The organism is Bacillus massilinigeriensis, from assembly GCF_900117315.1.
GTDB classification, from domain to species: Bacteria; Bacillota; Bacilli; order Bacillales; family Cytobacillaceae; genus Bacillus_BE; species Bacillus_BE massilionigeriensis.
Genome location: NZ_LT630337.1, coordinates 917,004 through 974,674, shown reverse-complemented (window position 1 = coordinate 974,674; position 57,671 = coordinate 917,004). Strand labels below are relative to the sequence as shown.

56 protein-coding genes, 1 pseudogene and 2 riboswitches are annotated in these 57,671 nt (G+C 35.1%); of the genes and pseudogenes, 23 read left to right on the top strand and 34 right to left on the bottom strand.

Annotated elements, in window-relative coordinates:
* Window positions 1-167: 167 nt before the first annotated feature.
* The 7 genes and pseudogenes from BQ6100_RS05010 to plsY all read right to left on the bottom strand — a co-directional run bounded on the left by BQ6100_RS05010 (window position 168) and on the right by plsY (window position 6,697).
* Window positions 168-980, bottom strand: coding sequence for a CPBP family intramembrane glutamic endopeptidase (locus BQ6100_RS05010; protein WP_075980627.1), 813 nt, complete (start codon window positions 978-980; stop codon window positions 168-170).
* Between the two features lie 148 nt (window positions 981-1,128).
* Complete coding sequence (locus BQ6100_RS21980) at window positions 1,129-1,944, bottom strand: methyl-accepting chemotaxis protein (protein WP_390622436.1); 816 nt, start codon at window positions 1,942-1,944, stop codon at window positions 1,129-1,131.
* A gap of 123 nt (window positions 1,945-2,067) precedes the next feature.
* Window positions 2,068-2,985: pseudogene (locus BQ6100_RS21975) on the bottom strand (cache domain-containing protein); the annotation flags it as partial.
* A gap of 457 nt (window positions 2,986-3,442) precedes the next feature.
* Window positions 3,443-4,594 (bottom strand): CapA family protein, encoded by a 1,152-nt coding sequence (locus tag BQ6100_RS05000; RefSeq protein ID WP_075980625.1) that lies wholly within the window; start codon window positions 4,592-4,594, stop codon window positions 3,443-3,445.
* A 296-nt stretch (window positions 4,595-4,890) separates the two neighbouring features.
* A complete protein-coding gene (locus BQ6100_RS04995) occupies window positions 4,891-5,085 on the bottom strand; it encodes a hypothetical protein (protein ID WP_075980624.1) in 195 nt (64 codons plus the stop codon).
* Window positions 5,086-5,241: 156 nt separating this feature from the next.
* Window positions 5,242-5,949 (bottom strand): two-component system sensor histidine kinase NtrB, encoded by a 708-nt coding sequence (locus BQ6100_RS04990; protein WP_075980623.1) that lies wholly within the window; start codon window positions 5,947-5,949, stop codon window positions 5,242-5,244.
* Between the two features lie 151 nt (window positions 5,950-6,100).
* Window positions 6,101-6,697, bottom strand: a complete 597-nt coding sequence (gene plsY / locus BQ6100_RS04985; RefSeq protein ID WP_075980622.1) for a glycerol-3-phosphate 1-O-acyltransferase PlsY — start codon at window positions 6,695-6,697, stop codon at window positions 6,101-6,103.
* Between the two features lie 301 nt (window positions 6,698-6,998).
* On the opposite strand from plsY, the gene BQ6100_RS04980 reads away from it, so the two are divergent.
* The 8 genes from BQ6100_RS04980 (at window position 6,999) to xerS (ending at window position 18,789) form a co-directional block, all read left to right on the top strand.
* Entirely contained in the window at window positions 6,999-8,720 is a 1,722-nt protein-coding gene (locus tag BQ6100_RS04980) for a glycosyl hydrolase family 18 protein (protein ID WP_075980621.1), read from the top strand.
* Window positions 8,721-8,894: 174 nt separating this feature from the next.
* Window positions 8,895-9,302: a CoA-binding protein gene (locus tag BQ6100_RS04975; protein ID WP_390622435.1), complete on the top strand. Its 408-nt coding sequence runs from the start codon at window positions 8,895-8,897 to the stop codon at window positions 9,300-9,302.
* Window positions 9,303-9,629: 327 nt separating this feature from the next.
* The gene (parE, locus tag BQ6100_RS04970; protein ID WP_075980619.1) at window positions 9,630-11,609 is read left to right on the top strand and encodes a DNA topoisomerase IV subunit B; all 1,980 of its coding nucleotides are present in this window, start codon (window positions 9,630-9,632) and stop codon (window positions 11,607-11,609) included.
* Window positions 11,606-14,059 carry a DNA topoisomerase IV subunit A gene (parC, locus tag BQ6100_RS04965; RefSeq protein ID WP_075980618.1) on the top strand — a complete coding sequence of 818 codons (2,454 nt, stop codon included), beginning with the start codon at window positions 11,606-11,608 and terminating at the stop codon, window positions 14,057-14,059. The genes parE and parC overlap by 4 nt, the downstream gene beginning before the upstream one ends.
* Window positions 14,060-14,255: 196 nt before the next feature.
* Complete coding sequence (locus BQ6100_RS04960) at window positions 14,256-15,470, top strand: ISL3 family transposase (RefSeq protein ID WP_075980617.1); 1,215 nt, start codon at window positions 14,256-14,258, stop codon at window positions 15,468-15,470.
* 718 nt (window positions 15,471-16,188) lie between these two features.
* Window positions 16,189-16,956, top strand: a complete 768-nt coding sequence (locus BQ6100_RS04950; RefSeq protein WP_075980615.1) for a hypothetical protein — start codon at window positions 16,189-16,191, stop codon at window positions 16,954-16,956.
* Window positions 16,957-17,023: 67 nt separating this feature from the next.
* Window positions 17,024-17,515, top strand: a complete 492-nt coding sequence (locus BQ6100_RS04945; protein ID WP_075980614.1) for a staygreen family protein — start codon at window positions 17,024-17,026, stop codon at window positions 17,513-17,515.
* A gap of 197 nt (window positions 17,516-17,712) precedes the next feature.
* Window positions 17,713-18,789 (top strand): tyrosine recombinase XerS, encoded by a 1,077-nt coding sequence (xerS, locus tag BQ6100_RS04940; RefSeq protein WP_075980613.1) that lies wholly within the window; start codon window positions 17,713-17,715, stop codon window positions 18,787-18,789.
* A 189-nt stretch (window positions 18,790-18,978) separates the two neighbouring features.
* Here the strand turns inward: xerS and BQ6100_RS04935 are convergent, their stop codons facing one another.
* Window positions 18,979-19,686, bottom strand: a complete 708-nt coding sequence (locus tag BQ6100_RS04935; RefSeq protein WP_075980612.1) for a DNA alkylation repair protein — start codon at window positions 19,684-19,686, stop codon at window positions 18,979-18,981.
* 262 nt (window positions 19,687-19,948) lie between these two features.
* On the opposite strand from BQ6100_RS04935, the gene BQ6100_RS04930 reads away from it, so the two are divergent.
* From BQ6100_RS04930 to BQ6100_RS04920, 3 genes are all read left to right on the top strand, one after another.
* Window positions 19,949-20,164 (top strand): hypothetical protein, encoded by a 216-nt coding sequence (locus tag BQ6100_RS04930; protein ID WP_075980611.1) that lies wholly within the window; start codon window positions 19,949-19,951, stop codon window positions 20,162-20,164.
* 203 nt (window positions 20,165-20,367) lie between these two features.
* The gene (locus BQ6100_RS04925) at window positions 20,368-21,213 is read left to right on the top strand and encodes a ComEC/Rec2 family competence protein (protein WP_075983439.1); all 846 of its coding nucleotides are present in this window, start codon (window positions 20,368-20,370) and stop codon (window positions 21,211-21,213) included.
* Window positions 21,214-21,235: 22 nt separating this feature from the next.
* Window positions 21,236-21,457: a DUF3006 domain-containing protein gene (locus BQ6100_RS04920; protein ID WP_075980610.1), complete on the top strand. Its 222-nt coding sequence runs from the start codon at window positions 21,236-21,238 to the stop codon at window positions 21,455-21,457.
* A gap of 106 nt (window positions 21,458-21,563) precedes the next feature.
* Here the strand turns inward: BQ6100_RS04920 and BQ6100_RS04915 are convergent, their stop codons facing one another.
* The 3 genes from BQ6100_RS04915 to BQ6100_RS04905 form a co-directional block, all read right to left on the bottom strand.
* The gene (locus BQ6100_RS04915; RefSeq protein ID WP_075980609.1) at window positions 21,564-23,021 is read right to left on the bottom strand and encodes an amino acid permease; all 1,458 of its coding nucleotides are present in this window, start codon (window positions 23,019-23,021) and stop codon (window positions 21,564-21,566) included.
* Window positions 23,022-23,314: 293 nt separating this feature from the next.
* The gene (locus BQ6100_RS04910; protein WP_075980608.1) at window positions 23,315-24,700 is read right to left on the bottom strand and encodes an amino acid permease; all 1,386 of its coding nucleotides are present in this window, start codon (window positions 24,698-24,700) and stop codon (window positions 23,315-23,317) included.
* Between the two features lie 139 nt (window positions 24,701-24,839).
* A riboswitch (glycine riboswitch) is annotated at window positions 24,840-24,919 on the bottom strand.
* A 368-nt stretch (window positions 24,920-25,287) separates the two neighbouring features.
* Window positions 25,288-25,482 (bottom strand): hypothetical protein, encoded by a 195-nt coding sequence (locus BQ6100_RS04905; RefSeq protein WP_075980607.1) that lies wholly within the window; start codon window positions 25,480-25,482, stop codon window positions 25,288-25,290.
* 202 nt (window positions 25,483-25,684) lie between these two features.
* Between BQ6100_RS04905 and BQ6100_RS04900 the strand changes: the two genes are divergently transcribed.
* Together BQ6100_RS04900 and BQ6100_RS04895 are read left to right on the top strand one after the other, a co-directional pair.
* Window positions 25,685-25,960 (top strand): ferritin family protein, encoded by a 276-nt coding sequence (locus BQ6100_RS04900; protein WP_075980606.1) that lies wholly within the window; start codon window positions 25,685-25,687, stop codon window positions 25,958-25,960.
* A gap of 15 nt (window positions 25,961-25,975) precedes the next feature.
* Window positions 25,976-26,320 (top strand): spore coat protein, encoded by a 345-nt coding sequence (locus BQ6100_RS04895; protein ID WP_075980605.1) that lies wholly within the window; start codon window positions 25,976-25,978, stop codon window positions 26,318-26,320.
* Between the two features lie 124 nt (window positions 26,321-26,444).
* On the opposite strand, the gene BQ6100_RS04890 is transcribed toward BQ6100_RS04895, so the two are convergent.
* Complete coding sequence (locus BQ6100_RS04890; protein ID WP_075980604.1) at window positions 26,445-27,500, bottom strand: LLM class flavin-dependent oxidoreductase; 1,056 nt, start codon at window positions 27,498-27,500, stop codon at window positions 26,445-26,447.
* Between the two features lie 240 nt (window positions 27,501-27,740).
* Window positions 27,741-27,838, top strand: a riboswitch (guanidine-I (ykkC/yxkD leader).
* Between the two features lie 61 nt (window positions 27,839-27,899).
* Between BQ6100_RS04890 and BQ6100_RS04885 the strand changes: the two genes are divergently transcribed.
* Both BQ6100_RS04885 and BQ6100_RS04880 read left to right on the top strand, forming a co-directional pair.
* Window positions 27,900-28,241, top strand: coding sequence for a DMT family transporter (locus BQ6100_RS04885; protein WP_075980603.1), 342 nt, complete (start codon window positions 27,900-27,902; stop codon window positions 28,239-28,241).
* On the top strand, window positions 28,241-28,555 hold the full coding sequence (locus BQ6100_RS04880) for a DMT family transporter (protein ID WP_075983438.1): 315 nt from the start codon (window positions 28,241-28,243) through the stop codon (window positions 28,553-28,555). The genes BQ6100_RS04885 and BQ6100_RS04880 overlap by 1 nt, the downstream gene beginning before the upstream one ends.
* A gap of 20 nt (window positions 28,556-28,575) precedes the next feature.
* On the opposite strand, the gene BQ6100_RS04875 is transcribed toward BQ6100_RS04880, so the two are convergent.
* The 3 genes from BQ6100_RS04875 to BQ6100_RS04865 all read right to left on the bottom strand — a co-directional run bounded on the left by BQ6100_RS04875 (window position 28,576) and on the right by BQ6100_RS04865 (window position 30,912).
* Window positions 28,576-29,127 carry a DUF1572 family protein gene (locus BQ6100_RS04875; RefSeq protein ID WP_075980602.1) on the bottom strand — a complete coding sequence of 184 codons (552 nt, stop codon included), beginning with the start codon at window positions 29,125-29,127 and terminating at the stop codon, window positions 28,576-28,578.
* Between the two features lie 16 nt (window positions 29,128-29,143).
* Window positions 29,144-30,187 carry an alpha/beta fold hydrolase gene (locus BQ6100_RS04870; RefSeq protein WP_075980601.1) on the bottom strand — a complete coding sequence of 348 codons (1,044 nt, stop codon included), beginning with the start codon at window positions 30,185-30,187 and terminating at the stop codon, window positions 29,144-29,146.
* 125 nt (window positions 30,188-30,312) lie between these two features.
* On the bottom strand, window positions 30,313-30,912 hold the full coding sequence (locus BQ6100_RS04865; RefSeq protein WP_159433132.1) for an O-methyltransferase: 600 nt from the start codon (window positions 30,910-30,912) through the stop codon (window positions 30,313-30,315).
* 264 nt (window positions 30,913-31,176) lie between these two features.
* On the opposite strand from BQ6100_RS04865, the gene BQ6100_RS04860 reads away from it, so the two are divergent.
* On the top strand, window positions 31,177-31,479 hold the full coding sequence (locus BQ6100_RS04860; RefSeq protein WP_075980600.1) for a DUF5634 family protein: 303 nt from the start codon (window positions 31,177-31,179) through the stop codon (window positions 31,477-31,479).
* Between the two features lie 216 nt (window positions 31,480-31,695).
* Here BQ6100_RS04860 and BQ6100_RS04855 read toward each other — a convergent pair whose 3' ends face one another.
* The 5 genes from BQ6100_RS04855 to BQ6100_RS21970 all read right to left on the bottom strand — a co-directional run bounded on the left by BQ6100_RS04855 (window position 31,696) and on the right by BQ6100_RS21970 (window position 34,651).
* A complete protein-coding gene (locus BQ6100_RS04855; RefSeq protein ID WP_075980599.1) occupies window positions 31,696-32,232 on the bottom strand; it encodes an HXXEE domain-containing protein in 537 nt (178 codons plus the stop codon).
* 36 nt (window positions 32,233-32,268) lie between these two features.
* Window positions 32,269-33,051 carry an SDR family NAD(P)-dependent oxidoreductase gene (locus BQ6100_RS04850; RefSeq protein ID WP_075980598.1) on the bottom strand — a complete coding sequence of 261 codons (783 nt, stop codon included), beginning with the start codon at window positions 33,049-33,051 and terminating at the stop codon, window positions 32,269-32,271.
* Window positions 33,052-33,102: 51 nt separating this feature from the next.
* The gene (locus tag BQ6100_RS04845) at window positions 33,103-33,681 is read right to left on the bottom strand and encodes a TetR/AcrR family transcriptional regulator (protein ID WP_159433131.1); all 579 of its coding nucleotides are present in this window, start codon (window positions 33,679-33,681) and stop codon (window positions 33,103-33,105) included.
* A 98-nt stretch (window positions 33,682-33,779) separates the two neighbouring features.
* Window positions 33,780-34,358 (bottom strand): GNAT family N-acetyltransferase, encoded by a 579-nt coding sequence (locus BQ6100_RS04840; protein ID WP_075980596.1) that lies wholly within the window; start codon window positions 34,356-34,358, stop codon window positions 33,780-33,782.
* 2 nt (window positions 34,359-34,360) lie between these two features.
* Window positions 34,361-34,651 (bottom strand): glycerol-3-phosphate acyltransferase, encoded by a 291-nt coding sequence (locus BQ6100_RS21970; RefSeq protein WP_390622434.1) that lies wholly within the window; start codon window positions 34,649-34,651, stop codon window positions 34,361-34,363.
* Between the two features lie 98 nt (window positions 34,652-34,749).
* Between BQ6100_RS21970 and BQ6100_RS04830 the strand changes: the two genes are divergently transcribed.
* The gene (locus BQ6100_RS04830; RefSeq protein ID WP_075980594.1) at window positions 34,750-35,580 is read left to right on the top strand and encodes an MBL fold metallo-hydrolase; all 831 of its coding nucleotides are present in this window, start codon (window positions 34,750-34,752) and stop codon (window positions 35,578-35,580) included.
* A gap of 12 nt (window positions 35,581-35,592) precedes the next feature.
* Here BQ6100_RS04830 and BQ6100_RS04825 read toward each other — a convergent pair whose 3' ends face one another.
* Both BQ6100_RS04825 and BQ6100_RS04820 read right to left on the bottom strand, forming a co-directional pair.
* Window positions 35,593-35,907 carry a c-type cytochrome gene (locus BQ6100_RS04825; RefSeq protein WP_075980593.1) on the bottom strand — a complete coding sequence of 105 codons (315 nt, stop codon included), beginning with the start codon at window positions 35,905-35,907 and terminating at the stop codon, window positions 35,593-35,595.
* A gap of 72 nt (window positions 35,908-35,979) precedes the next feature.
* Entirely contained in the window at window positions 35,980-36,621 is a 642-nt protein-coding gene (locus BQ6100_RS04820; protein ID WP_159433130.1) for a CPBP family intramembrane glutamic endopeptidase, read from the bottom strand.
* A gap of 293 nt (window positions 36,622-36,914) precedes the next feature.
* Between BQ6100_RS04820 and BQ6100_RS04815 the strand changes: the two genes are divergently transcribed.
* Both BQ6100_RS04815 and BQ6100_RS04810 read left to right on the top strand, forming a co-directional pair.
* Window positions 36,915-37,511 carry a DJ-1/PfpI family protein gene (locus tag BQ6100_RS04815; RefSeq protein ID WP_075980591.1) on the top strand — a complete coding sequence of 199 codons (597 nt, stop codon included), beginning with the start codon at window positions 36,915-36,917 and terminating at the stop codon, window positions 37,509-37,511.
* A 43-nt stretch (window positions 37,512-37,554) separates the two neighbouring features.
* Window positions 37,555-38,106 carry a GNAT family N-acetyltransferase gene (locus BQ6100_RS04810; RefSeq protein ID WP_075980590.1) on the top strand — a complete coding sequence of 184 codons (552 nt, stop codon included), beginning with the start codon at window positions 37,555-37,557 and terminating at the stop codon, window positions 38,104-38,106.
* Window positions 38,107-38,464: 358 nt separating this feature from the next.
* Here BQ6100_RS04810 and BQ6100_RS04800 read toward each other — a convergent pair whose 3' ends face one another.
* The 5 genes from BQ6100_RS04800 to BQ6100_RS04780 all read right to left on the bottom strand — a co-directional run bounded on the left by BQ6100_RS04800 (window position 38,465) and on the right by BQ6100_RS04780 (window position 42,148).
* Window positions 38,465-39,304 (bottom strand): pentapeptide repeat-containing protein, encoded by an 840-nt coding sequence (locus BQ6100_RS04800; protein WP_075980588.1) that lies wholly within the window; start codon window positions 39,302-39,304, stop codon window positions 38,465-38,467.
* Between the two features lie 163 nt (window positions 39,305-39,467).
* Entirely contained in the window at window positions 39,468-39,935 is a 468-nt protein-coding gene (locus BQ6100_RS04795; protein WP_075980587.1) for a GNAT family N-acetyltransferase, read from the bottom strand.
* A 320-nt stretch (window positions 39,936-40,255) separates the two neighbouring features.
* Window positions 40,256-40,726 (bottom strand): GNAT family N-acetyltransferase, encoded by a 471-nt coding sequence (locus tag BQ6100_RS04790; protein WP_075980586.1) that lies wholly within the window; start codon window positions 40,724-40,726, stop codon window positions 40,256-40,258.
* Window positions 40,727-40,982: 256 nt separating this feature from the next.
* A complete protein-coding gene (locus BQ6100_RS04785) occupies window positions 40,983-41,471 on the bottom strand; it encodes a CBO0543 family protein (protein ID WP_235816484.1) in 489 nt (162 codons plus the stop codon).
* Between the two features lie 176 nt (window positions 41,472-41,647).
* Window positions 41,648-42,148, bottom strand: a complete 501-nt coding sequence (locus tag BQ6100_RS04780; RefSeq protein WP_315970007.1) for an ASCH domain-containing protein — start codon at window positions 42,146-42,148, stop codon at window positions 41,648-41,650.
* A gap of 1,405 nt (window positions 42,149-43,553) precedes the next feature.
* Here BQ6100_RS04780 and BQ6100_RS04770 point away from each other — a divergent pair.
* Complete coding sequence (locus BQ6100_RS04770) at window positions 43,554-44,123, top strand: GNAT family N-acetyltransferase (RefSeq protein ID WP_075980582.1); 570 nt, start codon at window positions 43,554-43,556, stop codon at window positions 44,121-44,123.
* Window positions 44,124-44,305: 182 nt separating this feature from the next.
* Here the strand turns inward: BQ6100_RS04770 and BQ6100_RS04765 are convergent, their stop codons facing one another.
* Complete coding sequence (locus tag BQ6100_RS04765; RefSeq protein ID WP_075980581.1) at window positions 44,306-45,067, bottom strand: SDR family oxidoreductase; 762 nt, start codon at window positions 45,065-45,067, stop codon at window positions 44,306-44,308.
* 170 nt (window positions 45,068-45,237) lie between these two features.
* Between BQ6100_RS04765 and BQ6100_RS04760 the strand changes: the two genes are divergently transcribed.
* Entirely contained in the window at window positions 45,238-45,438 is a 201-nt protein-coding gene (locus BQ6100_RS04760) for a hypothetical protein (protein WP_075980580.1), read from the top strand.
* 255 nt (window positions 45,439-45,693) lie between these two features.
* Here BQ6100_RS04760 and BQ6100_RS21665 read toward each other — a convergent pair whose 3' ends face one another.
* The 6 genes from BQ6100_RS21665 to BQ6100_RS04725 all read right to left on the bottom strand — a co-directional run bounded on the left by BQ6100_RS21665 (window position 45,694) and on the right by BQ6100_RS04725 (window position 56,112).
* Entirely contained in the window at window positions 45,694-47,595 is a 1,902-nt protein-coding gene (locus tag BQ6100_RS21665; RefSeq protein WP_075980579.1) for an HD-GYP domain-containing protein, read from the bottom strand.
* A gap of 755 nt (window positions 47,596-48,350) precedes the next feature.
* Window positions 48,351-51,509: a DEAD/DEAH box helicase gene (locus tag BQ6100_RS04745; protein WP_075980578.1), complete on the bottom strand. Its 3,159-nt coding sequence runs from the start codon at window positions 51,507-51,509 to the stop codon at window positions 48,351-48,353.
* 352 nt (window positions 51,510-51,861) lie between these two features.
* Window positions 51,862-52,923, bottom strand: a complete 1,062-nt coding sequence (locus BQ6100_RS04740) for an alpha/beta fold hydrolase (protein ID WP_084780221.1) — start codon at window positions 52,921-52,923, stop codon at window positions 51,862-51,864.
* Entirely contained in the window at window positions 52,916-53,449 is a 534-nt protein-coding gene (locus tag BQ6100_RS04735; protein ID WP_075980577.1) for a hypothetical protein, read from the bottom strand. Before BQ6100_RS04735 ends, BQ6100_RS04740 begins: the two co-directional genes overlap by 8 nt.
* A gap of 38 nt (window positions 53,450-53,487) precedes the next feature.
* The gene (locus BQ6100_RS04730; protein ID WP_075980576.1) at window positions 53,488-54,267 is read right to left on the bottom strand and encodes an SDR family oxidoreductase; all 780 of its coding nucleotides are present in this window, start codon (window positions 54,265-54,267) and stop codon (window positions 53,488-53,490) included.
* A 318-nt stretch (window positions 54,268-54,585) separates the two neighbouring features.
* On the bottom strand, window positions 54,586-56,112 hold the full coding sequence (locus BQ6100_RS04725) for a phytoene desaturase family protein (RefSeq protein ID WP_075980575.1): 1,527 nt from the start codon (window positions 56,110-56,112) through the stop codon (window positions 54,586-54,588).
* Between the two features lie 633 nt (window positions 56,113-56,745).
* Between BQ6100_RS04725 and BQ6100_RS21965 the strand changes: the two genes are divergently transcribed.
* Together BQ6100_RS21965 and BQ6100_RS04715 are read left to right on the top strand one after the other, a co-directional pair.
* On the top strand, window positions 56,746-57,003 hold the full coding sequence (locus BQ6100_RS21965; protein ID WP_075980574.1) for a DUF2651 family protein: 258 nt from the start codon (window positions 56,746-56,748) through the stop codon (window positions 57,001-57,003).
* Between the two features lie 175 nt (window positions 57,004-57,178).
* On the top strand, window positions 57,179-57,671 hold a 493-nt coding region (locus BQ6100_RS04715; RefSeq protein ID WP_141770176.1), incomplete at its 3' end, for an alpha/beta fold hydrolase.

The window sequence follows — 57,671 nt, the reverse complement described above, 5'->3', positions numbered from 1 at the left end:
ACTAAACCACGNATGCTTCAATTCCATTTCTTCAATATACCAATCCACGGCTTCATCTGTTATATGTATATTCACCTGAAGTACCCCTTTCTTAAAAAACATTATTATTATATAGGAAACCTCAATTGAAAGCGAAAGATTGAACCAGAACTGAAATCTAAGCAGCTTTAACTAATCCATAATGGAATTCTTTCACTCAAAATCATACATACATTAAACAGGAAGTGCCAAGTGATTGCTGGTACTAAACCACGAGATTTAACGGTTAATAGGGCTAGGAATAGTCCTTCAATCAAAAATAGCAGGCAAGCATTAATAGAATAGCCAAAGGAAAGGTGCATTAGACCAAAGCCGATGCTTGTAAAAAGAACAGCAGACTTCTCTCCAATAATCGAACTGAATCTAGACAACAACAACCCACGCCATAAGTACTCTTCAAAAAGGGAATTGATCATTGAAAATAAAATAATAATTGCGATTCCATAATAACTTAGCGAATGCGAATTTTGAATAATGATTGGAACAAAGATTATAATAGTGATCAAATTGACTAGGACCAAAAACCTTTTAATACTTATTTCTGAACCTTCTTTAAAATGAAATGGGAGAGTAAGCGCTTGATTCCATTTGGTGGTCAAAGGGTACTTAGTTACTTTCCTTTTGAATTTAATACAAAGAAGTACAATTAGCAGTATCGGAAAAAGTATAAGCATTCGACTTCCAATAATTTCCCATTCTCGAGTTAAATGTAAATTTAAAATGAGCCGATCCCCATATAAATAGAAAAACTGTCCAATCAGAAAAGCAATAGTTGTCCAAGTAAATAAACGATTGTCCTCTGATAATAGGGGAACGAATAACAGCAATCCTAATATCAAAATAAACATGAGATTAAACAATTGTACTTGAAAAAGATAAACGACGAGGATAAAGATAGATGCTTGAATATATGATAAGAACTGGATATTTAGTAATTTCAAAATAAAAACCACCTTCCAATCAAGCTTCTATTGTGATTTTACCATGTTTTCCAATGGTTTTCTTTTCATAATGAGCAAACAACGAGGCTATCCATAAAGGGACAGCCTCGTTGATAATAGAAAAAGCTCAAAGCCTTTTTGTTTATTTCTAGAGTTTAAAATGATCAATTGATTGGCGCAGCTCTACAGATAATTCTCTTAAATTTCTAGTAATCATGTAAACCTGTTGAACTGCCCGTGTTTGTTCTTCATTTGTGCTTGTTACTTCTTGTATTCCTGCAGAGGTCTGTTCAGAAATGGCAACAACACTTTCAACAGAGCTTGAAATTGAATGGCTACTGGTCGACAACATCTCACTTGCTACAGCTATTTCATCAATATCATTTGCTAAATGATCAATAAAATGAATAATATTATTAAAGCTTTTTTCAGTTTCCTCCGCCATACATGCTCCTTCAAAGGCGGACTTTCTACCGTGGTCAATGTTCATTAATGCCTTCGAGGAATCATTCTGTATCCCTGAGATAAGGTCCGCAATCTTTTCAACGGACTGGCTGCTTTGTTCTGCTAGCTTCTTGACCTCATGTGCAACAACAGCAAAACCACGACCATGTTCTCCAGCTCGAGCTGCTTCAATAGAAGCATTTAATGAGAGAAGATTGGTTTCTTCCGCTATCGAATAAATGAGGTTCGTAATATCATTAATGGCTTGGAGCTTAAAGTCTAACTCCTTCATAATGCTTGAAGATTCCACCGATTGTTCTACAATGAGGCCCATCCGTTTATTTAACCTCTCCATTGCTAACTGACCTTCAGAGGTAATGGATTTTGTATTTTTTGAATGGTTCACAATTTTATCGATATTATTACTCATAGATTGAACAGAATGAACATTATTTTCAACGTTTTCAGATATATTAACCATATCTTTTGCGAGTTGTTCCGACCCATTAGCCAATTCCATCATTGCCGTTGACACGGTTTCTGTAACATTTGATGATATTTCGGCTTGAGAATTTAATATTTCTGAATCCTTTTCGACCTCGTGAATAAGGTTCATCATCTTATTAGCCATGTCTCTTAAAGAGTCTACCATATGATTAACTGATTGAAATAGAAGGGACATTTCATCCTTTGTTTTAATCGCCATTTTTTCTGTAAGATCTCCATTTGCGACCTTCTGCATAAAACCAGACAATTTAATGATAGGATTAATAAAATACCTTGCAATGAAGATACTAATAAAGGTAGAAATAATTAATAATACAAGAACGATTCCAACTTGAATAATATTCAATTTTGAAATAATAGATGATGAGCTTTTTTCAGCTTTGGAAATTTGGTTTTTCATATTTTTAGAAATCGTCGTTGAAAAGGATAGAACCTCTTCTTGAGTAATGACTGAATAGATAACCCAGCCTGTGGATTTTTCAATTTCACTTATATAAGTAACCTTATTAATATCTAAGTATACTTTTCCATCCTTATTATCTTGATAGATTGGAAGGGATGTTATATTGCTATGATTACTTACAAGCTTCTGATCCTTATAGGAGAGTATATCTCCATCTTTATTTGTAATGATAATATAGCCGCTTGATCCCACTTTTGTTTCAGCAAATGCCTTTGTCATTTTTTGTACGGATAAATCCAAAGCTAGCACACCAAAGAACGTATCATTTAAGAATAGTGGTGTGCTGATGGTAACTAAATAATTCTTTCCTGTTTGGTCCAGATAGGGGTTAGTAACATGAAACTGTTTTTGTTTTAGTTTTTTTGAAGTCTGAAACAAAGAATTTGAATGAAACTGCTTTTTGATTGCAGCACCGTTTTTCCTCGGATAGACCGTGAATTGATTACCGTTTGAAGTAATATATATATTACTAATATATTTATTGTTTTGCTTGATTTCTTTAAAACGATTTTCTAGTTGCGTTGGGTTATTTGAATATAGCTCTTGGAAGGTTTGTACCGTTAATAAATCACTTTTTGCACGATCTATCATATTTTCGATTTGGATTTTCGTATTTTGAGTTCCATGATAGGTGAGTGTACCTGCATAGTGTTCAGAAAAACCGCTTACATCCCTTTGTACTTCAGTAGAAAGTCCAGTAGTTAATTCCTTTGTATTAGTAGAAATGGAATGAACTGAAAAATATGTAAATAGGCTGTTAACTGCAATAATCATAATCATGGTTGAAAGAAAGCCAACAATTAACTTAGTTTTAATAGACATACTATCCCCCCAAAAACTTTATGAACCATTTTATCTATCGTTATACCTATTATAAAAGAACGATAGTACCATTCTTGTCATATTCTTGAATTTTATTTAACAATTTGTTCAATATTGGAAAAATACTGAGAAAAAAAAGGGTGTCCCAGCTGCTACAAAACAGTTAACTGTGGGACAACACCTTTTGATTTCATTTTGGGAACAAATCTATTTTTTATATTCTTTCTTATTTCATGGCACTAGTCATGTGATTCATTATTTCAGCATACCTTTGGGAGGCTTCAGGAAGACCATAATTGCCGGCTTCTTTTAATGGGACTACCCGATATGAGTTATTTACATGTGATACATAGGTTGGGTTAAAGTTAGGTTTGCTAAGAGAGATTTTCGTTTTGTCTTCTACAACCACTTTCGTTACCTCTATGCTCGCCATTCCTCCAATGTCCTTATAATCTCTAACCTGTGCTGAAAGGAAATTTCCTAATGAATAAACTACTAAGGCTCTTCTTCCGTCCTTTGACTGGAGCCATTCCATCGGTTGGAGAACATGGGGATGATGTCCAAAGACGATATCAACCCCTTGATTTACGACAAACTTAGCTAATTGTTTTTGATCATTGGTTGGAAAGCGTTGATATTCGTTTCCCCAATGGATACTCAACACAACAACATCTGCCCTTTTTCTTGCTCTTTTAATTTCTTCTTTCATTGCCTTTTTATCTATGAGATTGACTAAATAGTCTTTCCCTTTTGGTACGGGTATTCCATTAGTCCCATAGGTGTAGGAGAGATAGGCAATCTTTATTCCATTTTTTGAAAGGATTTTTAGAGTTTGATGATCCTCGGAATTCTCGTATGTGCCAACATGTGGTAGATGAATTTTATCCATATATCGGATGGATGCTGTTAGCCCTTTTTCTCCTTTATCGAGTGAATGATTGTTAGCAGTGGATACAATATCGACTCCCGAGTCAATCAGCGCATTACCAACCTCTTGAGGACTATTAAAACATGGATAGCTGGATATCCCAAGTTTTACTCCTCCTAAAATCGTTTCCTGATTGGCTAGAAGGATATCTGGCTTTTGAAGGGTTGATTTCATAACCTGGAACATAGGACGGAAATCATATCCATTATTCGTTCTAGCATTTACATAGACTGTATCGTGAATCAAAATATCTCCAATTGCACCGAGAGTAACCTTTTCTTCTAGTGTTTTGGTGCTAACGGCCATATTTTTTTCAGGCTGTGGAAGTTGGTTTAAAAATACAGGTTTTGCAGTATGGCTTTTATACATATTAAATAGTAGAATAGCGGATGTGAAAAATAGGGTAAGTGAAAGTAAGACACCCACCAGTAACAGCTTATTATTCTTCATTCGATCGTTTTCCTCCGATATTTATGTGAAAATTTAAAAAAATAACTCAAACTACAATATAGTTTAATAGATTTGTTAGGTTTTTTTCCATATTCTCATATTTTGTTCTAAAAATCGACAATCTTTTGGAGTAGAAAACGAACGAAATCAGGTGATTTACAAAATAGCGAAAAAAAGGGGGTAACCTTAGGAAACTTATCACTACTTGTAGAGAGTAATCATAAGTATTCAATTCCCTAAAGTTTGCCCCGTTCAAGATATATATTTGTTTTCAGAAAACACTGGAATAGTAAGAGTTAATAGGTTGTTCGATCAAACTCTTCAAAAAAATAGATTAGTTCATCGAAATTTCGTATGACTTTTGGTGAAGCTTCATTTTGATTTAAATCAGAAGAACATTCAACATATTCAAGAAAAAATTCATATTCACCAGTTGAATCGATATCTTTACTGAAAATATATCTTTCGTCCATCGGTTGGAGTTTTTTCATTTGGAAAACCACCATCCTTCTTCACAGGTTATAACTAGTTACTTTAGTATAACAATTTGAATTCAGAATATTCAATATACAATTTTGACAATTTTATGAACAATAATAGATATCAGATAAAAATAATGAACGAATAAAGCGAATCGGAACAAATGATTAACCAAATAGAGGAATACTTATTAAAAAATTTGTATATTCTCCTTCAATACTTTCCACCTTTATGTAGCCCTGATGTTCTTCAATAATCTCTTTGCAAAGGGAGAGCCCGATCCCTGAACCGGTATTTTTAGTAGTAAAAAAGGGAGTGAACATTTTTGTTAAGTGACTATTGGATATTCCGCAACCATTATCCTTAATCGATAGAACAGCATAAGGTTTTTCAATATAAGTTTGAATAAATATTTCTCCATGATTTTTATCTCCTTCAATAGCTTCAAATGCATTTTTTATTAAGTTCATAATAACTTGCTTTATCTGTTCTTTATTTCCGTAAATGATTGGATTTTCTTTAGTTAAATCTGTAGTCATTGAAATGTGGAGATTATTCGCTTCATTTTCATAAAATAAGCTAAAATCATAAATTATTTCATTTAAAGAAACAACTTGTTTTTCTACATTCATAGGTTTATCTAAATGTAATAATTGGCCGAGGATGCCATTGGTTCTTTCCAGTTCTTGTAATGCAACGGTCACGTACTGATTGAGTTTCTTGTCGTTCAGATTTAGTTTTATTAATTGTAGTATTCCATTGATTGTTGTTAGAGGGTTTCTAATTTCATGGACGATTGTCGCAGTCAAATTGCTCATTTTTGATGGTCTTTCATTGGAATTTATAGATTGAGGTAATTCTGTCATATTATTCATCAAACATCATCCTTTTAAAGTTCAGATTATTATTGCTCAAATTGTCATAGAAAGAAAGATATTTAATGAATATGCCGAAGATAGTCAAAAGATGATTATTTTTGTAAAAAAAAGTTAGATACATCAAATGTATCTAACTTAGGATAGCTTATTAAAGCCATTTAATTTTCGGTTCTGTTTTATTTTTGATTCTTTTTATATTGTCGCGATGTCGGTATATCACAAAGGAAGCAAGAATGGCAACAATTATAATTAATAAAGGATCCCATTCAAAAAATGAATGTATAATTGCATAAAGGACTGCAACAATCCCTGCAATAATAGATGATAAGGAGACATATTTGGTTATGTATAAGCTAATAAAGAATGCGCAGATCATAAAAATAAACATATAGGGTGCATAGAATAATAAAATTCCGCCTGAAGTAGCAACTGCTTTTCCACCTCTAAAGTTAGCGAAAATTGGATAGGTATGCCCTAGAACTGCTATCGAACCAGCGATTAACGAGTGTAGGCTTGAGTCAAATAGTGTCGGCAATGCAGCAGCGAGGGTTCCTTTTAGGATATCAGCTAGAGTGACAACAATCCCTGCTTTAATACCAAGTGTTCGAAAGGTATTCGTTCCACCCAGGTTTCCACTTCCATGTTCTCGAATATCAATTCCATAGAATACTTTTCCAATAATTAAACCAGAGGGAATGGATCCTAATAGATATGCAATAATTAGTATGAGGACTATTTCTAACATAATAATTTCTCCTTAAACAGATTGATTCGCTATATTATTTTACCATGTAATTGAAAAAACACCATGATGAAAATGTAATTAAAGAAAATCAGAAAATAAAATGATTGGATATACAGTATATTATTTGCCAAATTCAACATTCAAGTAATTGTAAGAGCCTATTAATAAAATAATGGAAAAACAAAGACGGATATCACTTATTCTTATCACAAATCTAATGGAACTTACCATTTCAAATGGACATTCCTCCCTTTTCAATTCTATTGGAATTCGTTAGGATAGATGATGGGGAGGAAATCAAATGACTCGAATAGAAACTTATAAGAAGAAGTCACTAGGTACGAAACCCATCATCCTAGGGTTACTAATAGCCATCATACTGATTGTTTCAAGCATTCTCTTACTCTTGTATCCATTTGCTTCTAAAGAGAAATCCATATATTTCTCTGGGGATTATCCAATCCTATTCGAAGGGAAGCAGCAGGGGAATGCCATTTTGGTTGGAAAAAGCGTTTATGTACCAATTAGTTTCATGAAAAAATTTATCGATGACAGCATTGTCTATGATGTCCAATCAAAATCCATCATAATCACGACAAAAGACAAAGTTGTGCAAATGCCTTCTAAATCATTAACCTACTTTATCAATGAAAAGCCTGTTAAGTTGCAAGTACCACCTATACAGGATAAAAATGGGGATATTTACGTCGCATTAGACCCTATATTAAACTATTACCCTATCAAATATTCTATTCTTTCTCACTCAAATGCCGTTCAAATTCAACAAAATGGAGATATTATCCAAACGGGAACGGTGATTAATAAGGATATCAACGAAGAAAAATTAAGACTTCGAACGAAACCAGATATTCAATCTCCATATACCGCACAAACAAAGAGAGAAGAGAAGCTTTATATTGAAGATGAAAAAGAGGAATATTACTACGTTCGAAAAGCGGATGGAGTGGCTGGTTATCTAAAAAAGGACTATATAGAAGGTAAACACAAGAATAAAATTTCTGTTAAGCATATACAGCAAAAGGTTGAATTAAAGAAAATTAATGAACCTATCAACTTAACATGGGAAGCCGTCTATTCATTAAATCCAGATACGAATCAAATTCCAAACATGCCTGGAGTAAATGTTGTTTCTCCAACATGGTTTAAGCTAGCTAGTAAGGACGGATCTATTCATAATTTAGGATCGACTAATTATGTCAAATGGGCAAAAAAGAAAGGATATCAGGTGTGGGGGTTATTTTCAAACGCATTTGACCCAGAACTCACACATGATGCCTTTCAAAGCTTTGAAACAAGACAAGAAATGATTCGTCAGTTAATTATGTATAGTCAAATGTATCGTTTAAATGGAATCAATATTGATATTGAAAATGTAAATCAAGAAGATGGACCATATATAACTCAGTTTGTTCGAGAGGCAACACCATATTTTCATGAAGCCGGATTAACTGTGTCCATGGATATTACCTTTATGGCAGATGGATCGAACTGGTCATCCTTCTATGAAAGAGAAAAACTCGCGAAAACGGTCGACTATCTCATTGTCATGGCCTATGATGAGCATTGGGGTACATCACCTGTAGCTGGGAGTGTCGCAAGCTTTCCTTGGGTAGAAGAGAACCTAAACAATCTTTTAAAGGTTGTTCCTAATGAAAAGTTAATCTTAGGAGTCCCCCTTTATACTAGAATATGGGCCGAAAAAGACAGCGGTGAAGTCTCTTCTAAAGCGGTCTCGATGGAGGATGTAAAGAAGTGGCTCAAAGATAAGAAAGTAAAACCAAAATATGATGAGGCTAGTGGACAAAACTATGCTGAATACTATTCTAAAAAGGAAAAAACGACTTATAAAATTTGGCTTGAGGATGAATTTTCATTATCTAAACGAGCTGAACTAGCTGAGAAGTACGATCTCGTGGGAATAGCGAGCTGGTCAAGATTTTTCGCTGACGACAGCGCATGGACTGCTCTTAATTTAAGTAAAAAACAAATGACTAAAAAGTAATCCTAAAATCAAAAAAACCGGGAGAAATCTCGGTTTTTTTTACATAAGAATTGGAAAAAATGGTGCATATTATTGTACAAATGATAGAAAATAAAGGTAAAATATCTTCAAGTAAAATAGAATCAATTAAAGCTTCCAATCGATAGGAAACAATGGAGAGTGAGAATAATGACAATTGAAAATCCAAGCAGAGAAGAAATTCGTGATATTTTAAAAAAAGCAAAAAGAATCGCAGTAGTAGGTTTAAGCGGTAACCCTGAACGTACTTCGTATATGGTTTCTGAGGCTATGCAGAAAGCGGGGTATGAAATTATTCCGGTAAACCCAACGGTGGATGAAGTGCTTGGACAAAAAGCTGTTCCTTCCTTGAAGGATATCGAGGGACATATCGACATAGTTAACGTTTTCCGGCGCTCAGAGCAATTACTTGATGTGGCAAAGGAATTTCTCGAAGTGGATGCTGATATTTTCTGGGCACAACAAGGTTTAGTAAACGAAGAGGCATATAATCTCCTAAAGGAAAAGGGTTATACGGTAATTATGGATAGATGTATTAAGGTAGAACATGCTTTGACAAAATAATATTCTTGCAGTAACATTTTTTATAGAAGGAATCGGGATTTCCCGGTTCTTTTTTTTGTCAAATTATTGGCGATTATGTTCATACTTGGTTTAAAAAGGAGATTTTTCCGCTAATACGATTTGCCAAATTGAAAGAAATCGATACAATATTGCATAGACCAAAAAAAAAAATATATGGTAAGATGAAATAGTGCGAATATCTGTTCTACAGTAATTAATTATTTATTTTAAAGGATTTTTCTTCACTAGAAACGAATACACATATACGAACGTTATGTTCGTATTAGAAAGATTTGTTGTTTTGCCAGCAATGAAAGGGGTAAGAATATGGCTACCAATCAACCAGCTTTTGATTATAATGAGGATGCCATACAAGTACTAGAAGGGTTAGAAGCAGTTAGAAAGAGACCTGGAATGTATATTGGAAGCACCGATGCAAGGGGACTTCATCACCTTGTGTATGAAATTGTCGATAACTCAGTTGACGAAGCGTTAGCGGGTTACGGAGATATAATCATAGTTAAAATTCATAAAGATAACTCGATAAGCGTTCAAGATAAAGGACGCGGAATGCCAACTGGAATGCATAAATTAGGTAAACCTACTCCTGAAGTCATCTTTACTATTCTCCATGCAGGCGGAAAATTTGGACAAGGTGGATATAAAACAAGCGGAGGCTTGCATGGTGTTGGGGCGTCCGTTGTTAATGCATTGTCCGAATGGCTAGTTGTTCGAATTAAGCGTGATGGATTTGTTTATGAACAACGATTTGAAGACGGAGGAAAGCCTGTAACGACTCTTGAAAAAGTCGGAAAAACAAATCAAACAGGAACAACGATCCACTTTAAGCCTGATCCTACTGTTTTTTCCACAACAACCTATAATTACGATACTCTGTGCGAACGTCTTCGTGAATCTGCTTTTTTATTAAAAGGAATGAAGATAGAAATCATTGATGATCGCAATGATATGCATGATATTTTTTATTATCAAAATGGGATTGAAGCTTTTGTTGAATATTTGAATGAGGAAAAAGATGTTCTTCATCCTGTGATCAGCTTTGAGGGGGTCCAAAACGGCATCGAAGTGGATTTCGCTTTCCAATTTAACGATGGTTACTCTGAAAATGTGCTTTCCTTCGTTAACAATGTTCGTACTAAAGATGGCGGAACTCACGAGGTTGGGGCTAGGACGGCTATGACTCGAGTGTTCAATGAGTATGCAAGAAAGGTTAGCCTGCTAAAGGAAAAAGATAAAAACCTTGATGGTGCAGATATTCGTGAAGGCTTATCTGCAATTATTTCCGTAAGAGTTCCAGAGGAATTACTTCAATTTGAAGGACAAACAAAGGGTAAGCTTGGGACGAGTGAAGCTCGTTCATCTGTTGACTCGGTTGTTTCAGAGCATCTCTCATACTTTTTAGAGGAGAATCCTGATATTAGTTCTCTTTTAATTAAGAAAACCATTAAGGCTTATCAAGCTCGTGAAGCGGCAAGAAAAGCAAGAGAGGAAGCTCGTAGTGGAAAGAAGAGGAAGCGTTCAGAAACCCTTCTTTCAGGGAAATTAACTCCTGCTCAATCAAAGAATCCGGAAAAGAATGAATTGTACCTAGTTGAGGGAGATTCAGCTGGCGGTTCTGCTAAGCAAGGTCGAGATCGACGTTTCCAGGCTGTACTTCCTCTTCGTGGTAAAGTTATTAATACAGAAAAAGCAAAGCTTGCAGACATTTTTAAGAATGAAGAGATTAACACAATCATTTATACGATTGGTGCCGGGGTAGGTGCTGATTTTAATGTGGCGGATGCAAATTACGATAAGGTTATTATAATGACCGATGCCGATACAGACGGTGCTCATATTCAAGTTCTTCTTTTAACGTTCTTCTATCGCTATATGAAACCTCTTGTGGAAGCAGGAAAGGTTTATATCGCCCTTCCTCCTTTATATAAGGTAAGCAAAGGCTCAGGTAAAAAGGAGATCATTGAGTATGCTTGGAGTGACGATGAACTCCAAGGTGCCATTAAAAAGGTTGGAAAAGGATACATCATCCAACGCTATAAAGGGCTTGGGGAGATGAATGCTGACCAGCTTTGGGACACAACGATGAATCCTGAAACTCGAACACTTATTCGTGTAAGAATTGATGATATAGCCAGAGCTGAACGCCGAATAACCACCTTAATGGGTGATAAGGTAGAGCCAAGGAGAAAATGGATTGAGTCCAATGTTGCCTTTGGCCTTGAGGAAGATGGTAGTATTTTAGAAAATGAAAATGTTTCAGTGATTGAGGAGGTTGAACAACCATGAGTTTTGTTGAAAAGTTTCGAGACCTCCCTCTTGAAGATGTATTAGGAGATAGATTTGGTAGATATAGTAAATATATCATTCAGGATCGGGCTCTTCCTGATGCTCGAGATGGATTAAAACCTGTTCAACGCAGAATTCTGTATGCTATGAATGTGGAAGGAAACACACATGAAAAAGGTTTTCGTAAATCTGCAAAAACAGTTGGTAATGTAATTGGTAATTATCATCCACACGGTGATTCCTCCGTATATGAAGCGATGGTTCGTTTAAGTCAGGATTGGAAGGTTCGAAATTATCTTGTTGAAATGCACGGGAATAACGGAAGCATTGATGGAGACCCTCCGGCAGCAATGCGTTATACAGAAGCAAGACTATCGAGTATTGCCTCAGAGCTTCTAAGAGACATCGAAAAAAATACCGTTGAATTTATTCCAAACTTCGATGATACGGCGAAGGAACCAACCGTTTTACCGGCGAGGTTCCCCAATCTATTAGTAAATGGATCAACCGGTATCTCTGCAGGTTATGCAACTGATATTCCCCCTCACCACCTTGGAGAGGTGATTGATGGAGTTATCATGAGAATGGATCAACCTGATTGCTCTGTTGACGAATTAATGACTGTAATTAAAGGTCCAGATTTTCCAACTGGTGCAATTATTCAAGGGGTAGACGGAATTAAGAAAGCCTATGAAACTGGAAAAGGGAAAATCATCGTTCGCTCAAAGACAGAAATCGAAACGATTCGCGGAGGAAAACAGCAAATAGTCATCACAGAAATTCCTTACGAAGTGAATAAGGCAAATTTAGTGAAAAAAATTGATGAGTTCCGTTTGGATCGAAAATTAGAGGGGATTTCTGAGGTTCGTGATGAAACCGATCGAACTGGCTTGAGGGTGGTTATTGAACTGAAGAAGGACGCTGATGCGGAAGGTGTCTTGAACTTTCTATTTAAAAATAGTGATCTTCAGGTTTCATACAATTTTAACATGGTGGCCATCTATAATCGTAGACCGAAATTAATGGGGTTAAGAGATTTATTAGACGCCTATATCGATCACCAAAAAGAAGTGGTTACGAATAGATCACAATATGATTTGCAAAAGGCAAAAGAACGCCAGCATATAGTTGAAGGATTAATGAAGGCCCTCTCCATTTTAGACGAAGTAATTGCAACCATCCGAGCTTCAAAGGATAAGCGAGACGCGAAGGATAACTTAATTGCTAAATTTGATTTCTCAGAAGCCCAATCAGAAGCGATTGTGTCCTTACAGCTTTATCGCCTAACAAATACAGACATCACAGCATTAAGAGCAGAAGCGGAAGAATTGGCAAATAAGATTGAGGAATTAACGCTTATTCTTGAAAGTGAGAAAAAACTACTATCTGTTATCAAAAAAGAGTTAAAAGATGTCAAAAAGAGATTTGCTGATACAAGACGTACAGTTATTGAAGACAAAATAGAAGAATTGAAGATAAACTTAGAAGTCTTAATTGCGAGTGAGGATGTAATCGTAACGGTTACGAAGGAAGGCTATGTTAAGAGAACGAGCCAGAGATCTTTCGCAGCCTCCAATGGACAAGACTTTGGGATGAAGGATTCTGATCGAATCATTTCCCAGTTAAATATGAATACAACGGATGTTCTTTTAGTATTTACAAATAAAGGGAATTTCTTGTATTGTCCGGTTCATGAATTACCTGATATTCGTTGGAAGGATCTCGGTCAGCATATTGCGAATATTATTCCGATTGAACGGGATGAATCGATTATTAAAGCGATACCTGTATCTGATTTTGAGAAAGAATGTTACCTCCTTTTTATCACAAAGGGCGGAATGGTGAAAAAATCAGAATTGAATTTATATAAAGCTCAGCGTTATTCAAAGCCTTTAGTTGCGATCAATCTTAAAGATAATGATGAAGTAATTGATGTCCATGTTACAGATGGATCTAAACAACTGATGCTCGCATCGAATCTAGGATACGGTCTGCGTTTCCCTGAAGAGGAAGTCAACGTTGTGGGTGCGAGGGCAGCTGGCGTAAAAGGAATAAACCTAAAGGATGGCGACTATGTTATTGGTGGAAAAATCATTGATTGCGATAAGAATCAATACATTGTCATTGCAACCCAACGCGGTTCGGTGAAGAAAATGAAATTAGATGAATTTGAATTAACTTCAAGGGCCAAACGCGGTGTTGTCATGTTAAGAGAGTTAAAGAATAATCCACATCGTCTCATCGGATTTGAATTAGTAGCTAATGGTGATGAGGTCTGGATTGAAACTGAAAAAGGCATCTCAGAAAAAGTATTAGCTTCAGAACTTCGTGTAAATGACCGTTACTCAAATGGTTCATTCCTCATTGATGAATCAGATAGCGGGAAAACGGTTTATATTTGGAAAATAGAAATAGAAAATGAAATGAAGGATGAAAGCACAAATTCATAATTTTATATGAAAAAGGCTTAAGAGTATCAAATGGAGTTCAAAGTAATGGACTTCCTTTGATGCTCTTTTTTTATGGCTCTATAATATTTGTTGGGGTTAAGACACAACTTTTCAAACAATAAAAAACACGCAAACATCCATTTCTTTTATACTTGAATTGTCTAGAAACAAGTCAAAAGAATGGAGTTGCGTGCAAATGAATAATAACATGTATTTTCCGGGATTAAAAGATGTAGTTGTGACTAATGTTGAGGAGTCTGGTGAAGTTGTTCAAATTCATGTTGAAATGGAATTAAAGGTGCATCTCTGCCCTAGATGTCAGAAAAAAACGATTAAGGTTCATGATTATCGAATCCAAAAGATTCAACATTTGAAATGGTTTGAGAGGAAGACCCATCTTTTTTATAGAAGACGTCGTTATGTATGTGAGTGTGGAAAACGTTTTTCAGAAAATAATCCATTTGTTAAAAGGTATCAACGGACTTCGATTGAGTGGAATCAAGTCATATCCATTCGATCAATTAAGGGGAAAACTTTTAAAGAAACCGCTGAAAATTATGGAAGTTCAACAACAACAGTAGTTCGTCGATTCGATCAAATATCCAAAAGTGAAATCCATCCAGTGAAGGAATTACCTCCTGTCATAGCCATAGATGAATACAAAGGTGATACCAGTGAGGGAAAGTTCCAATTGATTGTGGCAAATCCGATTACAAAAGAACCTATTGATATCTTACCCAATCGTAATAAAAAAACGATAAAACAGTATTTGAAGGCCCATGGAGGTAATGTTCAAGTAGTAATCATGGACATGAGTCCCTCGTTTAAAGCAGCAGTTCAAGAAGCTTTGGGAAGACCGGTAATTATTGCAGACCATTTTCACTTTTGTCGATATATTTATTGGGCATTAGATGGGGTAAGAAGAAGGGTACAGAAGGATTTTCATAGCTACGATCGTAAGAAATGTAAAAGAATGAGACATATATTTTATAAAGCAAACGAGCGTCTAACAGAGGAAGAACGTTGGTATTTAGATCGTTACTTGAAAATGTCTGATGAATTAAGAAAAGCTTACGAACTGAAGGAAGCCTATCGTGCTTGGTTCTTACACGCAAAAGAGATTGGAGAAGATCAAATTTATACTGTCAAAAAAGAGCTAAAAGAGTTTTATAAAATGGTGGAGGATACTGGGATTAAGGAAATGTGTCAAGCAGTGAAAACATTTAAAAATTGGCAGATTGAAATACTTAACAGTTTTGTCTATAAGTACTCAAATGGCTTTCTTGAAGGAATTAATAACTCCACCAAAGTCCTCAAACGAAATGCATTTGGATTTAAAAACTATGAGCGTTTTCGGGCGAAAATATTATTACAACACAAGTTTAAAAGAATAGGGGTAAACATTGGTTAAGTTGTTTCAATAAGGGCTTACGATTTACCTTTCATTCTGATGAGGAAAAGAACTTTTCCTCATCAGAATGAAAGGCCACCAAGCGTAGCGCGGTAGCCTTTACCCCAACATTTGACGTAGAACCTTTTTTATAAAGGCTGTGTTAAAGCTCATTGTTGATATTAAGACATGTTGATCTACGTTTCAGGCGCGAAGACTCCTCTAAAAATGCTAAAGCATTTTTATCGTGCGGTGTAATTTTGATGGAGCCATTTCAATGTCCTCTAAAAATGCTAAAGCATTTTTATCGTGCGGTGTAATTTCAATGGAGCCATTTCAATGTCCTCTAAAAATGCTAAAGCATTTTTATCGTGCGGTGTAATTTCGATGGAGCCATTTCAATGTCCTCTAAAAATGCTAAAGCATTTTTATCGTGCGGTGTAATTTCGATGGAGCCATTTCAATGTCCTCTAAAAATGCTAAAGTATTTTTATCGTGCGGAGTTTTATCAATGAAGCGATTTCAATGTCTTGCGGGAAAACGGGGCAGGGGAGACCCCACAGGAGCGTTAGCTAGAGGTAAGCTCCCCGTCACGCCCGCGAACCGCTCGCGCCTAGAACGGAAATCAACATTCAAGTTTAACAAAGCCTTTATAAAAGTAGATTTCATTGCTTCTGTGCATGATTTTCCCAAACTTGGTTAAAATAACATCAAGTTAATAAAACAAGGGGAGTTAATCGTGAAAAAAGAAGCATTTTATGCATTTATCGCCATCTTTTTTATGTCTATGAGCGTAATCACAGCAGCTTCTGCCGTTCAGAACCCAGAAAAAACAATGATGATTTCTAAGGATATAAGAGATGTCACAGGGGATGGAAAAAAGGATATTTTATATGTCATGGGGACACCTTTTGAAGAGGGATCCATGTTTTTAAAGAAGGTTTGGATGAAGGTTGAGACATTTGATGGGCAAACCTTTACTATACCTCTTGAGGGTGGATATGATCCTAAAGTGAAATATAAGGATCTGAACCATGATGGGGTGAGTGACATATTCATTGCCATTGCAACAGGGGGAAGTGGGGGATTATCAAACTACTATCTATATACATTAAAGGATAATCAGTTAACCAACCTAACCATACCGCCAACTCTTACATTGAACGGGCAGTTTCAGGATCAATATAAAGCTGTCTTGAAGATTGAAAATACAGGTCAGTCCTATACATTTGACTTGAGATCAAGAGCTAAGGATTACGAAAGGCTGGGACTCTATCAAAATGGAAAGTTAAATGAACCGACTGAATTAATGATACTACCTTATAGTACATTAGAACCCGTTCTCGTTAGAGGCAAGCAGTATGGATTGAAAGGGATTCAAAGATTTAGCGGAGCTTATAATGCTGATACCATCGGCTTTGTAGAGTCCACATGGTTTTATGAAAATGGAGAGTGGAAATTAGTGAAGACAGCAGTAAAAACAACTGAAAAGCCCAAAATAAGATAGGCAGCTGACACGTTTACTTAGGTTTAGAATAAGATATGATAAGCGAAAAAATGGAGGGACGCTTATCATGAATAAGATAAATTTAGAAAAATTAAGTGTCACATATTTGCCTCCTGCAACTGAATTTAACCCAGTAGATGGGAGGAAATACACACTAACCCATTCTGATACAACTGGAGAATTATATTTAAGTATTGGTAATGGATATGCGTTTAGCTCGATAAATCCTAATACTAAAGATGAAGTGTTAGCTGAATGGGTAACACATATGGGTCAATACATGTTAAATGGTAAGGTTTATATCAGTGGTGGGGAGTACGGAGAAGAGCATGCCAAAGCCCGTTTTATAATTTTTAAAAATGAATTGGAGCTAGCAATCACAGCCATTGTTTACGGAGATCGGAGCTTATATCTTAATTATCCATGGCTGCTTGATTCTCCAATATATATTAAATTTGAATCGATATTTCCTCAATTCAATCAAGTATTGTATTTTGGTACTCCAAGACAGTATTTATCAAATGCCATGAAACAGACCTTTAAGAAAACACAGGTGTGAGTACCTGTGTTTTTCTATTTTTAGTTAAGGAAGTAGAAGTGGAAGTAGAAATATTGGGAACCAATTTATTTAAAAAGATTTTAAAATATCAGGATTTGAAATTAGAAATAAAAGAACAATTATGAAAAAATAAGATTATTACGTAAAATAATAATTTGACGAAATAAATGATATAATAAGAAGAGGGAGGGGAGCAAATGACCAATAATAAAAGACAACGTTACAATGAAAAAGTTGAAAAATTGGTGGATGAGCTGCCTTGGTATGTTGGAGAATTTATTGATAAGCGACGCAGAAGACTTTCACCAACTTCATTATTAAATTATTGTCATGATTATAGGATATTCTTTGATTGGATTGTTGTAGAATTCAATTATAAAGAAAAACGTCAAGATATCCCATTAGAATTGCTAGAAACTCTCACGGTTCAACAGGTTGAAGATTTTCTTACATATTTGGAGTTTAAACTAGAAAACTCAAAACTTACGATTAATAGAAAATTATCTGCTTTAAAATCTTTATTTAATTACCTACAAAACATCGCAGAAACTCCTGATTTAAAGCCATATCTAAATCGGAATGTGATGGCCAAAATTGAATTCAATGATATTAGAGAAGATCAAGAAACGATTGCCAATCGTATGGAAGGAAAAATGCTGCGTGGTGATGAGTATGAACAGTTTCGCCAATTTGTAGCCTATGATTACGGTCAAGAAAATAAAGATAACAAAAAGATTTATAACTTTCATAAAAAGAACTGTGAAAGAGATACTGCAATTATTTCATTAATTCTAGGTTCTGGCCTGCGTTTATCAGAAGTAGTTGGACTTGATGTGGATGATATTGATTGGAAGAAAAACAGAGTACGAGTGATTAGAAAAGGTAATAAAGAGCAATACGTCTATTTTAGTGAGCAAGCTCAAATGGATTTAAGGCATTATATAGATATCCGGGAAAAAAGGTACAATATTGGTAAGGATAACAAAGCTTTATTTATCGCATCATCAATGGGACCAAAAGGAAAATCCAGGAGACTAACCGATCGATCCATTGAAAAAATAGTCGAAAAATATGCTGTAGCATTTGGAAAACCTGCGCTTTCTGTACATAAATTGAGGCATTCATTTGCTACGAGGTACCATATGGAAAACAACGATGTACCAAAGTTAAGAAGACAATTAGGCCATTCTTCTATCCAAACAACTATGATCTACACGCATCTAACTAACGATGAAATGCGTACCGCTATAAATAAGATTGACAATAAAGAATAAAAATCCGCTATTTTTTATAGCGGATTTTTTTATTCTGTCTCAATATCATTAGTATACTTGGGTATTGAGATATTTTATTTTAAATTTATATAACTTCTCATAATAAATATTATGTAAACTAGAAAATGATTAATTTTTTAAGGGTGTCAAGCCCTTCTGCTATCAACACCCTTATTCCAAGTAGTTTTATTAACATCTAACATATTTGCGTTTAAAGCCAATTCTCCCTTTATCAATATCTTTTTGTATATTTTCGTAAGCATTTATGAAACTGCTTTTCTTATTGTCTCTTTTGACTTCAACTGTACCTATTTCCTTAGCGGTTTCTACTGCCTTTTCGTGAAGCGGCAAATAGGAAACTCCAACAGTATATAGAAAATTATTCATGGAGGATTTTGTTCGTTCTGGCGAATTATGAATGGTGTTTTTCACCATATCAAGCATATTTGAAATTTTACTTTCTGAAAATTCATTATCCTTGCGATTTCCTAAAAGCCAGCAATAACAACTCCAGCCCCCCGACATTCTTAGCTCCTCACCACTTGCAATCCATTTATCAGCAACTTCTTGTGCAATATCTGACTCTGAAAGCGTTACTGCCACCACATAATCAGATAGCATATAAAAATAAGCATCATCCATCCACCGATTAAAATCCGACTCATCCATTGCTTTTGGGTCTGCAATAATGCCTGCAAAGTACATAGCATCATAGTTGCCGGTTGCATAAAGCTCTTCAGCTAGTGGTTGATTTATTTTTATTTTCTTTGCAATTGGTTTCATTGAACCGGTAGCCACGCCAAAAAGTGGCTCATGTGCACCATTGGATATGTATATTTTTTTCGTTCTTTCCTTACCTAAGGCTTCAAGCTCACGCATAACTGTTTCAAAATCCATAGCTTACTCAATCCCTTCTATATTCTGATTCCTACTAAAACCATTGTTCATATGCTTTTACAAATCTTCCAGACTTATCAATTTTAACATGAATCCTATTCAAGTACTCTGTTGCGTAATAACAATAACTACATCTTTCCCCTTTTCCATTGGTCTAAAAAAATAAATTTCTCAATAATTTAATAAGAGGTGAAAAGACTGCTCTTCTAAAGAAATGTGTTCTCTTTCTGCAAAATTATTAATCAATGGAGGTATAGGAAAAATGGTGGTTGTTCATTTTTTTAATAACAAATCAATTGTTTTAAGTCAGTTGCTTGATAATATTCCAAATCCTGATGAAAATATTAAGATTAAAGGTCGAAAAGGAAAGGTAATAAGTGTCGAGCAAGTAGATGAAAGTAAATACCATGTTCATGTTCACTTTGAGCCTGTTGTGAAAAAGGTGGTTCTCGATCTTAATAAGAAAAAACGGAAGTAATTACTTATCCAAGGAACTTCCCTATTATTCTCCCTGATCATTTTTCTCTAGAATAATACTATATCGAGCTACTTTATTTAATTTTTATATAAACCCTCTTTATTAATGTATTAGCAGAAAAATACTTTTACAACAATAATATTTTAAAATATAATTATTCAGTAGAAAAATAATATATATTGCTAGAGAGGGTCATCATGAAAATGAAAAAACTGCTTGTATCACTTGGACTGATTGCATCGATTGCAGTTCCAACTGTTGTATCATCCCCTACACAGAATGCTAAAGCTGCTACAAAAACAATGAAGGTTCATTTCATTGATGTTGGTCAAGGAGATAGTATTTATATTAAAGCACCAAATGGTGAAGATATTATTATTGATGGTGGTAATAAGGATGGAAGCGATGTTGTAGCATATTTAAAGAAACAAAAGGTAGATGATATTGAGGTAATGGTATCTACTCACCCTGATGCAGATCATGTTGGTGGCCTGGATGAGGTGTTGAAGGCTTATAGAGTACAAAGTGTATATGCTCCAAAGGTATCCCACACGACACAAGCATACAAAGATTTCTTAATTGCAGTTCAAAAAGAGCGTCTAAAAATCAATACAGTAACTGCCGGAAAAACTCTTAATATTAAAGGCGTAAAGGCGGTATTTGTGGCTCCAGTGAAATCATATAGTAAATCTGATTTGAATAATTGGAGTGCTGTCCTTCATATGACTTATAATAAAAACAGCTTCTTATTTACGGGAGATGCTGAATTAAAATCAGAATCAGATATGTTAGCATCAAAAAGAACATTGAAAGCAGATGTGTTAAAAGTCAGCCATCATGGGGCAAAAGAAACGACGAGCGCTAACTTTTTAAAGGCAGTTAAGCCTAAATATGCAGTAATTAGCGCTGGTAAGAAAAATAGCTATGGACATCCCACATCTCCTGTATTAAGTCGATTGAAACAAGCAAAAGCGTCTGTCTATCGTACAGATCAAAAAGGCGATATCATGATTACTTCTGATGGAAAGAAATTGAGCGTAAAATATTAATGAATAAATCAGGTGAGATGATATGAATACACATGGAATTGTGGATCGAATCGAAGGCGATATTGTTGTTGTTGAATTAGATAATGGAAAAATGAAGGATTTTTCTCTTAGCCTCTTCCCTCCATCTATTCAAGCTGGTGAAGCTGTTTACTGGAAGGAAAATTCGTTTACAATTGACATGGATCAGACGAAAAAGTTAAGAAAAGAAATTGAAGACTTAATGGATGATTTATTCATTGATTGATTTTAAGCTAAAAAAGAGGCTGTCTTAGGTGCAAAAAGCCTAAGATAGCCTCTTTTTTATTTTCTCGTGGTTTTATATCATGCCTCTCGGATGTCTACTATCACCTCTATTCCCTTTTATGCCGTGAAATTGTATTTTTCCCCTTCTTATCAAGCTCCTCAGAATATTCCGTTAAGTAATTAGGTTTTAACTGAGTCGAATTCCGGGATTCTTGACTACTGTTTATTATCATACTCTTTTGTCCCTCACGTTTTTTCACTACTAAAAAAATAAGCGCAAATGCTAATACCATAACGAGGCCAGCAATAAGACCTGTTCCCTGCCCAGGAATAAACGGCATACTGATTAAGACCAATATTAAGCTAATTAAAGCTATCCATGATGTGTATGGGAACCCTGGCATTTGACAGATCCCATCTGGAGGACAACCATTTCTTTTACGAAACCGTATGTGACTGGCCATAATGACTGCATAGGTAAAGAGCAAAGCAAACCCACCTGTAGTGATTAATACAAGATAAACTCTTGGAAATAATAGGCCAAATCCTAACCCTAAAAGCATAGCAAGACCAGAAAAAAGAATTCCACGATATGGAACATCTCTTTTATCCTTTAACCAGAGTGGTGCATGTCCTTCGTCTGTAAGAGAACGAATCATCCTCCCCAGACCGAATATAGCCGATAACATTGCAGAGAAAATAGCTGAAATCAAAACAATGTTTAATGCTGTTCCTGCCCAACCCATTCCCCATCTAGTTAGTGAGGCAACCATTGGACTTACATTTTCATTTAGATTTGCAGTAGGAATCAATGGTAGTAAAACAGCAGCATATAAAATATATAAACCCACTAGTGATATTACCGTATATCGTATCGCTTTCGGAATCGTTTCCTTTGGATTTCTTGCCTCTGAGGATGCAAGCCCGATGATTTCAAATCCTGCATAGGCAAAAATGACAAGGAGCATACTTCCTGCAATGCTTGTCATTCCTCCAGGCATCAATGACTCATTTGCTAGCTCGCCAACTCCTACAGGAGGATTTCCGGGTAACACCCCAAAGATTAAAGATATGGCTGTTAGAATAAAAAAAACAATAGCGAAGATTTTTATTGCTGAAAGTCCACTTGCTAGCTTTCCTATCCTTTCAGTTCCTAATAGATTTAGTAGGGTTACTCCGATGATAATTAAGCTTCCTAGCAATCCTATCCTAACATTAGGGAAAAACTCGCGAACAAGGATGGAAATGGCTGTCGCTTCACTTGACATGGAAAGAACCGTACCTGTCCAATACAACCAACCAACGACGAACCCAGTTCCCGCTCCAAGCTCTCGCGAAGCAAAAGCACTAAAGGAACCACTAGTTGGGTCAGCAACGGTCATCTCTGATAAGGCAAAGAGGATAAGATAGATTAAAACGCCACCCAAAATATAAGATATTAAAATAGCGGGTCCTGCAGCATGGATAGCAACCGAGGAACCTAGAAAGAATGAACCACCTATTACGCTTCCTAAGGCCATCATGGTTAATTGCCAGGCGGATAGTCCTTTGTATGTTTTCTCCATAATTCCTTTACTCCTATACTCGTTACTTTTTGACCATAATATAGAGGTATTATTTCCTTACCAAGAAAAACAATTCAGGATAGTATGTTGAATGAAAATGGACATATGTTAGAGAGTGGGTATTTTCCTTCGAGGGATGTTCTTAATTTTGATCAATCTAGGTATTTCACTTAGAAACATCACTTTTGCCCTATTTAATTAATGTGTTGGACAAGAAAAAATCCCTCAGACAATATTATCTGAGGGATTGAGGTTAAGAAGGTTGAATGCGGGATAGTTTTAAAATTATGTCATTAATCCACTGAAGATTGTTCACTCGTTACTTCTAGGAGATAATTTACATTCTTCTTTCTTAAATAATAAAATACAAATAGCATAGCAAACCAGATTGGTGTCATTAATAAGGCAACACGAGTGGCTTCCGCAACTAACATGATCAATAATATGAAACCAAATAATCCTAGTACCACATAATTAATAAATGGAGTTAATGGAGCTTTAAAAATTGATGTTGCTCTTAAATCTGGACGTGTTTTGTTGTATTTAATGTGCGATATTAAAATGATACTCCATACCCAAATAAAACAAATCGCGCTAATAGTTGTTACGATACCAAATGCTTGCTCAGGAATGAGCTTACTTAACAATGCCCCAACGGAAAGAACGACCGCAGAAGTAAGAAGGGCATTACTTGGAACGTGGTTTTTATTTAATTTTGCAAATGTTGCTGGCCCTTCTTTATGGTTGCTTAAGTTATATAATATTCTACTAGTGGAAAATAACCCACTATTGCAAGCTGAAGCTGCAGATGTTAAAACGACAAAATTAATGATACCGGCCGCAACTGGAACGCCTACTAATCGGAATACCTGTACAAATGGGCTACTTGATGCATTTATTTGACTCCATGGATTAATACAAAGAATGATAATTAATGCTCCAACATAGAAGAATAGAATTCTTAATGGAATTTTATTAATCGCAGATGGAATATTCTTCTTTGGATTTGATGTTTCAGCTGCAGATACACCTACTAATTCAACACCAACAAATGCAAATACCACCATTTGGAATGAGAGCAGGAAGCCCGATATTCCATTAGGGAATAGCCCCCCATTTACCCGTAAATTATTTAAAGAAACTATGCCTGTATTCGTTTTAAAACCTATGATTAACAAGATGATTCCAATAATAATTAATGCAAGAATCGTTATGACTTTAATTAATGCAAACCAGAACTCTAACTCACCAAAAAGCTTTACAGTTAGTAAATTCAAGCCTAATAAAATGACTAAACCGGCTAAAGCTGGAATCCATTGCGGTATATCAAACCAATATTGTACGTATACTCCTACAGCAATAATGTCTGCCATTGCAGTCATAATCCAACAAAACCAATAGGTCCATCCTGTAACAAAACCAGCCCACGGACCAATATAATCGGCTGCAAAGTCTGTAAAAGATTGATAACCTGCATTCGATAAAAGCAGCTCACCTAATGCCCTCATGACAAAAAAGACAGCAATACCAACAATTAAGTATGCAAAGATTATCGATGGACCAGCTAATTGAATGGCTCTTCCTGAACCTAAAAACAACCCTGTCCCTATCGTGCCTCCAATGGCAATTAATTGTACATGTCGGTTTTTAAGATCTCTTTTTAACTCTTGCTGTGCCATAATTATTCCCCCAAATAGTATTTAAATAGGGTATTGTCCCTGTCGGTTCTCTACATAAGGGACAGCCTTCTATTTATTAAATAAAAAGAGATTGGATTTCTCCAATCTCAGGAAGGCTTCAGAATAATAAAAAAAACATCATTACTCTTCTGTCCTTTTGCCTGAGATTGTGAACCCTTCGGCGACGCAAATACTTGCGCTCTCTCCAGAAACTGCTCCTGCTATAGTTTGATCCATAGCATTCATCGCTTTGTTAAATATGTAATTGTTCAACCGAGTCAGTTGAAATGACGCTTAGTTAATACTTTATTAACATAATATTTTATAATAATTTTTAATTTTACTATTATTTTAGATTGTGGTCAAGGCTATTTAAGCATTTTTTTGACTTCTATATAATGCTCGTAAACATGCTGGATAAAAAGTATTCTTAAAGATTATTCAAAAATCCACCTCTTATGATGGGGTGGACTAGATGGATGATATATTTTTATCGAATAGCGACTCATTTTAATAAAAATATGACTCAAATCCTTGAATGATTGGCAGAAATTGAATGTTAAAAGGTTTTGTAGGATATTGTTTTTCTATACATACAAGTAGATTTCATCATCCGCGTCGCTTTCAAAAACGACTGATTCCTTCTCATTTTTTAAAATCAAATCCTTGATGTTCTTTCCTTGGTTTCCCTTGAGATATTGCGCCATTTCTAATAATTGAGGTAAGTCACTTTCAGGAATTTCATTAATAAAATTAACCAATTGTTCTCTTGTAGTGCCCATTATATCCTCTCCTTAGAAAAAACTATTATTATTATATCATTTTAAGTATTGAATACGATTTATCAGAGAAGGATTTAATAAAATTTTCACAATATTATTTATTGTGAGATTGGAAAAGGGACTCTAAAAGAAAGTATAAGTGAGCTTTTTCATGCTCATTCTATGAATATAAATCAATAAAAAAATGTAAAGGAGTAGGAATATGCAAAATTCTCAAGTACCAATGACTTCTCCCCCTCAGGCAATCACTTCTAAGGATCTTTTGTATCTAAAAGATGCCTTATCATGGGAGCTTCTTGCTGCAAAGAAATTTCACTTCCTGGCTCAGCAAGTAAGTAATCAAGAAATTCAACAAGCCCTTGATAATGCTGGGAGAATGCACCAAGACCATTTTCAAAGAATCCTGTCACATTTACAAGTGAACAATAATGTCGTGATGTCCAACATGCCGAATCCAAATCAAAATATGCAGCATTAAAAATGAGGTGAAAACATGCAAAATCAGCAATCACAAAATAATCAAATAGCCAACCCACAAACTGGGCAGTTGCCAAAAGTGAAAACTCCTGAGATGAATGATCGGGACTTTCTGAATGATGGACTTAGTACATGTAAGTATTTAACGGATAGTCTTAATATAGCTATAAGAGAAGCTAGTCATGATCAATTGTATTCAGAACTTAAACAGATTCTTGAGGAAACTCATAATGGAACAAGAGAATTATTTAATTTAATGTTTAAAAATGGCTGGTACAAGCTCGAAGCCGAGGATCAGCAAAAAATAGATCAGGCCTATAAGCAATTTAGTAATTATTCAACTCAATTTCCCTACTCTTAAATATAGAAAAAGATGGATCCATCTTCGTTATAAATAAAGAAAAAGGCACTTTGCTCTGGCAAGGTGCCTTCCTCTTTGCTTTCACCTGGATAAGAAAATCAGTAGATTTTTTTCGGAAGGTATTCTATTCATTTTCTCCACTCTCCCATTTCGCTACTTCTTCTCGAACTATTGGTGCTACTTCCTTTCCAAGCAATTCAATCGCCCTCATGACATCTCCATGGGGCATAGTTCCAACAGGTACGTGAAGCATAAACCTTGTAATACCTACATTTTTTCTTAAAAGAATGATCTTTTCTGCAACGGTTTTGGGATCACCTACGTATAATGCACCTTCTAAGCGACGGGCAGCATCAAATGTCGCACGGGTATATGGTGCCCATCCACGTTCACGACCCAATCTTTGCATGGCTTGTTGGGTGGATGGATAAAATTTCTCAGCTGCAAGCTCTGTACTCTCAGCAACGAAACCGTGTGAATGGGAGGCAATCGGTAATTTGGATACGTCATGACCTGCTCGGGATGCTGTCTTTTTATATAGGCGGACCAGTGGCTCGAAATGTAACGGACTTCCACCGATGATCGCCAATACAAGCGGCAACCCTAACATACCTGCTCTAGCTACAGATTCTGGGGTTCCCCCACTTCCAATCCATACAGGTAATGGATTTTGGACTGGTCGAGGATATATACCTAAGTTCTGTATAGCTGGACGGTGTTTTCCTTCCCATGTAACCTTTTCAAAAGCACGTATTTTCAGGAGTAAATCCAACTTTTCATTGAACAATTCATCATAGTCATTTAGGTTATAACCGAACAACGGAAAGGATTCGATGAAGGAACCACGGCCTGCCATGATTTCTGCCCTTCCATCGGAAATCGCATCAAGGGTTGCAAAATCTTGAAACACTCTAACAGGGTCATCTGATGAAAGTACTGTAACTGCACTAGTTAATCGAATTCGTTTCGTCTGTGAAGCAGCTGCAGCGAGTAAGACTGCTGGTGAGGAAGCGGCATAGTCTTCCCGGTGATGTTCTCCAACTCCAAAAATATCTAATCCCACTTGGTCAGCTAAGACAATTTCATCAACCACCTGTCGGATTCTCTCGGCATGGCTAATGACTTCGCCAGTTTGAACATCCGGTGTGGTTTCTACAAATGTGCTTATTCCAATTTCCATAAAATGTTCCTCCAAATAGTCAAATTATTAACATATATAGTATCACTAACTGGTTTAACTACCTATTAATTTGCCTTTATTCCTTGTATCCATTAAAAATTAAACAGGTTAGGTTTTACAGTAGTAAGGTATCCATTCATGTATTGGGATAATATATGAATGGATCGATTTGCACACTGCTCAAGAATGAGTTTGAATTTTTTCAAGATGTGTGTATAATATGATTGGTAATTAAATAGCTTAAATGTTTTCTAGGGTTCCGCAACGAAATGGTTGGTCTGGTCCGAGAGAAAACTCATAGCTTTGCTATGTCACGGAAGGATAAAAGCCTGGGAGATACTATTGATTAGTGAGCTCCCAGGCTTTATTTTATGATTTTAACGGAGGTTTAATAATAATATGAATAGTCAATGGATAAAAATATTGGTTGCAGCCCTGTTGGAGGTTTTTTGGGTAGTAGGGTTAGCTCATGCAAATGATGTTTGGACATGGAGTGGAACGATTGTTGCTTTAATCGTAAGTAATTACTTATTAATTACTGCGGCTCAGGTGCTTCCTGCTAGTACAGCATATGCTGTTTTTGTCGGATTAGGTACATCAGGGACGGTAATTGCTGAGATTCTTTTCTTTAGCGAACCATTTCAAGTTTCTAAAGTTTTCTTGATTTTACTATTGTTAGTTGGAGTTATTGGTTTGAAATTAGTGACAGATGAAGAAGGAAGAGAAGGTGCAGAAATATGATGGCATGGATTTTTCTTATATTAGCTGGTTTGTTCGAGGCATTTGGGGTGACGATGATGAATCAATTGCATGTCAACCGTCATTGGAAAACGGTTGTTTTCTTGATTTTAGGTTTTTGTGCAAGTCTTGTGCTCCTTCATCTTTCACTTAAAACCTTACCAATGGGTACCGTCTATGCGATTTGGACGGGACTGGGTGTTGCTCTTGGTACCATCATAGGTATGATTTTTTATGGTGAATCCAGAAGCTGGAAAAGACTCGTGTTTATTGCCATGATTGTATGCTCAGCAATTGGGTTAAAAATGACTACGTAAGGTAGCATATTTTTCCTTATTTAAATATCGGAGTCTGATGGTTGATGCCTTTTAAGCATGTCTTGCAAAAAGGATTCAGACTCCCCTTTTGGAATACTTAGGCTCTTCCAGCTAGTATCTTTTAGTTGCTTTCCAATATATACGATTTGCCCAACATGATAGGCATAATGAGCCAATTGTCTTTCGATTGCTTCAAGAACAAGATGATTCTCACCACGAATCGAGATATTTGACAGTAAATCAACTTCCTTTAATTGGTTAAGTGCGTTAAAAAGAGTTTGCCATCCTTTTTCCCATACATCTGTCATTTCTATTTTTGATTTAATTGTATCGATAAATTCTTGATCACGATCTCGATTTCTGTTTTCCCCATCAGAATGAAGGAAATCGGTCCATCTAGATAGCATGTTCCCACTTAAATGCTTGATAATGATTGCAATACTATTCGATTCATTATTGAATCTCCAATGAATCTCTTCTTCCGATAATTGTTCCATGGTTTTATCTCCGAGATCCTTAACTTTTTGAAATCTATCTTTCACTATTCTTAGATATTCGGCTTCTATTCTCAATAAAATCTCCCCTTTATTAGTCAAATAAACCAGCTGCAAGTTTCGGCAAGTAGTCTAATAAGGTTTGCTCATTCTCCTTGGCATCATCGATATGAAAGGCATGGGATGATTTTTTGGACCAAAAGAACTTTTTGAAAGGTGCGTCTAGCTGCTCGTAGTAGCGAAGAGCTAACTCAGGCCATACATGCGCTTCTTTTTCTCCATGAATAAATAGAACGGGTACTTCTAATTCTGGTATCTCAGTAAAGTAATCAAAAGTATTTATGTCCTGAAGCATTTGGTCTGTATAGGATAATTTATAGCCTGAAGTGAAAGTATGGAAGACATCCATTAAGGAGTAATCTGGTGATCCTAACATAATTTTAGCCGCACTAGCAAATGTTGGCGATCTTCTATCCCCTGTATCATAAAACATCGATTTATATTTCATAAGATATTTCCTAATAATTGACCATTCGTCCATCCCATTTAAGTAAGGTGGTTCCCCCACTGCGTTTAATTCTCTTATTCCCTTTTGATCATTGGCTTCATTTAATTTGTTCATGAGCCACTTGTAACATAATTTATCATTTTCCGCCCAGTTCGTAATTTGAGAAAAAGCCGTATAAGAGTAATACTTTTCTGGATATTGATGAGCAAGAGAAAGAGCAATGACGGTTCCCCATGAATGGGCCATTAAATGCAATTTTGTTTGCGAGAATTTTTTGAGTAGATAATTGGTAACCTCTCTTGCATCCTGGATAAACTGCTGAAGACGCATACTTTCCCGTGGAATCTTTTTAGAGTATGACTTACCAGTTCCCCGTTGATCCCAAAAAACTAAGGTAAAACGCTTTACTAATTCTTTTGTACAGGTAATTAATGCGTAATCTACCCCGCGGTTAGATACACCAGGTATAGGCATACTTGGTCCTCCATGTATCATGAAAAGAATTGGATTTTGAATGTCTTCAGTTTGAATCAGTATTTTCTGGTCCACGCCATTAATGGCAATCGTCTCTACGGAACTTAATCCTGTTTTTGAAATGGTAAAATCGGATTTTCCTGAGAAAAGCTTCAAATATATAACCTCATTTCTTATTAATAAAATAATATAATTCAAATAGTTGTTTTAGACTTCGATGGGATGAAATCTTTTATTCTAAACTTCCTTGTACTTATTTCATCTCCTTACATCCTTCTTTTCTATTCATCTACTTCATTTGACAAATCCGTGTTTTTTTTCACCAATAATAAACCACAACCAAGAGGTAATTGCATGGATGTTACATGTTCATCAGTTGAAACAAGGTGTACAAATTCTTGTAGTTCAGATTTGTGGGATGTAATATTATCTACAATCATTATGGCATTCCTTTTCAAACAAGACCTCAAATCCCTCCACCAATCTATATATTCTTTACGATCAGAATCTAAAAAAATGAAATCTACTGAATTAGGTTCGATCTCTTTTATGTATTCCCCTGCATCCGTAACTACCAGATTGATCTGTTTTTCCAAATTTGCTTTTGCGAAATTTTCCTTAGCAAGTTGTGCCTTTTCGGAGGAAAATTCAATGGTTGTAATGATTTCCCCGTTTCCTAAGGTTCCATCTGAAAGCCAAAGAGTAGAATATCCATTAGAAGTTCCTATCTCAAGGATGCTTTTTGCCTTCGTTATTGAAACCATGAAGGATAGAAACTGACCTGTTTCAGGAGTTACATTTCTCATTCTTTTGCTCCTGTCTGTTTCAATTGCATCATTTTCTTTGCCAAATCCTTCTAGTTCCTTTAATATTTCTTTCAACTTGGTATCCAAGATAACCATTCCTCTCGTTTGAACCGAATAATAATAATATGTAGTAATCAATGGAAGTCTATTTACTTTAAGGTTCATATTACCCATTTATTATAAACGAGGTTTGTGTCATTTGTAGTCGCTTTTTGTCGTTTTTGAAAAATTCCCAATTATAAAAGTATTAAAACCACCAACTTTCCTACTATTGGGATAGTTTGCTATTAAGGTGATATATTAAGGAGTAGGAATAATCATGATAAAGGAGAGATTTCATTGGGATTTTCATCTCGTGAGCAGATTATCAACAAGTTGAAGGAGCAATTGGAAGCTTATATTCAGAAATATGATCTAGATGATATCGGAATTTTTGAAGAACAAGGAAAAGATGAAGAGTATTTCGTGGGTTACACCATTAAGAAAAACGGAAAAACGTACCATTTACATACTCCCTATAAAAAAAGTGATGATAATGAACTGGTTCCTACCAATAAAGAATGGATCATTGAGACCGACGATCCTCAAGGTGAAGATCTTAGAGGTTATCATGATATAGAGAATGCGTTAAGTGAACTATAAGCGTAAAGAATCAGTGGCTTCATTTACAGAGGTTAAAACCAAGAAAATGAAGCCATTTTTCAATATATCAAAGTGGATTAATAATTTGTATCCTTCGTTAATTCATCAAACATATAATGAAAATTAATCTTCAGTACCTTTTTTTCATTCAGTTTAATGGGAAGTTTAGGGTTACAAATCTATATAAGTTATCCAATCGAAAGTGAATCTATTCTATTAAACTAATTTTTTCCCAATCAAATGGGCCATGACGACAATGGGAACCACTAATAAAACAAAGGGTAAGCAAGTGAAAATAGTATCCCATGTTATAAGTTCATTTTCCAATAACTCATTTAGCATGATGATGCTATAAGGTAAGACAATGAATACGGATGTTATCACTCCAGGTGTGATGGAACGAAAATATATAGACTGGCCGATATGAGTAAAAACATGAATAAAGAATGTCAAAATAAATACTGTAAAATATTCAATGTTTCCCAATACTGCGTCATTCAAATATTGACTGGCCATAAAGGTTGAGCTACTGACAAATAGAAAAACAATTAACACAGCTACAGCAAATTGGGCCGTTGTCATTGAAAAATGTTTCAATACTCTATTCGCAAGGATGGTCGGGATTCTTTTAGATAGTACATTATAGTTCGTATTAAACCATTTTTCAGCCATAATAATTTCTTCAAAATCATGAAAAACAAAGATAATTGGAAATAACCAAATTAATGTTTGAATATCAATCCATTCTCCCATAATTTCTCTCCCTTTCTATGAAACTAGTCCGTTTCTTTATTTTTGGATTTTCTTCATCATTGTTTCAAATAGTGGTAAAGTAACTTTCTTTGGCAACAAACGTCCTAAGAATTGGAACATCATTTTATTTGAAAAGCCTGGCAATAAGCTAATTTTTCTCCCTAAGGAACGAAGAGTCATTGAAACAACCTTATCTGGATCCATTAGTCCTGGTGAAGAAATACCAGAGCGATCCTGGAATTTCGTTTTCATAGGTCCCGGACATACCGTAAGGACATCCACATTGTATTTTTTTAATTCTTGTGAAATAGACTCTCCAAACGTCAAAATTCCCGCTTTACCTCCTGAGTAAATACTCCACAATGGCGTTGGAGTATAAGCAACAGAGGAAGAAACGAAAATTACGCCACCCTTTCCTCTTTTCACCATATCCTGAACAAACAGGTGGGTTAAGGCAATTGGTGTGTTAAAAATCGTTTCAAGAAGCTTGCTCTGGTTCTCCCAATTCTCACGATGGAATTCTTCTGTAATGCTATAACCTGCATTGTTGATTAATAACCCAATCTCTAGCCCCTCTATTTCTTTTCGTATTTGTTGAACAGAGTTTTGATTAGAAAGGTCTACGGCAATGGTTTTTACTTGAACCTGGTATTGATCGATTAGTTTCTTTTGGGTTTGCAAAAGGGCCTCTTCCCCACGTGCTACAAGTACTAAACTCATCCCTTTGTCAGCTAATTTTTGGGCGAATAAATATCCTGTTCCAGATGTTCCACCTGTGATTATAGCCCATGGACCATATTTCTTTAAAAAATCATCCATCATTATGCCTCCTGAGTAAATACTCAATTCTATTTAAAAAATAATGATTGATTAATGAGAACCTTGAAGTCCTTTTAAAATCAAATCAACGACACTCTCGATATATTGTTGGGTATCTTGATGGAGATTCTCTGATGTTCTTACTTCAACTATAAAATGTGTAAATAAGGTAGAAAGGTACATAGACGCTGCTATTTGTATGGATTGTTCATTGACACTTTTCTTTACTGCTCTTGCCAGATGCATAGATATTTGGCTAAACATCGATTGAATCAGTTCCACCACTTCCTTACTGACCTCTTTGCTCTGTATCATCTCTGGAGACCAAATAAAAAATAAAAAGTTTTTATTTTGAGATAAAAAATCTGAATAGAAATGCCCAATTTTTATTAAAGCTTGATGTGGTTCCAGTACAGAAAGTTCTTTTATCTCCTTACTTATAGTCTCAATAAATGAAAATTCACGAGTGAGCTGATGAAGCAATTCGTTTTTATCCTTAAAATAATAGAATATAAGACCCTCTGCGACTCCACTCTTTAAGGCTATTTCCTTTGTTGTAGTCGCTTTAAAGCCCTGTTCTGTAAATAGCTCAAGTGCTGTTTGCAAGATTTTCTCTTTTTTCGATGTCAATATTGCCACCTCATATAATATTTTTTGAGTATTTACTCAAATTATAATCCAAATAAATCGGCTGTCAAGATATTCCACCTAACTAGCCGAAAATATTTTTACTCCCTTTCTCTATGAGCAATTTTCTCAATTTGTGCTATCAACAACCGCTTCATGGCTCTAGTTGACTGTTCAAATTGTGCTTTAGTTAAATACATGGGCTGGAACTTTGCATGTCCTGCACCGACCATTTCCCCAAAAGGAATAAAACCGATTCTTTTATATAATGAGATTTGTTTTTCAAATCCAGATATTAAAGCCATATCATAACCATTCTCTAAGCAAAAGGAAACCAACATTTCACATAACTTATAAAATACTGGACTTTTTCTATAAGGTTCTTTGACGGATAGAAGTCGAATTTCACAGGGATATGCACCCTCTGGTAGGCATTCATGAATATTAATCCCCTTTTCCTCTAAAGAAAAAGGGTGATTTGACCGTACACAGATCATACCAATTACTTCGTTCTCCTTTTTAGCAATAATATACGTATTTTCATTATCAAACCGGTCAATAAGGCGATATTGATCATTTCCTTCGTGTTGTGGAATTTCAACAACGAATGTTTCATAGTTTAACTGATATATTTGTTCGAGTTCCTCTTTTGTAGAGGCAAATTTATATTTGAAGCTCACCCCTAAACCACTCCTCTTTTTAGATTTGTCCCTTTGATATGCGATATAAGTACGATAATAAGCATTAGGATAAAGTAGGTTGTTACAATAGAAGACTTTCCTGAAAACCATGATGTGATAGGGATTGAAGATAAGGCTATAAGTCCCGGAATGGTAAATTGGCGTACTAGCATGTATCCGATCCCAACAATCACTCCTGTGATGGGAATTCCTAGGGGTAAAATGTAAAGGGTTACAGCTAAGAAAACTACTACTCCCTTTCCTCCGCGAAATTGAAGATAAAATGGCCAAATATGTCCAATTAATATTTCATTTGATTGAATATCATAATGAATGAGTATTCACTTTGTGTTAAAATTTAACAAAGAAATGGATTTGAGGAGGTCTCATTATGCTTTTAAAGAAAAAATTTAATGAGCAAACAATAAATGGGGTTCAGCTAGGTAACGGTTCTGTATCCATACAAGGGGTAAATCTCAATGTTCATTGCTTTGCAGTGGATGGAGTTTTAATTGATACAGGCGCAAAATCATTAGAAAAGGAATTTAAACCTTTTTTTAAAAAACAAGATATAGACCAGGTCGTGATTACACACTTTCATGAGGATCATACAGGCTGTGCTGCCTTCTTACAAGAGGAGATGCAGCTCCCAATTTTTATGAGTGATATTAAGCTTGAATATTGCAAAAGGAAAGCAGACTATCCACTGTATAGGAAATTTTATTGGGGGAAACGCAGACCCTTTCATGCGGAGGTTATTGGAAGGACTTTTTCCTCTCGTAAGGCAACATGGGACGTGATTGAAACACCTGGTCATGCGATAGATCATTTAGCCTTTTTAAATCGCGAAACAGGTCAACTTTTTACAGGAGATTTATACTGTCAAGAAAAGACAAAGGTTGTTTTACGTGAAGAAAGTATTCCGACAATCATTGCCTCTTTAAAGAAGGTATTAACCTATGATTTTGGGGATGTTTTTTGCTCTCATGCAGGTTTTCTAAAAGAAGGGCGTGCAGCTTTAAAAAGAAAGCTAGATTATTTGTTGGATATCCAGGGAAAAGTCATCAAATATTACGAAGATGGTTTGCCACCAAATCAAATATCGACCACTATGTTTCCAAAAAAATATCCCATCACCTTTTTTTCCTCAGGAGAATGGGATTCTTTACACATTGTAAATTCGATCATTCAAGAATATATTAAAAAGTCAATATCAGCATAAATACTACAAAAATCATTGATGATATTGCTCATATAGCCATTCAGCAAGCATATTTGCATCACTCTCATTGACCATTTTGGGCATTCCAGTTGGAGGGGTAAGGATTGATTTCTCTATATCTTCTACTTTTTTGGATTTTATTCTTTCTTTCAAGGAAATTTCTAATTTCGTATCCATAATTTCTCCATGGCAGGATAAACAGTTATTATTATAGAGCGTTTTTCCAGTTACTTCTCCGCCCTCTTCTTCACCATTGGAACAAGCTGATAATAGGATTAATAGCCCACAAATACCAATTTTTAGGATGAACCTAGGATTTTTAAACAATTCAATCATTCCTTTTTTGCATATTTCGTGTTGTATTTTCTTATTATTGAGATTTATTCATTCCTATTTGATTCAGAGTAATACCAAAACAATCACACTAAATAGATTCGCCGAAAAATGGGAAATGGTACTAATCCATGCATTGTTTGTTTTGTGGAAAATGACCCCATAAAGGATGCTATTGATAAAAACAAAGAAAATATCATAACTGACAATCAAGATGTTTCCTTCAGTTAAATGACCAAAGGCAAATAAAACAGATGAGAGGATGATTACAGGGATAATAGGCATGGCTTTACTCAATTGTTTTTGGAAGAATGCTCTCCAAGCGATTTCTTCACCTAAAGCTAGAATAACTAATTGAAATAGTAATAATGCCATTTTATCAAATGAAACAAAGATCTCTGTTCTAGCAATGACATGGTCTATGTATTCTGGTAAAAACAGCTTCGATATTCCAATACTAACAGCATCCATAATAATAGGCATGGCTAACCAGAACCAAATTGACTTATTTCTTAAATTGGCCCCAATGGACATAATATCTAATCCGCTGCCTTCAAATGGCTGCTTTTCAACGATCTTATTAATAAAGAAAAATATCACTCCGATAATAACTGAAGCACCAGCAATTACGATACCAAAAAGATTTGAGAAGGATAATAGAGTCATCAAAATGATTGCGATTAATGGTATGACTTTTATTTTGTTCATATCTTCTCCCCATTCATGATTTTTTTGAGTTATGCAAATCATTCAATAGCCTCGATAAACGCTGAACCCATCAGATAATAGTAGAATCCTACAATCATTGCTTCTATTGGAACTATCTAACAATCCCATTGTAACATTGGCATGGATATATTTATGAAAAATAATATTAATATTTTTTGAACATAGTTATTTATATCCTATTGCTTTTTGTCTATCAAACCCAAACATAAAATTAGTATTTTTTCCATTTTATAGGTATTATTAATTTATCAATTTTTTGGAGGAATACAGAAATGAGAATTTCTATTATCTGCTTTGATCAATTCACGGATATTGATGTTTTTTTACCATGGGATTTATTGAATCGTGTTCGATTGGTTGGAGGAATTCACGACTGGGAGGTTCACCTACTTGGAACAGAACAGACTCATTTATCTATGGCTGGGCTACGAATCCCAATGACAGGAAATATATCTGATATCCCTTATTCTGATGCTGTGATTTTTGCTAGCGGTAAGGGAGTCCAGAAATTATATATGGACCAAGATTACTTGGCAAAGCTACGCCTTGATCCAAACAAACAGTTAATTGGATCGATGTGTTCAGGTGCGCTTCTGCTTGGTGCAAAGAACCTGTTAACGGGGAAAAAAGCCACTACCTACCCATCTGCTGTGGAGCAACTGAAAGAATTTAACGTAAATGTCGTTGAAGAATCTTTTGTAAATGAAGGGAATATTTCCACGGCTGCTGGCTGTTTTGCTGCCAGAGATTTATCCGCTTGGATAATTGAATCCCTTGTCTCTAAAGAAATGGCCCAAACAGTCCTTGAATCTGTCCAACCTGTTGGGAAAGGCTTATATTTTCCTTCATCCGATCAAGTAAAATCGTAATAGCGTAATAGAATGATTGAAATATATATGGAGTGTGAAAGAGATGTTCATCAATGCAAAAATTAAAACAGACAGATTAATTCTACGCCCCCTCATAGAAAGGGATGCAATCCCAATCTTCAGAATGGCAACTGAAAGAGATCATTTTAAGTATCAGCCTGACTTGCCCCCTACTAATATAGAAGAAATTAAAAGCCTGATTAAATGGTCTAAAAGTTGTAATCAAAAAAATACTCCTGAGAAAATATATAAGTTCAATTTGGCTTTTGTTTTAAAGGAAACTCAAGAAACCATTGGAATTGGTGGACTCGGCCTACATGATGTAGATAATCGACAAATTGAGATCTACTATGGCATACAAGAGGTCCACCAAGGGAGAGGATTATCCACAGAAGCTGCGAAAGCTATTTTTGACTACGGTATTAACACCATCGGCTTAAAGAACATCATCGCAACTGTACATCCGGAAAATACCGCATCTAAAAAAATCATAGAGAAGCTGGGAATGAAATATAAAAAAACATTATCAAGATTAATAGGGGAAAATAGTAACTATAACGGTTATTTACTTTATGATATTTCTACATCAAAATAAATAGGAACACATATAGCCAGGTTCCCTTTGTTGATACGGATTGAGAATATATGCGATTGAAAATCACTTTTCTTTTCGTATTCTTTTTATAAAATTCAAAAGGGAGATGAAAGACTGTTCTTCTTCTCTTTTTATCAATTTTGTCTTTCGTAAGGTGGAGGAGAGACAATCCTTCACCTCTTTTTACAATTATCGTCTTTTATAAGTTGGATGAAAGACCGTTCTTTTGCGCTTCCAAGAATTTTTGTCTTTCATAAGCAAAATCAGTAAAAGAAGAAAAGAAGTATCTGTAGTGACAAGAAAAATACAAATAATAAATTCTATAATAAACACGATGTTTGGACTGTAATACTTCCCCTTAATGGAGCCAATGTTTCGGAATGCTTAAATTTGCTGGTAATTTCGTATTTCGATCGCCATTGGCCGAATTGACCTGGGCTTGAGTTAAAAAAATCGATCCTAATAGATTAGCTCCACTTAAATCAGCATCCCTTAAGTCAGCACCAATAAAGTCTGAATTTCGAAGATCGGCATTTCGGAGATCAGCTGCAATTAGAAATGCCCCCCTTAAATTGGCTCCTCTCAAGTTTGCTCCTTTTAATTTAGCACCTATTAAGGCTGTTCCTTTTTTTATTTTCCTTTGATTTTTCATATTTTCTTTAGAACGGACTAGCTCACTCGTTTGCAAAAGTAATTCATTTACCATTGCTCTATGCATAGGAATATTGAATTCTAAGATTGATTTTGAATCTAAGTTTGTTAATTTTTCAGTTTCCTCCAAGGCCTTTAGCAAATCTTCGTGAATAGATTTAGTTTCATTTAAGCTTAAAGCCTCACTTAGGTATCGAAGCATTTCAAAAAGCTGCTGCATCATTGGAAAAACGTCAAACATTTCCTTCGCCTTTTCTGGATGGTCTCGCCAATCCTTTCCTTTGAACGTACCTTGGGAAACCTTTTGTCCAGCTCCAAAGCAATCATATACCGTGCAGCCTCGAAAACCTTTCTCTCTCAGGTTTTCATGAATACTGCACCGGTAATTGGATTGTAAGTTCCGGCATGGAGATCCTCCGTCTTTATTAAAAGCAAAATCAGCTGACTTTGCATATGGCAAGGCAACACAGCAAAGTCCGAAGCAGTTTTCACAATCAGGACTTAGTTGGTTCAATAAAAGATTGTTTGTTTTTACTCGATTAGACATTTCTACACATCCTCTTAGTGACTCATAGGGGAAAATATATAAATTAATAGTAACATATTACGGGAAACCTACATTCAGCCGTCATTTATAATCATTCCCAGGCTGTCATTGGCTGGATTACGGCATAAGGTATAGGCTACTATTACATATCTATCTGTGACTCCTAACATAAGTTCAGTTCAAAATAAAGTGCACCTTTAATCGGGTTTATCCGATATGGTTCGATTTCATAAAACCCTAATGAACGATAAAGTGAGATGGCTACTTTCATGGAAGGTAGTGTATCAAGTCTTAGAAATTTATAGCCACGGGACTTAGCATCATCAATAATAGAAGTTACTAATCTCTTTCCCATTCCTTGACCATTCCACTCTGGTTTAACGTACAATCTCTTCATCTCACAAATGCCTTTATTAATCTGCCTTAATGCCACGCAGCCAACCGGATGTTCATCATCAAGAGCCAAGAGCAAACTTCCCTCAGGATTTTCGTATTCCCAAGGGAGATTGTTCAATTCCTTGTTAAAGTTCTGAAAGCATAAGTCTATTCCGAGTGAATGGCTGTATTCTATAAAAAGCTCTTTTGCTTGTTCGAATTGTTTATCTTCAGTAGCTTGGATTATACGAACCATCCCCTTATCCCCCTTCTATTAAAAATGGAAAAGTATTATGTTCATGTCATTCTTTTTATAATATGAATCTGGGTTATACGGACCCAAGTTTCATCACTATTAAACTCGCAATTCACGTACTAAAGTTCCAAAAATTAGGTCTATTAATGTTATTCTCTTACAATTTGAGGCCAATAGCGCGTTACGTTTCATTTATTTACAAGAATTCATTATTTAAATAAAAGAAACTTAACCTCTGTCCGTTGTGAATCCATTTGGCAGTATTTCACTGTTCATTCTTATAATTATTAAGAGGAATTGATTGCTGGCCTCTCTAACCATCATTTGATATAGTAGCTCATTACGATTTGCTCGCCCTTCATTCCTATTTTTCTAGCTCCTTCATCGATAAAACCACATTTTTTATACAAGACTTGTGCTGCTTCATTCCGTACGTTTACTGCTAATACAATTTCATTCATCTCTCTAAAATGTTCTTTCACAAAATCAGGCAGGAGCGTTAAAGCATTCTTTGCATACCCCTTTCCTTGGTGACGGAAATCTGTAGAAAACGCTCGTAATAAAATCGAATTTGTATTTTTAGAATAGGGCTTTGCCCCTTCGTTTTTATGTAGATCGAAAAAGGTAACTAGTTTCTCTTCTTCTATTGTTAAGACTGAATAGCGATCAGGATCCTTTATTGATTGTTTAATACAATCCATTGGCATACCTGTAAAATATAGTTGTTCTTCCGATAACTGATAATCCTCGACTAACCCTTTAAATTTCACTTCATAAAAGTGTAATTGCATTTTAGAATCTCCTTTTTTCAGAAACAATGATTGCTAATTGCTATGTTCAATCCATAAATTAATAATTGGTGAAAAAATAAAATAATAGGGATATTATACATTATTTTGAAAATATTACGATTACTTTTTTATATATTTTATTTCCCTCAATTACAATATAAATGAAAAACAAAAACGCTTGGGTCTACTATCCAACCCAAACGTCATTTTTTCGTAATTTACCTATCAAAAACCTATTATTAACGGATCTTTCTATTCACTTCATATCACTTAATTCCACTCTAAATATTGCTAGCAAAGATAAAATAATAATTAAGGATATTAACCATGCTATCAGAGGCTGTTTATGATGTATTGGTAAAATAAAAAAGATGATACCTGTAAAAAAGACTGACCATCCAAAATTCCAGCCATTATGGTATGTAATAAACCCAAACTTATAATTGGCATATTCCGTTATCAGATAGATGCCAAACCACAATAAAAACCATAAGGTACTTTTTTTCCATCCTTTAGGAAACCTTCCAAGGTAGATTAATACAGTAACTACATAGGAAAATACCATAGCTACAAGTGTAATAATCGTGTGGTTAGGAAGGATTAAGTCATGGAAAATCCACATCGATTTTTTGTATAGTAAAAAATTATATAAAAAATCTCCAATTATTAGGAATAAGATGGTTGGATAATACTTCTTCCAATTTCTCCAGTCACCCCAAATCATCCCCGCTATTAAATAAAACATGTTTATAAAAATATACATATTTTCATTCCTTTAGAAAGTATAATCCTATACTTCCCATAAGGAATAATTATTATTAATTAAATACTTGTATCTCAGGAACCACAATTATGGTATACGTCAAAAGTCTATGCAAACTTGATCTGCGTTTCGTTAGTTGAAGGTTGTTGACAATACCTTTATTTCTTAAATACGACTTTAAACCTTTCACAAACAACAGGCATTTTGTAATGAAATTCTTGATTAATTCTATTAAATTCATTTTTAAAAAAGGCTTCATGAATTTCTCTCCACCGCTTTAATGAACGGTCACCTTCACCTTCTAAATATGCGTGTTCCTCGGTTACTTCATCAAATGGAACAACCTCAACTGATGTAGTTTCAGCAATAGCAACAGCATTTCCTTCTCCGTCGAGTATTATATTGATAAGACCAGCAAAAGGTAATTCCTCATTTTCAAGCTCATATAAAATATAATTTGATGCTGTTGCTGTTTTCTTCCCTTCTAATACTAACTTAGCTAGCAGATTAGCTATTTCATTTGATCCGCCAAATGCCCACGCCTTGTATTCAGTTGGTGCATTTGGGTTGATTTTCAGGTAGTCATCCCAAATTTGGTTAATGGAAGCTTGGTTCATATCTATCAACCTTCTCTCTATTAGATATGTAAATTGTAACATTTAGTTAAAAACTGTACCAAAAAGAAGCGTTCTCCATTTTGGAGTAACGCAACAGATTGATTAAAAAACGAATCCCCTCATCGTAATACATTCGTTCCCAAGTAAAAAATTTTCAATCTTTATCAATCCTCTTTTCGCTTAAGTAGATAGCAAGTATATTTATGAAACCAATTCAGAATCAAATATAGTCCAGGATAGATCATAGCAGAATACCATAATTTCCAACCGTTATAATAAAATGTTCCACTCCATAAAAATATAAGCTCAAAAATAATGGCAAAAATGCACCAACATATTATATAAAACATCTCGATTAGTTCATTTCTTCTTTTAAGTGAACATGTATTTTATCAAAAAATACGTGTTCAAAAGTTATATTCTTTTTTAGATACATCGAATCAATACTTGAAAAGAGTTTATACGCCTTCATGTTTCTTCCTTAGCATTTTGAGAAATTTGGTATAATCCGGATCTCAATACACTCTTCTAAATTTCTCAACCAAATACTGCACCCCGTATAATAAATAGGCTTTATAGTGTAAGTAAATAAAAAATTGAATATGATTTAGCCGATTTAGCCTGATTATTTTCATTTTTTTTAAAATATCAATGAAAAGAAAAGCAAAGAGCCCATCTGCAATTAGATTTAGGATGATATATTTTTTAAAGTTCCCAAACGAGTATTTAAGGAACCACATAGATAGAGGCATATATGGTCCAATGCTAAAAGGAAGTTCATCCCTCAAAAATGATCTTCGCTTTTCGTAAAACCTCCACCATTTTCTCTTATGTCCATATAAATGATTGATTATCTCAAATATAACAATAAATATTCCTGCTATCGAAAAGCGTTGAAAATGACGTTTTCCTATAAATAACAACGTCATCCAAGGGAACATAATGATACATAAATTAAATAAAGAGTGCCTTTTGGATTTCAAAGAATTATCACCTCATATTATATATTTCCAATAATTGTTATTGTGTCCAATATTCATGAGATAAAACGGAATATTTAGCTGAGAATGGTCTTTCATAGTTTAATGAGAGACAAAATTGGTAGGAGGAGTCGAAGAGCTGACTTTCATTTTGTTTATGAAGGACAAAAAACGTTGGAGAATCAAGCAAACGTTCTTTCATCCTCACTTCGAAGGACAAAACTCCTTTCAAGCCCAAAGATCTATCTCTCATACTCTTTTTTGAAAATACGAAAATTGTCGGACAGGTATGAGAACTGTTTCTCCCTTCCCTGAAAAAAACGGAACATGAGTCTATTTCTTATTTTTCATTATATTAATATTACTAAAATCGGACTTTTTACAAAAAAATAATTGGATGCCGAAGCTCCGATTATTGATTAGTTTTATAGTAATATTAAATCAAAAAACTAAATGGAGGATTGGTTATGTTCATACATAAAATTGATGAGAATATTTCGTTAAAATTAATTGAATTACATGATGCTGAAAGAGTATTTGCAATTACAGACAAATCAAGAAATTATTTAAAAGAATGGTTGCCTTGGCTTGACTTTACTAATAATCTGGAAGATACAAAGGACTTTATCCGAGGATGTTTAAAAGGCTATGTAGAAAATAATAGTTTGAGTACTGTTATTTTATTCAATGAAGAAATTATAGGGATAGCAGGCTTCAATAGTATTAATTGGTCCAATAAGACCGCATATATTGGATATTGGCTTGGTCAAGAATATCAAGGAAAAGGGATTATGACTAAAGTAGTTAAAGCACTGACCAACTATGCTTTTAATGATTTAAAATTAAATAAAGTCGAAATTCGAGCTGCCGTAGGGAATATAAAAAGCAGGAGATTGCCAGAAAAATTAGGCTTTGTAAATGAAGGGAGTATTAGGAAAGCAGAATGGCTATATAATCGCTACGTTGACCACATCGTTTACGGGATTTTAGCTAGTGAGTGGAGTGAAAATAATTCATCAAACCATTTAAAGGTATGAAATGAATTTCCAGATAATAACGGCCTTGAAAATATCATAAGAATATGAAGAGTTAAGTAGCCCAAAAGAAAAGAATTTTTTTGAAAAGTATAATGCTTTTCCGTGATTACACCTAATCTCAACTCATTTCTATTAAAAAGTCAACGATAAAGAGCTAGCCATAAGGATAGCTCTTATAATCATTATAGAATTGTGTTTTTCATACTATCGTACATCGCCTTTACTGACTCATCCATTTCATCTCGGGACATCCTCATCGCCTTTTCGGCACGGGCATAGCCAATTTCTCTTTTTCCTGCTTTAAGACCCTTAAATACTGCATCTGCAAATTCATCTACAGGGGTGCCAAATGTATGCAGACCTACTCCGCCTAAATCGGTATTCACTGCAGGCGGCGCTATTTCGACCACTTCAATGGCTGTATCTTCAAGCTGGTGCCGTAAGCTCATGGTGAATGAATGCACCGCCGCTTTCGTTGCAGAATAAATCGGCGCTATGGCCATTGGGGTAAAGGCTAATCCGGATGATACATTAAGGATAGCCGCATAGTCTTTGTTGGCAAAGTATGGTGCAAATAGCATGGAAAAATGAAATGGTGCCTCGATATTTGATGCTATCTCCTGACTGTAATAGCTCCAATCTTCCTTTAGGTTCGTATTAAGAACATGATAGCGTTGTTGAATGCCTGCGTTGTTTATAAGCACATTCACATCGGGGTGCTCACTTGTTATCCAGTTGAATAAAGTAATTCGATCAATTTCCTTAGTGACATTACAAATGCATGTAATTAGTTCAGAATATTTTTCCTGGGCTTCCTGGAGCTTTTTTTCGTTTCTACCGCAAACGATGACTTTATTGCCTAATTTTATGAACCTCTCGGCAAATGCAAACCCGATTCCTGATCCTCCGCCGGTAATAAATATTGTATTTCCTGTTAGTTTCATTATTTCCCTCTTCCTAGTCCGCCATTCTTTTTTACAAGCTCTTGCTTTATTCAATAAAACTCCCTTGACTTTCTTTAAAAAGCAAGAAAACTTAATCATAATTTTATGTTAAAATAATTATATAATACATAATGTTTTGTCATAAATTCCAATAGAACGGAATGATATTTATGAATGAATGGGTTGTTAGGCTTATTCTTCTAGTAGTATTTTTACCTTTTATATTTTACTTTATTGCTTTAAGTAAGAATGTTAGCAAAACAGAAAAAGAACATAAAAGAGATATGACTTATGAGTTAAATCCTTTTACTGGGATGAAAATGCCTATTGAAGAGGATGACAAGGATAAATCAAGGAGTAAGAAAGAATAGTATTTTGATTAAATAATAAATCGGTATCTCCACCAACATGTGCACACTCGAAATTGTATTGGCATTCATAATTTTGCTGGTAAAAGTGATTCCAGCAAATATTAATTTATTAAAAAATGACCTCTTCATGTGAGAGGCTTTTACTTTTTTTAATATACTTTTTTCTCTTTTCATTCTGCTTTCCTTCGATCAAAATTTCTATTCAAACCAATAAGAGCCAGAGATTAATATCCCCTGGCTCTTAAAAGAACTTGTCTATGAAATATTCGGTTTATCGTGTTGTCTTGGGGGATCTGAATAGCGTTCCTTTATTAGTAGAAATTGATCCAGATTCTCGAACAAAATATCCACCATTCTTGGATCAAAATGACCTCCCCGCTCACTTTGAAAATAATCCAAAATATCTTCTAAATCCCAAGCGTCTTTATAGACACGATTGCTCCCTAGTGCATCAAACACATCTGCAACAGCCGTAATCCTTCCTGTTATTGGGATTTCTTCACCCATCAGACCATTAGGATAACCTTTTCCATTCCATTTCTCATGATGGGTTAAGGCGATTTCTGCCGCGCATTGCAGAATTTCTCGATGGGAATGCTTAATCATTTCATAGCCTAAGGACGTATGAGTTTTAATTATTTCAAATTCCTGTAATGTTAGTTTTCCAGGTTTATTCAAAATGGAGTCAGGAATTCCTACTTTGCCAATATCATGCATCGGTGAAGCGAGTTTAATAAGTTCAATCTCCTTTTTCGATAAACCACATTTAGAAGCAAGGAGCTGAGAATATTCTGCCACCCTTTTTACATGATTCCCTGTTTCATTCGAGCGGACCTCTACTATTTCTCCTAGAGTATAGATGATTTCCTTCTGAGTGATTTCAATTTCCTTTGTTAAGTCTTCCACATCTCTAAAAGCTCTGGCATATCTCAAGGATAAAACAAATGAATGTGCACCCAGAAAGAAGAGAAAGCCAAGTGAAGCAATTTTCATTTCAAATAAATAATGATTAAAATAATAAAACATATCTGAAATGGATGCCAGCACAAAAATAAAGAACATGATTAATATAAGCGTAGCACCCATTCTTTTACGAATTAAAGCCATGATAAATACATAAAGAAGATAAACGATAAATGCCAATAAAACAAAATTATACGATGGCATAAATTTAGTGAAAGTTACCGTAGAGGTTGTTACTGTAACACCACCATAGAAAAATAACATCAAAAATGCTAACCAGACTGCAATTTTGCTAGTTTCTTTAGGATAAAGCGATCGAACATAAAGCAAAAAGATTGGTGGAATGAAATACACAATCAGATAATCTATTCTCAGTACAGTTGACCAATCCATAAAGTAATCGAAGATAATTTCATAGGTGCTTCCAAAAAACTCATAAAGGAAGAAAACTAGGCTTGATAAACCGAAAAATAATGAAGTGGGGTCTTCTCTTCTTGTTGTATAAAGGGCTAAATGGTACATGCCCATCAATGCCAACCCACCGATAACAAACCCTTCGAATCCCTGCCTAAGATCCAAATACTGGTCGATGGAATGCTCATTCCCTAGTAAAATATTGTTCGTTAATCCGCCTTTATCATGATCAAAATTAGATACTTGAATCACGATTTCAGTTGTAGAAAAACTTGGCGTAAACTCAATGGTTTCATATTCAAAATGAGGGTCACTGTTATCTTTAGAAGTCCCCACCTTGCCCTTTTCATCTACAAGCTTCCCGTCAATCCAAACTTTATTTGCTGTGTATGTATTTAAGATAAAAAGAGCTTTTTCCGTATGTAAATCACTTTCATTGAACTTAATTAGTAATCTATATGTTCCAAAGCCCTGCCCATCAAGTTCTCTACTCCCCAATTTCTGGTCATTCCATGTCTTGGGAACTTGCAGAAGGGCCTTGTTATTTGTTATAGCCTCGAATTGATGCGGTTCCACAAGCTTATCCGAATAAAATTCCCACTGTCCATCTAATCTAATATTGCCTTGTTCTTCGAAATTCCATTTTGTAACGTCCATCTTCCCTTCTTGAGCTACAGGTAATTCATGATTATTATTCGAAAAAGAAGAGCACCCCGCTATGACAGCAAGGATTATCACTGGAATGATAATCGATATGTATAAAAACTTACGATTTCGCATAATGAAAACCCTTTCCATCATCCAATCAATTAGTCAGCCTATTGTGGTAGATTAGGTGCTTTATCCCGAAAAAGAAAAAGCACACCTTTTCTCCTGTGTACTTCTCATGTTGTGGTAGATTTGAAAACTATATAGCGATCATTTTCACGTGTAAATTTACCTTATTTGAATATCTAGTTTTTTTAATACTACCTTATTTTTTCAGAAAAAATAAATACAAATTTCGACATTTGGGTCGTCGAATCATAGGCTGCAAATAAATTATTAGACAAATTATTACATTATTNACCTTATTTGAATATCTAGTTTTTTTAATACTACCTTATTTTTTCAGAAAAAATAAATACAAATTTCGACATTTGGGTCGTCGAATCATAGGCTGCAAATAAATTATTAGACAAATTATTACATTATTCGGGAAATTGAGACTTCCAAAGAGGTGTTTGTTGATAATACACACGAGTATGATACAGTTACAGTTAACTTAATTACAATTAAATGTAAAATTATTGAGGGTAATCCTTCAGCAAGGGAACATTCAAAGGTGGTGTGGTTGAAAAGAGAGAACCTTAATTCTCTGAAGTGGGCTCCAGCGGATGTTCCTACAGTGGAACAATTAATTATGGGAAAAATGAGGGAAAGGAGTCAGGGACCATTTCGGTTGTCTGACTCCTCATTTTTGCTTCAAGACTGTAAATCCTTCTAGTATAAACGTCGGAAGAGATCTATCCGACCATTTCCAAGCCATTTTCAATTTATAAAATATTTTTATTTGCCCTTGGAACTAGTGAGGAAGGCATATCCTCATGCAATCTCCAAACGACGTTCATCGGCTTGTTTCCGTAATGCCTCATATATTCTGCCGTTCCCAAAAATACAAATGGTGCAGTATGACCATATTCCTGCCTGTATTCTCGTACAAATAATGCAATATGATGGTTTCTTTTTTTATGGTGTATATAACGTTGAGCAGTCGGACTATTTTCAGATACTCTGCTCTGGGTTTGCCAATGGAATAATCGGTCGTTGATAGCATAATCTTCATATAATGTCGAAGGTGAAAAATCCTTCTCAGATTTATTAAGAGTGATAAAGAAAATATCCAAATTCTTATCCTCGAAATATTTGACTCCCTCCCGAAAGGCTGGGGATTTTTCTTCATTGTAATACCCTAATGCAGCTAACACTTGAGTTGTTGAATATTTGCAATGAACACGTAATGGACATGGAAAAGGGAATTTATTTGCGATTTCCATTGTATCAAGTGTTTCGTACTGAAAATAAAGGATTTCCAAAATCTCCTCTTTAAAATGCTGATTTTCTAACAGAGCTTGAATCCCTGTCTCAATACTCGAGTATCCTTCTTTTTCTGGAAAGGCCTTGTAGAAGGAATAATAGAACATGTTCAAAATGAGTCTTTCCTCTTCATTAGGAAACGTACCATCTTTTATATATCGAATTAAAAACTCTAGCTCCGAATTTGAATTCAAATAAAATAGATTTTGCAAGCGACTAGTGAGAAAATTTTCATTCTCCCAATGAAAATCATCAATTATACCGGCTTCTTCTAACATTCGAGTAAAACTCCGATTTCGATTTTTTCCATAAAAATCATATAAAGAAAGATGATAATGGTTCAAAAAGTTTCTTAAAGTAAGTTTCTTTTCCGTATCCTGTTCAAAATATTTCATTTTCCCCACAAGATTAGCCTTCGTAAGACTACTGGATCTAATATTCCTTAAGATGTACTCTTTTGCCTGTTCTTCTAATTGGATAAAACTACCCTTAGGGAGGTTAAAAAAGCCATTTTCTACATAGTATTGAGTTGAATGCCTTGTTTTTCCGATTAAAGCACGGAATTTTTCCTCAAAGTTATAGTTTTTATGTGCTTGACCAACAAAATCTAAAACAGTTAAACATTCCTTCCCATCAGCTAAACGCAAACCTCTCCCAAGTTGTTGTAAAAATATCGTTAAGCTTTCGGTAGGTCTTAGGAATAGGATAGTATTAACTTCTGGAATATCAATCCCTTCATTATATAGATCCACAACAAAAATAAACTTTATTATTCCTTGAGTAAGGAGATCTTGTGCATCTCTCCTTGTTTTACCATCAACATTTCCGTAAAGAGCTACAGAAGGAATTCCTGTTTGATTGAAGAAATCTGCCATGTATTTGGCATGTTCAATCGATACACAGAAGCCTAATCCCTTGACTTCATCTATATCAGTAACATATTTATAAAGACTCTTAACAATTTGATTGCTGCGAATTCGATTGGAGGTATATACATTTTCTAATTCCTTGATTTCATAGCCCCTTCGTCCCCATTTCAGGCTTGATAGATCAACAGTGTCTGTAACGCAGAAATATTGGAAAGGGCTTAATAATTTTCTATTAATCGCTTCAGTTAGTCTCATCTCTGCCGAAATCGTATCTTCGAAAAAAGAAAGAATGTCTTTCCCGTCCATCCTCTCAGGAGTCGCCGTTAGTCCAAGTAATATTTTAGGATGATAATGCGATAATAACTTTTGATATGAATTAGCTGCTGCATGATGAAACTCATCAACGATTATAAAATCGTAATAATCCCTTGAAGTGAACTTATACAACTCTTTGCTATTAAAGCTTTGAATGCTGACAAATAGATGTTCAAGGGAGGAAGGCTGATAGTCTCCTACAAGTAAATTTCCAAAATTGGGATCCTTTAATATAACTCGAAAGGTATCCAAGCTTTGTTTCAAGATTTCTTCACGATGTGCCACAAATAATAGCTTAGCGGTATTCTTGTTGGACATCCTAAATCTTTTATAATCAAAAGCAGAAATAACCGTTTTACCAACTCCGGTGGCAGCAACTAGAAGGTTTTTCTTACGACCGAATACCTCTCGTTCCACTTGCAGCTTTTCAAGTATTTCCTTTTGGTAGTGGTAAGGCCGTATGTCAAAAAGCACAGGCAAAATTGAATCCTCATTACCTTTCTCTTTTGAAAGTGCTCTTTTTAATCGTTCTTGATCATCAAGATTATCCTCATGAAAGGTAGAAAATTCCGAATCATTCCAATAGCTTTCAAAAGTTGCCTCAAATTTCTTCACGATATCAAAGGAGTCTTTCTCGGTCACTTTAATATTCCATTCAAGCCCTGACGTTAAGGCAGGATTGGAGAGATTGGAGGAACCGATATATGCTGTACTAAATCCGGTTTCTCTCTTAAACAAATATGCCTTGGCATGAAGACGAGTACGGTCGACATCGTAAGAAACCTTAATTTCAGTATTAGGAAGCCTGCTTAATTCCATTATTGCTTTATAATCTGTTGCTTCCATATAAGATGTAGTAATCACTCTTAATCTTTTATCCGGGTGTGAAGTAAAGCTCTTTAACTCCTCTATGATACAACGAAGTCCACTCCATTTAATAAAGGATACGAGCATATCAATACAATCAGATGTTAAGATTTCCTTCTTTAACTCCCCTAGCATATTCGGTTCATAACTTGATCCTGTAAACAAAGAGCTTTGTGAAATTGGCGTGACGGGTCTTATCACTTCTCCTTTTCGGACCGAGCGGATGGAGTTCATTTTTGAATAAATGGATGTTAAAACCTCACCTTCTTCATCAATTTTCAGGGTTTTAAACTCTTCTTCGTCCAATCTTTCGCTTAAAATGGAAATGATTTCATTACATGTTTTGATTTGGTCCAATATTGATTGACTATTATCAGATTCATTCTTTTCTCTAATAAATTTAAGTGCTCTTCTTGTAACTGCTGATATGTAGGAGGATAAAAGTTTTCTGGCCTCCTCCGCATCCATTCGTTCTTTGCCGATTTCGTATGTATTAAGGTTGAAGGTACTTAAATCCTTTTTTATTTTTTGATTTATGATTTCTTCATATAGGCCTTCTTTGAGCATTGGGGTCACCTCGAGTTAAACTATTACTTTATAAATGTTTCCATTATTGTAGAAGAGAATCCTGCTTTTTTGGGGAGAAACATAGTTTTTGTATATCTTTAGATAAACAAAAACCGATTTCTAGATAGTTAGAAATCGGTTTAATTAATTTATAATAAAGGTCTATTTTTAGTTAGTTCACATTCGACTTGCCTCTTTTTATTAATTCATTTAGGTCTGTATTTTCAAACAGCACCTTGTAAAAATCCCTATAAACAATTCTTGAAAAACCATGCCAGGAATCGTGGTCGAAATTTGGGAATGATGTGAAAAAGATCAATTATTGGTATACCTCCCTTCCTGTCTCACCTTCTTATTTCGTGTTATCAATCGTGTCAGACCGTATATGGATCCACTCCTTAAAATAAGGAGGAAGTCCTCCTTTCAATGAAATCCCTGCATGGCCAGCTTCTAATACATGATAGGTTTTGTCCGAACTTGAAACTAGATCCATAATTGGTTGGACCATCGCTTCTGGTACTAGTCGATCGTACTTGGATGCGATTACTAATAAATTGGAGTGAATGTTGCGAAGGTCAAGATTTTCTCCTTCAATTTGTAATGTGCCATTTAATAACTTGTTTTCTTTTACGAAATCATTTAATAGCTGTTTCAATGTTGCACCAGGAAAAGGAATGTGACTCTTTGTCCAGTTATTGAACCGTTGCCATCTCTTCATATAAGCTTCGTCATATGCTCTGTTTAATAGGGATAAATATGGACTATAGTAAATTGGTGAGGTCAGGAGACGGACACCCGCTTCAACTAGTGGTGCAGGGATCAATCCAATTGAATCTACAAGATGTTCAATATCAAATCTCTCATTCTTTAAAGCTTTAAACCATTGGTCAAAAATTGGGTAGGCGGAGAAATCAAATGGTGCAACTGTTAAAATTAGATTCTTAATTGGTTCCTTTGCAATGCCTGTATACATAGCTGCCAAGGTCCCGCCCAGACAATATCCAATCAAGGTAATTTCCTTTGCTTCAGAGTGAGATAATGCCCGTTGTACCCCTTTTTGGATATACTTTGTAATATAATCATTCATGGTAAAATCCTTATCTTCATAACCTGGAATACCGAAATCAATTAAATAGACATCATACCCTTCCTGTACAAAGCCTTCTATCACACTTGCACCTGGAGCCAAGTCCAATATAAAAGGCTGATTAACGATAGAGTAAACAAGGACAATGGGGGTCTTATATTTCTTTTGTTTTGGTGGGTAGTGCCATAGTGTAAGCTTATTTTTCTTCCAAATGGCTTTCCTTGGAGTTAGGTTGGATTCAGGTGGTGCTGAATGGAACACGCTCACAAAGCCCTTCCAGCGCAGGATTTCTTGTTCAATTTCCTGAAAGTCCAGCCTTTTAGACATCTTTTCGGTTAGCACCCTTTTTGTCCTTTGCTGCATTTAACTTTTTCTTTAAGTTATAGGAGAGCTTAGATAAATTGAGGATCATCGTGCGAGTTTCTGGATCTAATTCTTTTAAATATTGATTGATTTCTTCAGTAACAGACTCCTCTTGCCCGCCTTTTTTAGATAGTCTTTCCACCACTGCTTGTTCTTTCTCCTTCAAAATTTTCTTTAGATTCGCGTTTAATTGCAGAAAATGCTCCTCTAACAGATCAAGCTTTTCCTCCACTTGTGTAGTAAGCTTGGCCACATTAGCCACATCTGTTTTTGTTGGTAAATGTAAACAGGCCCCAATCACCTCTGCATACTTTTGAAGTAAATCCATTTTATGGCCAAGCCATTCTGAATGAACTTCTGCCATTTTAACTACTTCTTCATGACTTAAAAAGTTTTGTATCGATTGGTTCAGCTGTTGTTCAAGGATGAAACCAGCTTTTTTCAGACTCCCATATATATCAGGTGTCTCCTGATTCTTATTTTCACTCAAAGTAACACTTCCTTTCCTTCTTTTTAGTTTAATAAATCTTAAATGGAGGCAGTAATACCACCATCTACAATGAGAATATGTCCCGTCATATAGTCAGAGGCTTTAGAGGATAGAAAAATGATAGGTCCCATTAGATCGGTGTCATTACCAAATCTTCCTGCTGGGATATGAGCTTGTAAGGGCATTTGATTTTTTTCAAGAACACTTCTTGTAATCTTTGTAGGAAAAAATCCTGGAGCGACAGCATTAACTTGAATATGATGTTTGGCGAGTTTGACTGCTAGATCCTTCGTAAAGGTAATTACAGCTCCTTTACTAGAATTATAGGCAATCGTATTAAGAATTTTTGGCTGGACTCCCCCAAGTCCTAAAACAGAGGCAATATTGACAATCTTACCGCTACCTTGTGCAATCATCACTTTTGCAACCGCCTGAGAGAATAAAAAGGTACCCTTCATGTTCACCTCCATCACATAATCCCACTTATCCTCTGGCATGTCCATAAATGGAGCAAACCAAGAAGTACCGCTATTATTGATGAGGATATCAATACTCCCAAAGGTTTGCATTGTCTCTTCAACCACACTTAGAATTTCCTCTTTTTTGGTTACATCACATTTTAATGCCAAGCATTTCACACCGAAATTATTAGATAATTCTTTGCTTGTCTCCTCACAAATGTCCATATTACGAGAACATAAAACAATATTAGCCCCTGCTTTTGCGAGTGCAGTGGCCATTTGCTTTCCTAGACCTTGTCCACCACCGGTAATAATGGCGGTTTTTCCAGATAAATCAAATAGGCTTAGATGTTGCAAGAACTCACCTCCCTAAAACGTCTGTGATGATATATCAATATAGTATAATGAAAGAATTAAAAATACGTGCATAATTTAGTATTTTAATCTATGCCTGTTTTTCTTAATGGTTATTACTTTTATTAAAGGGATCATCATTACTCATAGTATTCTAATATACTTTTATATTCAAAATATCAAGGGGATAAATAATTGAGGGCAGCTATTTAGCAAGGGGACAAACTTGGTTGGTATGGTGAAAAGTTAGAAATCTAATATCAAACTTCATAAAAAATCCCGATTTACCTTCTTAGGAAATCGGGGGAATATTGAGTCTCATCACGAGCCTTGTTTAAAATATTCCGTAAAGTCTTTCTTCAAATCTATCCCTTCCTCCTTTAAAATCTCTTTTGCCAGATAATAGCCACTAGCCATTACACCTGCTACGCCAAAGCCGGGGAATACCCATTGTCCAACCAAAAATAAATCTTCTAAATCCGTTTGTTGTTTCATATATTTTCCATACTCCTTCTCTTCTATGGACCATCCCATAAAGGAACCATTTTGACTGTAGGTATATCTCTCGTAGGTCATAGGAGTAGATAATTCACGAAAAACAACCGCTTTCATAAAGTCAGTTCCCAGATGACTTATGATTCGATTAAAAATAGTATCTTCTACTCGTTTCTTTAATTCTCCATAAGCCTTACCACGTATTTTTCCTTTTTCTGTTTTCCAGTAATTTTCATAACTATATCCAAGCGGAATCAGTGCTACAGCTGGTCTATACTTATCCCTTTCCTGTTTTGGATAGATGTTGATGACGATTGGAGCAGTATTTTCCGTATATTCTTCTGGCTTCTTCTTAAAATCAGTTCTTCCAGCAATACTAATGCACTCCACATTCTTAAAATCAAAACTATCATCCACTGACATAAACAATGCACATACGGAAGGGAATGTCTTTTTATCCGCAATTTTCTTTTGCATTTTTTTCACCCATTTTTCCCCTGTCTTAATCCAGTTATAGGTATACTTCGGAGATACATTACTTATAATCTTTCCTTGATATTCATTTCCTGTCTTTGTCTTGACACCATAGGCATGTCCATCCTTCACAAGGATTTCAGTTACTTCCGTTTTCAGTTTCAATACTCCACCGTTTCTATTTAGACTTGTGACTGCAGAATTAGGAATAGCCTGCATGCCTGCTTTTGGATATTCGTTGTTACTAAACACACCCCACTGATAAGCAAACGCCATAAATACCATTGGGTACGGACAATAGGAATATATGGTCGACTTTAATACATCTGAGTTCGTAAGATGATCCAAAATTCTCTTAACATCTTTATTTCCATATTTCATAAACATCGGCATCTGTTTTCTTGATTTCATTCCAAATTTTATAAGCTGAAATAGGCTCATATCATATGGTGGTTCTGGTGCTTCAGTGCCTGAAAACATTTCCTTATTGATTGTTTCCATTATGTTAAAAAGTTTATCAACATCTGTTTCATTCTCTGGAAATTCCCTCTTAAAATCCTCTCTCAAGCACCCATGCTTGAAAACGTGCTTTTTGCCATCAATATAGCAGTTCATATCGCCTCTGCATGGAACCGTATCAATCTGTGGAGAGCCCCAAAATTCCAAGAACTGTGGTATCGTCTGATTTTCTTTCAATTCATATAGACCGTGAATACCTAAATCAAAATGTACACCTTTTCTAGCAAATGATGTTACAAGTCCACCTGGGAGGCTATGTTTTTCTAACACTAAAACTTTTTTATTATACTTTGCTAAGAAATTTGCAGCGCTCAAGCCACCCATTCCCGCTCCAATGATGATGAAATCATATTTTTCCATCTTATTCACCACACCATGATAAAATAATAAAATCCTCTAACGTTGTATTTTCAGTATACTCATATAATATTATTATGTTTTTAATTTGAATGGCTCCTCCCATTATAAGAGTTTATAAAATTGTATGTATCTATGTTTTTATATTACATTATGTATCTAGATCTTTTGTGTCGTGTATTTGAACAATCCTGATTTGGAAATATTTATGTATAAACGATTACAATTTTTCTTATAAAGTAATCATTTATCTATTTTCTATTAGAATCTTGATACCGCTGGTTCTTCGTACTGTAAAAATATATTAATTAAGACCTCTCTTTTCATGAAAAAAAATTACCCACAAATATAGATATATCTATATCTGTGGGTGATTTTTAATTTAGTAAAATTAAAAGAATTTTCTAAAAAATACGGGTGTTCAGGTTCTATCCTACAAAATCATCTAGATTTAATTCCATCACTATCATACTGCCTCCTTCACTATATTATCCTGTAGGGTTACAATTAACATATACTTATTATTAGTAAGGAGACTAAAGAATGCAAAGTTTCATTTAGAACTTTTTATATGCATTACTTTTGTTCGTTTTTTTGTACTCAGCCTTCCTTATACAAGGAAGTGTACAGGGTGGAATGTACAATATATACGGTGAAAGCTTTGCCTTTCTGTTATTTATTTATCCTGCAATAATCCTAGGAACTTCCTTTTATGGCACCGTAAAGCGTGAAAAGTGGTTGGTAATTCCCGCTATTACATTTATAGTGTTGATTTTATTTTTTAATATCGTAACTAATGATTTCTTTCTTGATTTTTTGGTAGGTTATACCCTCATTTCTCTTGCCGCAAGCTACTTTACTCATCTTATTAAAAAGAGTAATTCGATGGCTTGATTCTTAGCTTCTAATAAAAATGAAAGTAAGAATACCACTTTTTCATATGGCTTTGTGTACACACTACTTTGCGTTATGTTTATTTACAAGGACAACAGTATTTGAATAATTCACTCCCTAACTCTAAACAATAATAATACTGCTATTAAGAAATTCTACCCGAGGTGTTAATCTGATGCCAATTTTGGATGTTGATACTGGTAAAATTCATTTTTATGCAAAGGGAGCTGGCATTCCTATTATTTTCATACACCCTCCTGTACTTACATCAGTTAATTTTGAGCACCAAATGGAGGAACTGTCTAAGCATTTTCAGGTGATTCTTTTTGATATTAGAGGACATGGAAAAAGTCCATATTCCAGTAAACCAATTACATATCAACTAATAGTAGAAGATATCATTAAAATTTTTAACCATCTTGAAATAAAAAAAGCCTTTATTGCCGGATATTCTACTGGTGGTTCTATTGTTTTGGAATTTATGCTAAGGGCACCAGAACGTTCCTTAGGGGGAATTATAATTAGTGGAATGTCTGAAGTGAGTGATGCAGTCCTAAAGAATGAGATCTCTCTCGCAGTTAAGCTAGCAATGACAGGATCGGTTCCTGTTTTAGCTTGGGGAACTTCATTAACGAATGCGAGTGATAAAAAACAATTTAGTCGAATGT

What these genes read in the sequence shown, in the direction of transcription:
- BQ6100_RS04760 (WP_075980580.1), top strand. Translation starts at nt 45,238, where the DNA reads ATGAATGAATGGGTTGTTAGGCTTATTCTTCTAGTAGTATTTTTACCT.
- BQ6100_RS04915 (WP_075980609.1), bottom strand. Translation starts at nt 23,021, where the DNA reads ATGGAGAAAACATACAAAGGACTATCCGCCTGGCAATTAACCATGATG.
- BQ6100_RS04810 (WP_075980590.1), top strand. Translation starts at nt 37,555, where the DNA reads ATGTTCATCAATGCAAAAATTAAAACAGACAGATTAATTCTACGCCCC.
- BQ6100_RS04790 (WP_075980586.1), bottom strand. Translation starts at nt 40,726, where the DNA reads ATGCAATTACACTTTTATGAAGTGAAATTTAAAGGGTTAGTCGAGGAT.
- BQ6100_RS04905 (WP_075980607.1), bottom strand. Translation starts at nt 25,482, where the DNA reads ATGGGCACTACAAGAGAACAATTGGTTAATTTTATTAATGAAATTCCT.
- BQ6100_RS04995 (WP_075980624.1), bottom strand. Translation starts at nt 5,085, where the DNA reads ATGAAAAAACTCCAACCGATGGACGAAAGATATATTTTCAGTAAAGAT.
- BQ6100_RS04990 (WP_075980623.1), bottom strand. Translation starts at nt 5,949, where the DNA reads ATGAATAATATGACAGAATTACCTCAATCTATAAATTCCAATGAAAGA.
- BQ6100_RS04895 (WP_075980605.1), top strand. Translation starts at nt 25,976, where the DNA reads ATGCAAAATCAGCAATCACAAAATAATCAAATAGCCAACCCACAAACT.
- BQ6100_RS04935 (WP_075980612.1), bottom strand. Translation starts at nt 19,686, where the DNA reads ATGGATTTTGAAACAGTTATGCGTGAGCTTGAAGCCTTAGGTAAGGAA.
- BQ6100_RS04910 (WP_075980608.1), bottom strand. Translation starts at nt 24,700, where the DNA reads ATGGCACAGCAAGAGTTAAAAAGAGATCTTAAAAACCGACATGTACAA.
- BQ6100_RS04980 (WP_075980621.1), top strand. Translation starts at nt 6,999, where the DNA reads ATGACTCGAATAGAAACTTATAAGAAGAAGTCACTAGGTACGAAACCC.
- plsY (WP_075980622.1), bottom strand. Translation starts at nt 6,697, where the DNA reads ATGTTAGAAATAGTCCTCATACTAATTATTGCATATCTATTAGGATCC.
- parE (WP_075980619.1), top strand. Translation starts at nt 9,630, where the DNA reads ATGGCTACCAATCAACCAGCTTTTGATTATAATGAGGATGCCATACAA.
- BQ6100_RS04890 (WP_075980604.1), bottom strand. Translation starts at nt 27,500, where the DNA reads ATGGAAATTGGAATAAGCACATTTGTAGAAACCACACCGGATGTTCAA.
- BQ6100_RS04880 (WP_075983438.1), top strand. Translation starts at nt 28,241, where the DNA reads ATGGCATGGATTTTTCTTATATTAGCTGGTTTGTTCGAGGCATTTGGG.
- BQ6100_RS04780 (WP_315970007.1), bottom strand. Translation starts at nt 42,148, where the DNA reads ATGTTACAATTTACATATCTAATAGAGAGAAGGTTGATAGATATGAAC.
- BQ6100_RS04770 (WP_075980582.1), top strand. Translation starts at nt 43,554, where the DNA reads ATGTTCATACATAAAATTGATGAGAATATTTCGTTAAAATTAATTGAA.
- BQ6100_RS04745 (WP_075980578.1), bottom strand. Translation starts at nt 51,509, where the DNA reads ATGCTCAAAGAAGGCCTATATGAAGAAATCATAAATCAAAAAATAAAA.
- BQ6100_RS04795 (WP_075980587.1), bottom strand. Translation starts at nt 39,935, where the DNA reads ATGGTTCGTATAATCCAAGCTACTGAAGATAAACAATTCGAACAAGCA.
- BQ6100_RS04920 (WP_075980610.1), top strand. Translation starts at nt 21,236, where the DNA reads ATGAATACACATGGAATTGTGGATCGAATCGAAGGCGATATTGTTGTT.
- BQ6100_RS04855 (WP_075980599.1), bottom strand. Translation starts at nt 32,232, where the DNA reads ATGGGAGAATGGATTGATATTCAAACATTAATTTGGTTATTTCCAATT.
- BQ6100_RS04960 (WP_075980617.1), top strand. Translation starts at nt 14,256, where the DNA reads ATGAATAATAACATGTATTTTCCGGGATTAAAAGATGTAGTTGTGACT.
- BQ6100_RS21965 (WP_075980574.1), top strand. Translation starts at nt 56,746, where the DNA reads ATGTACAATATATACGGTGAAAGCTTTGCCTTTCTGTTATTTATTTAT.
- parC (WP_075980618.1), top strand. Translation starts at nt 11,606, where the DNA reads ATGAGTTTTGTTGAAAAGTTTCGAGACCTCCCTCTTGAAGATGTATTA.
- BQ6100_RS21665 (WP_075980579.1), bottom strand. Translation starts at nt 47,595, where the DNA reads ATGCGAAATCGTAAGTTTTTATACATATCGATTATCATTCCAGTGATA.
- BQ6100_RS04945 (WP_075980614.1), top strand. Translation starts at nt 17,024, where the DNA reads ATGAATAAGATAAATTTAGAAAAATTAAGTGTCACATATTTGCCTCCT.
- BQ6100_RS04725 (WP_075980575.1), bottom strand. Translation starts at nt 56,112, where the DNA reads ATGGAAAAATATGATTTCATCATCATTGGAGCGGGAATGGGTGGCTTG.
- BQ6100_RS04740 (WP_084780221.1), bottom strand. Translation starts at nt 52,923, where the DNA reads ATGTCTAAAAGGCTGGACTTTCAGGAAATTGAACAAGAAATCCTGCGC.
- BQ6100_RS04800 (WP_075980588.1), bottom strand. Translation starts at nt 39,304, where the DNA reads ATGTCTAATCGAGTAAAAACAAACAATCTTTTATTGAACCAACTAAGT.
- BQ6100_RS04930 (WP_075980611.1), top strand. Translation starts at nt 19,949, where the DNA reads ATGGTGGTTGTTCATTTTTTTAATAACAAATCAATTGTTTTAAGTCAG.
- xerS (WP_075980613.1), top strand. Translation starts at nt 17,713, where the DNA reads ATGACCAATAATAAAAGACAACGTTACAATGAAAAAGTTGAAAAATTG.
- BQ6100_RS04900 (WP_075980606.1), top strand. Translation starts at nt 25,685, where the DNA reads ATGCAAAATTCTCAAGTACCAATGACTTCTCCCCCTCAGGCAATCACT.
- BQ6100_RS04850 (WP_075980598.1), bottom strand. Translation starts at nt 33,051, where the DNA reads ATGGATGATTTTTTAAAGAAATATGGTCCATGGGCTATAATCACAGGT.
- BQ6100_RS04765 (WP_075980581.1), bottom strand. Translation starts at nt 45,067, where the DNA reads ATGAAACTAACAGGAAATACAATATTTATTACCGGCGGAGGATCAGGA.
- BQ6100_RS04815 (WP_075980591.1), top strand. Translation starts at nt 36,915, where the DNA reads ATGAGAATTTCTATTATCTGCTTTGATCAATTCACGGATATTGATGTT.
- BQ6100_RS21980 (WP_390622436.1), bottom strand. Translation starts at nt 1,944, where the DNA reads ATGGAATTGGCTAATGGGTCGGAACAACTCGCAAAAGATATGGTTAAT.
- BQ6100_RS04820 (WP_159433130.1), bottom strand. Translation starts at nt 36,621, where the DNA reads ATGAACAAAATAAAAGTCATACCATTAATCGCAATCATTTTGATGACT.
- BQ6100_RS04785 (WP_235816484.1), bottom strand. Translation starts at nt 41,471, where the DNA reads ATGTTTTATTTAATAGCGGGGATGATTTGGGGTGACTGGAGAAATTGG.
- BQ6100_RS04925 (WP_075983439.1), top strand. Translation starts at nt 20,368, where the DNA reads ATGAAAAAACTGCTTGTATCACTTGGACTGATTGCATCGATTGCAGTT.
- BQ6100_RS05000 (WP_075980625.1), bottom strand. Translation starts at nt 4,594, where the DNA reads ATGAAGAATAATAAGCTGTTACTGGTGGGTGTCTTACTTTCACTTACC.
- BQ6100_RS04885 (WP_075980603.1), top strand. Translation starts at nt 27,900, where the DNA reads ATGAATAGTCAATGGATAAAAATATTGGTTGCAGCCCTGTTGGAGGTT.
- BQ6100_RS04830 (WP_075980594.1), top strand. Translation starts at nt 34,750, where the DNA reads ATGCTTTTAAAGAAAAAATTTAATGAGCAAACAATAAATGGGGTTCAG.